Raw genomic sequence first — 54,619 nt, 5'->3', positions numbered from 1 at the left:
CCACGGAGTCGTCCAGCGGGCGGGCGTGCCGCGGCTCGGGCGTCTGGCGGCCCGTCATCGCGAGGCGCTGCGCGTCCCGGATGGCGAAGCGGGTGCGCTCGATCTCCTGCTGGGGGTCCTTCGCGACCGCGTTCAGCCGCTGCAGGCGGTCACCGGCCGCCGAGACCGCCTCGTCCGTGGAGTTCAGCAGGGCGCGGACCGTGGAGAGCAGCGAGGTGGCGTCCGGCCAGCGCTGCTCGTCGCGTGCCTGCTGGGCCTCCTTGAGCTTGGCCTCGGCCTGGCGGACGTTCGCCGCGGCCTGGTCGGGGACGCGCTGCAGGTCCTGCCAGCAGGCGGCGGAGAAGCGGCGCCGCAGCTCGCTGAGGACCGGGTCGACCTGGCCGCTGCGGGTGGTCAGGGCCTGCGCGCGGGTGCGCAGCGACACCAGGCGGCGGTCCGTCTCGGCGGCGCGCTCGGGCAGTCGCTCGGCCTCCGCGCGGACGGCCTCGGCGTCGCGCAGGACGCGGTCGGCGCGCTGCAGGGTCTCCGGCACGCCGTGCCGGCCCGCTCCCTGGTTCAGCTTGGTCAGCTCGGGGCCGAGGGCGGCGAGGCGGGCGGCGAGGTCGTCGGCCTTGAGTCCGGCCGCGCGCACGGCGTCGAGGGCGTTGCTCGCGGCGAGCAGCGTCTGGCGGGCCCGCTCCACCGCGGGCGCCAGGCGGGCCAGCTGCGTCTCGGCCTTGTCGAGGAGCGGGCCGAGCCCCTGCTGGAAGCGCTCCAGGTCCTGCTTGGTCCTGCCCAGCTCGTCCTTGGCGGCCGTGAGCTCGGTGCGTGCCCGGGCCGCGACCGAGGACTCCAGGTCGTCCCGGTCCAGGTCGTGGGCGTCCACCGCGCTGATGTAGAGGTGGCTGACCTCGTCGATGCGGCGGCCGATGTCCTCGAAGTCCGAGACGGCGCGCCGGGCCGCGGGGGAGGAGTCCACGGCGACGATCGTCTCGATGGAGATCCGCAGATCGCGCTGGGCGGTGTCCAGTTCGTAGAAGGCGGCGGCCGCGGCGTCCTTGGCGGCCTGCGCCTCGGCGCGCACGCTCTCGCCGCGGCCGCCGAACCAGCGGCGCGTGCCGCCGCCCGCGAAGGCGGCGGGGACGATGGCGGCGAGCAGCGGCAGGGGGAGGAGGGCGAGGGTCAGGACGTCACGCAAGGGGCGCGGGCCGCCGCGGCGCGCGCTCCCGCGGGGGCGACGAAGGCGTGCGAGCGGCGCGCGGACCGTGCCCGTGCGGTCCGCCGCCGCGGCGGTCGTCGTGCTCCTGGCGTCGATTCTGTCCGGTGTGTACGGCTGCGAAGGTGTCGCCGTCACTATCCCTCTCCCGTGCTGTCATCCGCCCTGCCCGGTGTCACATTCTCCCACCGGTTAAGGACGAATACACGGGCCGGTTAGTTCGCGGTGCGCACCGCGATCTTGCCGCCGGAGCCGGGGCGGACGGCCCCCGGAGGGGTTTGCGGGGCACCGCCCGCGGCAAGGTAGGCTGTCCACTCGTCCCGGGCGCGTAGCTCAGGGGTAGAGCGCCTCCCTTACAAGGAGGATGTCGGCGGTTCGAAACCGTCCGCGCCCACCGGGTAGGAGTAGCAGGTGAGAGCCTGCTTTTTGACCCCCCAACCGTGATCGGTTGGGGGGTCTCTTCGTGGCGGAAGTCCACGGAGAATCCACATCCCCGAGCGATCATGGTGCGGCGCGACGTCCGTCACGGGGTCCTCCCGGTCCCGGCTTGCATCCCTGGCCGGGTCGCGAGGCGGGCGGCCCGCAGTGCGCGCCGGATCTGCTCGCCTCCCTCGCAGCCCGCGAACGCCTGGCAGGCCCTGCAGATATCGAGGTGGTCCAAGTGGACGGAGTAGACGTCCTGCGCCCGCCGCTCCTGTTCGGTCATCTCCGCGACGCTCACCTCGGCTGCCCCGATGACCGGCGCGCGGACTCGACCAGTGCGGCAATTGGCTCCAGAGCGCATACGTGGCCAGGAGATCGCGGCGGCACAGCCCAGTACACGCCGTCGGGTCCGCGCAGATCCAGCGACGGGACCTCCACATACGAGCCTTCGCCGAGCATGCGCGCCTCGCGGTACTGCTCCGTCCAGCGGATTACGAAGTGCACTGGCACGAGCGCGTGATAGGTCGAGAAGGGGCGGTTGTGGACGACCGGGCCGTCGAGCAGTTCAGCCAGCGTGGTGGTGACGGTCGTCGGGTTGGTCGTGCCGACCGCATCGTGCACCAGCGGCTCGCGCAGGCGCACGACGTTGAAGAGCCAGCCGCAGGGGAGTCGCACAACCCCGGGCCTCGTCCAGCCCCGAGCAGCCATGTGGGGTGTGGGGTGGGCCTGAGCGAGCCAGGCCTCAACTGGCGATTCGCTTGCCATCAGGACGCCTTCACGGTCTCGGTGATGTGCCTCATGTCGGCGACCGTAGGGCGGGATCATCCGATCGGCTCGCGCTGTCAGTGCGGGTGGACCACAGGCTCGCCTAGACCAGGCCCAAGCGCTCAGCGAGGTGCTCAGCCTGCCGGGCATGCATCGCTCGCGCCCGGCGGATCACCGTCAGAACCATCGAGCGGGCCAGCGGCGTCCGTGCCAGGTCTTCCGGGGCGAGCGACTCCAGGCTGAGGAGCGCGAGGAGGGCGGCTGCGTCGTCGCGGCGCTGCGAGTGGCACGCCGCGACCTCCAGACCGAATGTGAACTCCCGCTCCAGCGAGGGAAGGCCGTTGGTGTCGATGGCATCGGCGGCGTGCAGCGCCTCGCCCGTTTCGCCCGCCTCCATGTCGATCGACAGCGCGTGCAGTGCGACGTTGGTCGGGCCGAACACGGTCCGAGCCACGTTGGTGGAGTCGCCGACCCGGCGGGCTGCGGGCTCGGCCCGCTCTCGCAGCCGGGACCTGGCCGTGTCCCACTGCCGCATGCGGGCGGCTCCGACCACGGCGACGAGCTGGAGGGCTCCCCCCAGTGCCGCGCGCTCGACATCCGGGAGCGTGGCGGCGGCGACCTGCTCGGCCGAGCGGAGCGCGAGCTCCTCGGCCTCGCCCGGTTGACCCGCGGCGAGGAGGACGTGCCCGAGGTTCCACTGTGCAGCGGCGATCCGCAGCGGGTCGTCCGCGTCCTCGGCGGCACGCACCGCGCGGTCGGCGGCGAGGGCGGCGAGGTCGAGGCGGCCGGTGCGGCGTAGGTAGGAGCGGAGCAGGCAGTACAGATCGGCCGCCGCGCGGAGCACAGCGCGCCGTTCGGCTGCGTCCGGTCCGGTTCTCGCGGCGCGCGCGGCGTGCTCGGTGTCAGCGACGAGAGCGGGCAGGAGCTCGGCGGCCGCGGTGAACCGGGTGCTGCTGGTCTGCCAGCTCTCCCACGCTGCCTCGACCCGGTCTCTCAGCGCAGCTCCGGGAGCGGGCGTCGCGCTAAGAGCCGGACCGTAGCCGAGGAGCGCCCGTCCCACAGCGGCCTCGGCCGACACGGTGGACTCCGGCTTGACCGTCGTCTGTTCGGAAAGCAGAGCGGCCGCGGGCACCCCTAACTCCTGAGCGAGTGCGTAGAGGATAGGCAGCGACGGCATCTTGAGGCCGCGCTCGATCTGCGACAGATAGTTCACCGAGATCCCGGCGAGTCCGGCCACAGACTCCTGCCGCCGGCCACCGCGGTAGTGCCTGATCCGGTCCCCGATGGGGAGGTCTGCTGCCACCATGCGCCCACTCCTAGCACTGTTCTCCGAGCGTAGGGTGCCCGCACGGTGGGGACACGGGAATCCACCGCGAGAGAGGAGGCACCGTGGCGAAACTGGTGCTGTGGGACATTGACCACACGCTCATGTCCATGCGCGGCCTCGGCGGTGAGCTGTGGTCCGTCGCGTTCGAGGAGGTGACAGGCGTGCCGCTGCGCGAGCAGGCGTCCGTCACCGGATCGACGGAGCGCCTGATCCTCCGCGAGACGGCGCGGCTGCATGACATCCCTTTCAGCGATGGCCTGTTCGCGCGGTTCGCTGACGCGCTCGGCGCCGTCCACCTGCGGCGGGCGGCGGAGGTCCGCGAGCGCGGTCATGCACTGCCCGGCGCAGCTACGGTCCTCGCAGCACTCGACGCGCGCAGAGTCCGGCAGTCCGTGGTCACCGGCAACGTCCGCGGCGCGGCCGAGGTGAAGCTCGCGACCTTCGGCCTGGACACATACCTGCGTCTCGACGACGGCGCCTACGGGGAGGATGGCGAGGAGCGGCCCGCGCTGCTGCGTGCCGCGCTCACCCGTGCGGGCATCCCGGCCACTTCTGCGGTGTTTCTCGGGGACACCCCGGCCGACGTGGCAGGTGGCCGCGATGCGGGGGTTCGGGTGGTGGCGGTCGCCACTGGCAAGACGTCTCGCGCTGAGCTGCTGGCCGAGGGTGCCGAGGTGGTACTCGACGGGCTCGACGACACCGAACGGGTCCTCGACGCGATCGGGGCATGACGACAGGCGCGTGCTGCCCGAGGCGGCGGAGGCCAAGTCAGTCAAGTGGGCCGAGTTGGTACCACGGAACTCCCAGCGGCGGGCGCAACTCTCCCGTGCGGTCCGGGCGTTGCTGCGCACATGCCGGGGACACATGCGCCCAAAAAATCGAATGAATGTTCGCATCATTGGGTACGCTGTTCATCAAGCGCCCCTCCGGGCGAACCCGTCTCAGGTCAGGAGAAGACCGCATGCCGTACGGCACACCTGAAGAGTCCGGCCTCCGCACCTACACCGCGCGCGCCGTCAGCAAGGAGCAGATCGGCGACTACCGCCTCACCGTGGTCTGCCGCGCCGAGGCCGACAACCCGATGGCGCCCGAAGTCGAGGTCCTCTTCCAGAAGTTCCTGGACACCCTCAGCGCCTCCCCGGACTTCACCGTCACCGCCCAGCGCACCAAGGAGTTCGTCGAGGACGTCACGCCGAGCGCCTGACGGCCCGCGCGACCCGCCGCCGCGGCCTGCCGCCTCCGGCCCCTCGTCAGCCGTTCGTCAGCAGAAGGCGAGCGGGACGTCCCGGTCCACGCAGTACGTCATGACGCCGATCAGTTCGCGGGTGTCGTCGACGCGCCGCCGGAGGATGTCGTCGTCGGCCATGCGCGGCGGGTCGCCGGCGATCGCCGCCAGGCGGGGCAGCATCGCCGCGCACTGGGCGGGCGAGAGCTCGCCCTCGTCGTCCGGGTGGTCGAGCAGCGGTGTCAGCGCGGTGGTCACGTCGCTCCACGGCCGCGCGCCGCCGGAGCCCGCCGTCTCGGCCGCGGCGATTTCCTCGGCGCCGGCCAGCCACTGCCGGAAGAGGTCGAACCCGTAGTACGACCACGAGACGTCCGGGCTGTCCACGTCGTCGTCCGCCGGGCAGAGCATGAGCCCCATCCGCATGTCCCCCTTTTTGTGCTTGCCCGGTTCTCACCCGGTGCTCGCTCGGCCGGTGCTCGCTCGCCCGGTCGCCCACATGATCGGCCGACCGGGCGGGGAGGGGCAAGCGAAATGATCGGCCGGCAGTGCCCTGACCACGATGAAGGCCCCACCGCGACGGGGGAAACGCGGTGGGGCCTGACGACCGCTTACCCGGGGTCCTGCCCCGTATGCCTCCGTCATCCGGTAGCTCGAATGGGCTAATTGGGTGCGGGGCGGGGAGATGGCGCCGATCGCCTCTGTAGTCCCGCCGAACGGCCCCCGGCGGGTTTTCCGCGCACGGTGCGTGACACTTCTGGTTGCGGGGGGAGGTGCTGGGGCGCGCGATGGAGGGGAGGCGTGCGTCGTCCGTGGCGAGAGTCGAATCTGCCCGTCGCGCGCTCCGAAGGAGTGATCACCCATGACGCAGGGCGAGGCCTTCACCAATCCGGACGGGCTTTCGGGCCTGACGGCCTACGACCAGACCGGCGAGAAGATCGGCAGCGTCGAGCAGGTCTACCTCGACGATCGCAGTGGCCGTCCCGAGTGGGTGACCGTCAAGACCGGTCTCTTCGGCATGAAGCAGAGCTTCGTCCCGCTCGCCGGCGCCCGTCGTCAGGAGGACCAGCTGCACCTGGCGGCCACCAAGGAGGCCGTGAAGGACGCGCCGCGCATCGACGCCGACCAGCACCTCGAACCGGGCGAGGAGCACGAGCTGTACGCCCACTACGGCATCGCCCGGCCCGACGGGACGGCGGGCACCCAGTCCCGTACCGCCCCGGCCGCCGGACGCGACCGCGCCGGCATGGCGGGTGCGGCCGGTCTGGCCGGTGCGGGCGCGGGTGCCGGCATGGGGCGTGAGCGCGAGCTCGCGAGCCGTGGCGCGGCGGCCGAGGACAGCAAGTCCGACGAGATGATCCGCTCCGAGGAGCGGCTGCGGGTCGGGACGGAAGAGGAAGAGGTCGGGCGTGCCCGGCTGCGCAAGGTGGTCGTCACCGAGAACGTGACCACCTCCGTCCCGGTGTCCCACGAGGAGGTCCGCGTGGTCCGCGAGCCGATCCGTGAGGGCGACCGCACCCGCGCGAACATCGGCGAGGCGGAGACCGAGGTCACCCTGCACGCCGAGAAGGCCGTGGTCCGCAAGGAAGCGGTGCCGGTCGAGCGCGTCCGTCTGGAGACCGAGAAGGTCACCGAGACGCAGGAGGTCTCCGACACCGTGCGCAAGGAGCAGGTCGAGTTCGACGGCGCCAAGGGCGAGCGCGGGGCCAAGGGTGCCGACTGGCGCGACCGGAAGCAGGGCCCGCGCCACTGACCGGCCTGCCGGTCGGCACGGGCGACCGCCCGTCCGGCGCTGACGCCTCGGCGCCGCGGCGGCGCGGCCGACGACGGAGGGCGGGAACACTCGACGTGAGTGTTCCCGCCCTCCGTCTGTTCGTACGTTCGCCTGGTCCGTACGTTCGTCCGTGGTGGTGGTGGTGGTGGTGGCGGTGGCGGTGGCGGTTCGGCCGTCGCGGCCGGTGCCTCAGCGGCCGGATCTGGGGTGCGTCCTGCGGTACCGCCGGTCCCAGCGTTCCTGGCGCTCCTTGCGGAGGCGGTAGTCGCGGTACGTCTTGGGGTAGCCGCCACCACCACCGGCGCCGCCTCCCCCGCCCTGGCCGCCCGCTCCGCCCGAACTGCCCGGGGTGCCGCTCTTCTTGGCGGACGCGCCGCCCTCGTAGAAGCGCACCAGGTAGAAGGCGAGGGCCGCGGCGGCCAGCCACAGCAGCGGCTGGTCGAAGCCGAGGCCGACGAGGGCCAGGATCGCGACGACCATCAAGACGTTCATGGGCTGCACCTCCGTGGCTCGAAGGGGGCTCCGGCGCGGCTGGTAGCGAGTCAACGCCCGCCGCACACGGCTGTCAATGGCTCGCGGGCAGGGAGTCGTCCGGCGCGTCGTGGGCGTGCTTGAGGCGGGCCCGCGCGGCGACGGCGGCCGGCCCCGAGACCTGCTCCCAGTAGTCGTGACAGGTCACGAAGACCGCCAACTCCCGCTCTCGCGTGCGCAGTTGCTCGACCTCGGCCTGTTCCTCCGGGGTCCATCCGGGGGAGGCGGGGCGCTCCACCTTGCGCCAGCCGCCGGTGTCGCTGAAGCCGTCGAGCGGCTCGACGGACCACGGCAGGCGTTTGAGCAGGGCCAGGAGCACGGAGCGGACCTGGTGCAGTTCCTCCTGGCCGGCGAGGAGGTCGCTCGGGAAGTCATGGGCTGGGGTGACAGGCACGCCGTAATGGTACTCCTGTTCGAATTCCGTGTGCGAGCGAAACGCGGCGCGGGAGTGAAGCGGTGTCGCCCGTGGGGCGGTGGAGGCGGGCTCTTGGCCGACGTGCTGATGGCGGGCCGGGTGGCCAAGTGGCCGGGGGTGCGGCGGAGGGGCGGGCGCGCGGGATGCTGCGGTGCGCGGAGCAGGTCGACGTGCGCGCCCGCGGACCTCCCCGAGGCAGGTCGACGTGCGCGCCCGCGGACTTCCCCGAGGGGCGTGCGCCGGTCCTGGCGCCGGGGCGCGAGGCCGCCTGACGGCGGGCCGTGCCCGGTGGCAAGCTGGAAGCATGTGCCGAAGCATCAAGACGCTCCGCCCGCCCGCCATCCCCGAGGACGCCACCGAGGAGGAGATCCGGGCCGCCGCACTGCAGTACGTGCGCAAGGTGTCCGGCTTCCGCGCCCCGGCCGCCCACAACCGCGAGGTGTTCGACCGGGCCGTGGACGCCGTCGCCGACGCGACCGCGGCGCTCCTCGCCGACCTGGAGGTACGCGGGACGGCGCGCGCGTCGTAGCGACGGGCCGTACGCGGCCGGCGCGGCCCCCGCCCGACGGTTCGGGCGGCGGTTCGGGCCGCGCGCCCGGGATCAGGTCAGCCCGCGACCGCCTGCTCGGCCGCCGCCGGGCGCCGCACCAGGAACGCCGCGCCCGCGCCCGCCGCGAAGAGCGCGAGCAGCGAGACGCCGGTGGCCAGCCAGGTCGCGCCGAGCCACTGCGCGCCGAAGTAGCCGAGGGCGACGCTGTAGGCGGCCCAGGCCACGCCGGCCAGGGCGGACCAGGGCAGGAACTCGCGCAGTCTGCGGTGGGCCGCGCCCGCGCCGAGGGAGACGATCGAGCGTCCGGCGGGCGCGAAGCGCGCGATCACCACGAGGATGCCGCCGCCCCGCGCAAGCGCCGTGCCGAGCCGTTCCTGCGCGGTGGTCAGCCGGCGGGAGCGGGCGATGGCGCGGTCGAGGCGTTCGCCGCCGCGCCAGGCCAGCCGGAAGGCGACCATGTCGCCGAGCACGGACGCGGTGGCCGCGCAGAGGGTCAGCATCAGGATGTCGGGGACGGCGTGCGGCACCTGCCCCGCCCCGGTCCCCGCCGCAGCGGCGGCGGTCGCGGACATGATGACGATGACGCCGCTCGGCAGCACCGGCACGAACACGTCGAAAAGGACGGATACCGCGACAACCGCATAGATCCACGGACTGCCGGTCAACGCCCCCACACTCTCAAGCACCCGTAACTCCCCGTTACTCCCCGGTCGGCAGCGCGTTGCCGCTGTGTCGCGGGAGACGGCAGGGGCGGCCTGATGACAGCTGTACAGCGTACGCCGAGTCTGGGCCCGAACATCCACTGGGGGCCCGGATGTTCGCTACGTCACGTTCACCCGGCTGCCTCCTCCGATGCGGCGTACGGCACTGAAGTCCCGTACGAACGAGTCAGGACGATGGACAGGAGCGGGCGATGGTGGCAGGAACGCTGGCCGGTGCGGTGGCGGTGGCCGTGGTGGCCGCGGGCGGTGGGGCAGGCGACACCGGCGGCGGTGCGACGGACGTGGGGGCGGAGTCCTCCTGGGCGCGGGCCGAGGCCTGGTTCGCCCCGCCGACCGCCTTCGTCCCCTCGCCCGCGATCACGTACGACACGGGGCTCGTGCCCGCCGCGTCGTGGATCGAGGTGGCGCAGCGCAGCGTGCCGGGCGCGACGACGGTCTCGCTGCGGGTCAGGGGCATGAAGCCGGGGCACGCGTACGGCGTCCACGTGCACCAGAAGCCGTGCGGCGCGGCGCCGGAGGCGGCGGGCGGCCACTACCAGGACCGCGTCGACCCCGTGCAGCCGTCGATGGACCCCGCCCACGTCAACGCGGACAACGAGGTGTGGCTCGACTTCACCGCCGCCGCGGACGGCTCCGGTGCGGCGACCGCCCGGCACGCCTGGGGATTCCGGCCGGGCGGCGCCGCGTCCGTGGTCCTGCACGACGCGCCGGGCGGCGCGGGCGAACGGGCCGCCTGCTTCACGGTCCCGTTCGCTTCCCTGCCCAGCGCGCAGAACGCCGACGGCGCCGATGCGGGCACGGGGACCGGTACTGGTGCCGGTACTGGTGCCGACGTGTGACGGACGACGGCGCCCCCTTCCCCCGTACCTGGTGCTCGGTACGGGGGAAGGGGGCGCCGTTCTCGTGCCGGGGCGGCCGGGGTGGGGTCAGGCCGCGATGGGCGCGCGCTCGGCGCCCTCGTCGGCCCCGTCTTCCTTGCCCTGCCGGCTCGCGCTCCGCGAGGCGAAGAGGCGGTCCAGGGCGAAGGCGCCGGACCCGGTGAAGACGAAGAGCAGCATCGCCCAGCAGAAGATCGCCGCGGCCTCGCCGCCGTTCTCCATCGGCCACAGGGCCTCGGGCTGGTGGACCTTGAAGTACGCGTAGGCCATCGAGCCCGACGAGAGGAACGCGGCGGCGCGGGTGCCGAGGCCCAGCAGGACCAGGATGCCGCCGACGAGCTGGATGACGGCGGCGTACCAGCTGGGCCAGGTGCCGGCGTCGACGGTGCTGCCGCCGAGGACGCCGAAGAGCGAGGCCGCTCCGTGGCAGGCGAACAGCAGGCCGATCACTATGCGGAACAGGCCGAGGGCGTAGGGCTGGGCGCTGTCGAGACGTCCAGTCATGGTGGGGGACTCCTTCGGTTGGGGGACGTTAACCGAGCGGAGGCCCAAGATTAGGCGAACCTAATTTGTGCTTGCAAGTTCAACATTCGGTCAGCCGGAGATTCCGTTTCGGCTCGGGCCCGGATCCGGGGAGCGGCACCCCGGTCCCCGCGGCCGTCCGCAGGGCGGCCCGCGCCACCGCGTCCGCGTCGGACAGCGTCACCGAGTCGACACCGGGCCTGGCACCGGCCGCGGTCACCCAGTGGACCCCTTCGGTGGGCACCCCGAACGCGAACCTCCGGGCGTGCGGACGTCCTTGACGGTCGATCACGCGGTACGGGCGAGGGGTCACGTCCAGGCCTCCGGTTTCGTACCCGTCGACCACGTGGGGGCGGCAATGGCCGTCCGCGAGGAGCCGTCCGAGCAGCGCGTCGGCGGTGCGGCGCAGGTCCGGCTCGGGCAGCCGGGCCTCGATCAGGGCGGTGACGCGCACGGTGGAATCCGGCACGTCGGGGGAGTGGGCGAGGAACGCGCCGCCGTCGGGGCGTACGGCCAGGCGCGGGCCGAGCACCTCCAGGACGCCCGCCTCGATGAGCGCCGCCATCTCCTCGATGCGGCGGCGCGGTGGGCCGATGGACAGGAAGGCGTTGAGCGGCGTGTACCACCCGTCGAGGTCGTCGCGGCGCGAGGCGCCGGACAGGCCCCCGTGGTCGACGACCTGACGGAGCTCGTTGCGCAGGTCGCGCAGGACGTCGAGGGCGGCCTTCAGGGGACCCGCGACATTGCCGAGCGCGGCCTGCGCGGCGTCCTCGCGCAGCCGGTCGAGCAGCCAGGCACGGTGGGCCTCCGGCGAGGCGAACGCGGCGGTGGGGTGCGGCCGGGAGAGCCGTTCCCAGGACCAGATTTCGTCGTCCGTGATGCCGAACTCGGCGAGCACGAGGGCCTCTTGGGGGCTCCCGTGCCCCGTGGCGAGAAACCGCTCCCGGAAGCCCCGGACGTCCTGCGGGCCCCCGACGGCACCCCGGGGTCCCGGCACGTCCCCGGCGCCCCTGTCACCCTCGGGGTGACCGTCGTCCCGCGCCGCGAGCACCGCCGCGTAGTGGACCGTCTCGACCTCCTTCGCGATCAGCGGCCATATCTCGGTGCGGAAGTCGGGCGCGTCACCGCTGTCCGCCCGCTTGCGGAAGCGGGCCACGGCGTCGGCGGTGAGCACCGCGGGCTCGTGCCGCCCGTACGGCCCCTTCGCGTTGTCGCCGCGCGCCTGGTACGGGACGCCGCGCCGCGAACCGGCGAACAGCAGGGGCTCGCGCCCCGAGGGCGTGTACCGCAGGGTGCCCTCGGGCGTGCGCGCGTACCGCCCGCCGCGGCCCTCGGTCAGCAGCGCCATGTGGTCGAAGAAGTTGAGGCCGAGCCCGCGCAGCAGCACGCGTTCGCCGGGGGCGAGGACGGACAGGTCCAGGTCGGCCGGGTTGGCGGGCGGGAAGTGGCGCAGGCCGTGCCGTGCCGCATGGGCCGTCAGGTGCCGCTGCCCGCCGTCGTCGGCCGTCGGCAGGTGGCCCTGGGCGAGGACGACCGCGGCGAGCCCGGAGAGTTCGAGTCCGCTGTCCAGGGCGAGGGTCTGCAGGCCGTCGGCCGTCTCGTCGAGGCGTACGGCGCGCGCCGCGTGGACCCGGACGCGGACCGCGTCTGGCGCGAGGCGCACGGTCCGCGCGAAGACCCACTCCAGATAGCGGCCGTAACAGGCGCGGGTCGGATAGTCGTCGGGACCGAGCCCCGGCACGCGGCCCCCGGCGGCCCACTCGTACAGGCTGGGGCCCGGGCGGATCGGCCCCGAGCAGTCGACGCTCGCGTCGGTGAACAGGGTCACCTGGGAGGCGACCGTGTTCATCAGGAGCTCGGCGGGCTGCGCCGTCCGCCAGACGCGCCCCGCGCCCGGCGGCGCCGGGTCGACGACGTGCACCGTCAGGCGGGCCCCGGGCGGGAGGAGTTCCGCCGCGGAGGCGCAGAGGCGTTCGAGCACGCTGGTGCCGCGCGGGCCCGCGCCGACCAGGGCGAGCTCGGTGGCGGGAGCATCCGGCGCGGACCGGCGCGGCGCGGGCAGAAGTGCGGACAAAAGCGTGACTCCCGGGGCATGGCGGACGGTAGAAGCGGATGGTCCGCATCATCATGCCGCCGGGGACCCCGCGGCCGAACCCCGGACGGAGGATCCGGCCGGTGGTGTGGCCTGTGTCACGCGGGAGGGGTGTGCGCCGTGTGAACAGGGGGTGCGCGGCGCGTGGGAGCACGGTGCGCGCGCCCCGGGCGGGACCCGCCGGCGCAGGGTCCACCCTGCCCATGAGGGCCGTCCCCGCAGCTCACGAGGGCGGTACGCCCGGCTCGTGAGAGCTGTCGGCCCGGCTCGCGAGGGCTTGTGCGCCCGGTTAGTGAGGGCTGTCGGCCCGGCTCGCGAGGGCTTGTGCGCCCGGTTAGTGAGGGCTGTCGGCCCGGCTCGCGAGGGGTTGTGCGCCCGGCTCGCGAGGGTGGTACGCGCAGCTCATGAGAGCCGTACGCCCGACTCGCGAAGGCCGTGTGCCCCTGCCCCCGAAGACCGTGCCCCTGACTCCCGAAGGCCCGTGCGCCCGGCCCCTGGAGCCGGGGGATCCCGCGATATCCGCCCGCGCCCAGGTCCGCGCACACGCCCGCGCCTCACGAAAGCCGCGTCGTCTCCACCGTCTCCAGCCGGACGCCCGCGCCGCGCACCGCCCGCGCCTGGTCGAGCCGCAGCCGCGAGGAGCGGCCGCGCAGGGTCAGGGTCATGAGCTGGTTGCCGAACCAGGGGCCGCCCGTCCGGTGCCAGTCGATGCCCGCCTGGGTCACCGAGCCGTGCCGGGCGAACCGGCGCCCGAGTGCCCGTCCCACCCGGCTCCAGCCGAAGCGGAAGCCGAGCCTGATCGACGCGGGGATGGAGTTGTGGACCGGGGAGCAGGTCAGCTGCAGGACCCGGGCCCCGGGGCCGCCGCCCGCGGGCCAGCTCGGCTCGGCGACGTAGGCGTGGTGGACGTCACCGGAGAGGACGCACACCGTGGCCGGCGCCTGCGGACCCGTGCCCGCCTCGGCGATCAGCGCGGTCAGCGCCTCGAAGGAGGTGGGGAAGGCGGCCCAGTGCTCCAGGTCGGACCGGCGGCGCAGGTTCTCGCCGAAGCGGGCCCAGCGGGCACCGCGCTCGCCGCGGCACAGCGCGGCGTTCCACCCCTCGGCGTCGTGGATGAGGTGGGGGAGCAGCCAGGGCAGCGACGTGCCGACGAGGAGATGGTCGTAGCTGCCCGGCCCCTCCAGCGCCTGCTCGCGCACCCAGCGGGCCTCGTCCGGGTCGAGCATCGCCCGCTTCCCCTCCTCCAGGACGCGGGCCGCGCGGGTGTCGACCATCAGCAGGCGTACGCGGCCGAAGTCCCGCCGGTAGCTCCACCGGGTGCTCGTGGGGTCCGCGTCGGCCGTTGCGGCGAAGGTCCGCAGCGCGTCCGTGCCGTCCGGGGCGGCGCACACGGCGGCGTACAGGGCGTCGTCCGCGAGCTCGGCGGGCGGCAGATTGCCCAGGTGCTGGTGGACCCAGTACGACATCAGGCCGCTCAGGATGCGCTCGCGCCACCAGGGCGTGTCCCGCATCTCGGCGAGCCAGGCCGCGCTGGTGTTCCAGTCGTCGATCACGTCGTGGTCGTCGAAGATCATGCAGCTGGGGACGGTGGACAGCAGCCAGCGCACCTCGGGGTCGAGCCAGGACTCGTAGTAGAGGTGGGTGTACTCCTCGTAGTCCGCGACCTGGAGGCCCGGCGGGTCGGTGAGGTCGCGGCGGGCGGCGAGCCAGCGCTGGGTGGCCTTGGAGGTCTGGTCCGCGTACACCTGGTCGCCCAGGAGCAGCAGCACGTCCGGGCGCTCGGCCGCCGGGTCGGCGGCGATGCGGGCCGCGAGGGTGTCCAGGGCGTCGGGGCCCACCGGGTCGTGCTCGTCGGAGGGCGGCGCGGCCCAGCGGCAGGAGCCGAAGGTGACGCGCAGTTCGGCGTCGGCCGCCCCGGACGGGGTGCGGATCGTGCTGGCCGGGAAGGGCGAGTCGGGCAGCGGCCAGACGACCGCCCGCGTGCTCTCGCCGAGCCGCACCTCGTACGCCGTCTCCGTGCCGGGGGTGAGTCCGGTGACCGGGACGAGCGCGTAGTGGTGACCGGCGACCTGGAAGGTCCGCGCGGAGCCGCGCGCGCCGTCCGCGCACCGCACCTCGGCGGTGCAGGGCCGGTCGGCCTCGACCCAGACGGTCGCCGTGGAACCGTCGACGTACCTCAGCAGTGGACCAAGGCGCAGCCGTGCCACAGTCGATCACCCTCCTCCGTCGCCCCGTACGGTACGGAACGACGGGGAAGGGTGGGGCGGTTCCGCGATTTGTCCGCCGGGTCGGCGGCCGTGACCGGTCCGCCGGATCAGCAGCCGTTGAGGATCGAGGACAGGGCGCTCTTCTCCTCGGTGTTCAGGCTGAGCTTGTAGTGGTGCTTCACGTCCACCCACATCCGGGCGTAGTAGCAGTGGTACGAGGTGGTGGGCGGGAGCCACTTGGCCGGGTCCTTGTCGCCCTTGGCCTGGTTCACGTTGTCGGTGACCGCGATCAGCTGGGGCCGGGTGAGGTCGTTGGCGAAGCCCTCGCGCTGTGCGGTGGTCCAGCTGTTCGCGCCGGACTTCCAGGCCTCGGAGAGCGGGACGACGTGGTCGATGTCGACGTCGGACGCGGCGGTCCAGGAGCCGCCGTCGTAGGGCGACTTCCAGGTGCCGGAGGTGGCGGCGCAGCTGGCGTCCTGCTCGACGCCGGTGCCGTCGCGCTTGAGGACGACCTCGCGGGTGTTGCAGGCGCCGGACTGCGTGCTCCAGTGCGGGAACTTGTCCCGGCTGTAGCCGTCGGCGGATCCCTCGGCCTTGACGGTGAGTTCACCCAGGTAGGTGCGGGCCGTGGCGGCGCTGACCGGGGCCGGGGGAGCGGCGTGGGCCGGGGTGCCGCCGAACAGCGTGGTGGCGGTGGCGAGGGCGACGGCTGCGGTGGCGAGGGCGGGGCGGGTGCGTCGACGCGCGTAGACGGCGGACATACGAACTCCCTAGGTGTGGGGGGAAGTTGACCGGTGGGGCGGTCATCGTTGCCTGGTGTGGTTACTCGTGGATGTGCATCCGGTGACAGGGTCGCGTCAAATGGGTGCCGACTTCAAGGGTTCCGGCGGTTTCTGGCGATCTGTCATGCGTGTGGAGGAGGCCGGGAGTTGTGGGTGTGGGGGGAGGGGTGGTGGGGGTGAGGGGTGCGGGCTGGGCGGGGGCGGGCAGGGTGGTGCTCGGTGCTCGGTGCTCGGTGCTCGGTGCTCGGTGCTCGCGGCTCGGCGCTCGCGTCGGTCCGTGTCGAGGGGTGCCTGATATGCCGGACCCCCTCGCCCGTCGCCCGTCGCCCGTCGCCCGTCGCCCGTCGCCCGTTCCGTGTAGAGGGGTGCCTGGTACGCCCGTCGCCCTTCCCGCGTCGCCCGGGCGTCCGGTCCGCCCTCCCGTTACCCCCTTGTGCGGCTCACCCCATTTGGGGTGCTTGGGCGGTGTGACCTGCGGCGTTGGCTTTTGCTGGCCACGTTTTGTACCGTGCAGAAACAAAGTGGCTCCGCCCGTACTCCCTGACCGGCGGGCGGGGCTGCCTTGATCTACCGCCGCCTCTGCGCCCTGGAGCACCCGATGACGGCCACGACCGCCGACCCCGTCGCCCCCGTACTGACCGCACGGGCGGTGCTGCTCGACATGGACGGCACCCTCGTCAACTCCGACGCCGTCGTCGAGCGCTGCTGGCGGCGCTGGGCCGCACGGCACGGGCTCGACTTCGACGAGGTCATCAAGGTCGTCCACGGACGCCAGGGCTACGCCTCGATGGCGGTGCTGCTGCCGGAGCGCCCGATGGAGGAGAACTACGCGGAGAACCGCGAGATGCTCGTCGCGGAGACCTCCGACATGGACGGCGTCGTGCCGGTGCCCGGCGCCCCCGCGTTCATGGCCGCGCTGGCCGAACTCCGCCTGCCGCACGCCCTCGTGACCTCCGCCGACGTGCCGCTGTCCACCGGACGCATGGCCGCGGCCGGGCTCGCGCTGCCGGACGTACGGGTGACCGCGGAGAGCGTGGGCGCCAGCAAGCCCGACCCCGAGGGGTTCCTCAAGGGAGCGGCCGCGCTCGGCCTCGACCCCGCGGACTGCGTGGTCTTCGAGGACTCCGAGGCCGGCATACGCGCCGGTCAGGCGGCCGGCATGCGCGTCGTGGGCGTCGGCCCGCGGGCCGCGCGATTCGGCCCCACCGTGCACGTCGACGACCTGTCCGGGGTGGGTGTCGCGGACGCGGGCGACGGTTCGATCCGGCTGACGTTCGCCTGACCTTCGAAGCCGGGGGTGCGGTCGGCACAGCCCCCCGGGCCCCTACCTACGCGGTCGTGGCGATGCCGCCGTCGACGGGGATCACGGTGCCCGTGAGGTACGCGCCCGCCCGGCTGGCCAGGAACACCGCGACACCCGCCATGTCGTCGTCGCGGCCGATCCGGCCCAGTGGGGCGGACGCCGCGATCGTCTCGCCGAACTCGTCGAGGGTCGCGGCCATCATCGCCGACGGGAACGGCCCCGGCGCCACGGCGTTCACCGTGACGTGCTGCGGTCCCAGTTCCTTGGCGAGCACCCGGGTGAGTTGATGCAGCGCGGCCTTGCTGCTGGAGTACGAGTAGTTGGGCCGCTGGGGGATATGGATGGCGGCGATGCTGCCGATGTTGACGACCCGCGCGGGATCGTCGGCGGTGCCCGCCCTGCGAAGTGCGGGCAGCAGCGACTGGACCAGCCAGAACGGCGACTTCAGGTTGAGGTCGACGACCGTGTCCCAGGCCGCGTCCGGGAACGTCGCCAGCGGCTCGTCCCACATGGCGCCCGCGTTGTTGACCAGGATGTCGAGACGCTCCGAGCCGGCGGTGACGAGGTCGGACAGCCGTCGGCACTCGTCATGGCGGGAGAGATCGGCGGGGACGGCCCGCACCTCACCGAACGCGGACAGCCTTTCCTGCGCCTGTGCGCACGCTTCCGTGTCGCGTGAGCTGACGACCACGCGGGCACCCGCCTGGAGCAGCCCGCGCGCGATCATCATGCCGATGCCCCGCGTGCCACCGGTGACGAGCGCGCGCTTACCGCGCAGATCGAAGAGTTCCGCATGTGTCGTGAATCGGTTGTCCACCACGTGCCGCCTTTGCAGTTGGTCGTGCGGGATGACCCGCCGACGCATCGGCGCAGCGACACGTCGGGCGTTCGGGTCGGGTGCTCGGTCCAGCGGTCTGCACGCTAGAAGGTTGGAGTGCACCTCAAGCAAGCGGACGAGGGTCCCGACGGACCCCGTCCGCCCCCGTGTTCAGGGCTCCGTGGTCTCCGACTCCAGGCTCCTGCGCGTCTCGCGCCCGTATTCGCCCGGCATGTCGTCGCTGAGCCCCCGCGCCCACTGGTACCGGAGCACCGCCTCGGTGACCTCGTACGAGTAACGGCCGTCCCGCTCGCCCGTGTACAGGTCCAGCTGCGCCAGCCGCCCCTGCAGTTCGACCACCCGGGGGCCCTCGTCGCCGGGCCGCAAGGTCGCGTCGGTGGGCCGGTGCGGGGGTGGCGGCGACGCCCCCACCGAGCCCGTCGCCCGCGCGGTCGACGGCGACGGCGTGCGCGAGCGTGCGGACGACGACGGCGACGCCGACTCCACGTGCGTCCGTGAGGCGGTCGGCGACGGCTTGCCGCCGGGTGCGGCGGCGAGCGCGTGCGAGGGGGAGGCGGACGGCTTCGCCGAGGGCGCGGCGGGTTTCGTCGGGTCCGCGTACGCCGACGCCGGGTCGCCCGGCAGCGCGCGGTCCCGGGTCGGCCCGTCCGAGGCGGACGAGAGCATGCCCATCGCGAAGACGGTGGCGGCGGTGAGGGCCGCCGCCGCGCCCGCCCCGGCGAGCAGTACGAGGGCGCGCTTGCGGACGGTTCTCCCGCCCCTGCCCTCCGGGACCCGCGACGTCTCTGCGTCCTGGGCGTCCTGCGCGGCCTGGGTGGCCTCCGCGCCCCGCGTGGACTCCGGACCCTCCGTCGTCGTACGGCCCGGGGGCCCCTTCGCAGTCCTGCCGGAGGAATGTGTGCCGCCCGCCCCGGGGGTGTCGTCGCGCGTCTCGGGGTCGGGCAGCGACACGTAGGGACGTATCCGCAGCGGGTCGAAGTCCGCCGCGGCGGCCGCCTCCGCGGACCGCGCCCGCGTCCGGAGCTCCGCGTCCGCACCGGCCGCGCGCCGCCCGCACCCACACTCCACCGAGCCACCCGCCTGCCCCGAGCCTCCCGGCTGCACCACGCTTCCCGGCTCCGGCTGTACCGAGCTGCCCGCGTGCCCCGAGCCACCCGCCTGCCCCGAGCCGCTCGCGGGGCCCGTTCCGCCCGGCTGCCCGGAGCTGCCCGGCTGCACCGCGTCTCCCGGCCCCACCCGGCCCCCCGGCCCCACCGAGCCGCCCGCGCGGTCCGCGTGATCCGCCCCGCCCGGCCCCGTCGGGCCCCCGCACCCCGGGCACCGCGGAACACCGTGCCGGTCCCGTGCGTCCTGTCGTCCGTCGCGCCGCCCGTCCCGTCCGGCCATCGGCCGCCCCTCACCTCATCCGCCGCCCGTGTCCCGCCCGCCCCGGAGCTTCCGCGATTATGCCGAGCCCCGCTTCAACAGGCCATAACCGCAGACACGTACCAGGATGGAAAGGGAAGGCCCGCCGGGGACCGCCAGTGGCGGACCCCGGCCGGACCGCTGGACCCCCGGGAGGTGTCCATGACGCAGGACGTCAGTGCCCGGCCCGCCGGGCCGGAGCCCGACCCGGTGCCGGGCAGGGGCGGCAACGGGCATCCGTCCGGCGGCGTACTGGTCTCCATCGGCGCGCTGCTGCTCGGCATGCTGCTCGCCGCCCTCGACCAGACGATCGTCTCCACCGCGCTGCCGACGATCGTCAGCGACCTCGGCGGCATGGACCACCTGTCCTGGGTCGTCACCGCGTACATGCTGGCCGCGACGGCGGCGACCCCGCTGTGGGGCAAGCTCGGCGACCAGTACGGCCGCAAGCGGCTGTTCCTCACCGCGATCGTGATCTTCCTGGTGGGCTCGGCGCTGTGCGGCATGGCGCAGAACATGCCGCAGCTCATCGGGTTCCGCGCGCTGCAGGGACTCGGCGGCGGCGGGCTCATGGTGCTGTCCATGGCGATCGTCGGGGACCTGGTGTCGCCGCGCGAACGCGGCAAGTACCAGGGCCTGTTCGGCGCGGTCTTCGGCGCGACCAGCGTCCTGGGGCCGCTGCTCGGCGGCCTGTTCACCGAGCACCTCAGCTGGCGCTGGGTCTTCTACGTCAACCTGCCCATCGGCGTGATCGCGCTCGTCGTCATCGCCACCGCGCTGCACATCCCGGCGCGCGACACCCGGCACACCATCGACTACCTCGGCACCTTCCTCATCGCCGCCGTCGCCACCTGCCTGGTCCTGGTGGCCTCGCTCGGCGGCACCACCTGGGCCTGGGGCTCCCCGCAGATCGTCGGGCTCGCGGTGCTGGGCGTGGTCCTCGCCGCGGCCTTCGTGGCGGTGGAGCGCAGGGCGGCGGAGCCGGTGATCCCGCTGAAGCTGTTCCGGATCCGCACCTTCACGCTCTCCGCGGTCATCAGCTTCATCGTCGGCTTCGCGATGTTCGGGGCGATGACCTACCTGCCGACCTTCCTCCAGGTCGTGCAGGGCGTCTCGCCGACCATGTCGGGCGTGCACATGCTGCCCATGGTGGCCGGCATGCTCCTGTCCACCACGGCGTCCGGCCAGATCGTCAGCCGCACCGGGCGCTGGAAGGTGTTCCCGGTCGCGGGCACCGCGGTCACCACCCTCGGCCTGCTCCTGCTCCACCAGCTGGACGAGAACAGCGGCACCGGCGAGATGAGCGCGTACTTCTTCGTCTTCGGCCTGGGTCTCGGCCTGGTCATGCAGGTGCTCGTGCTCATCGTGCAGAACGCCGTCAGCTACGAGGACCTGGGCGTCGCCACGTCCGGCGCCACGTTCTTCCGCTCGATCGGCGCCTCCTTCGGCGTCGCGATCTTCGGCACGATCTTCACCAACCGGCTCGGCGACAAGCTCACCGACGCCCTCGCCGGACAGCCGCTGCCGCCCGGCCTGAGCGTGGGCGCCCTGGAGGCCGACCCGCGCGGCATCTCCCGGCTCCCCGCCGACCTGCGCCCCAGCGCCCTGCACGCGTACGCCTCGTCCATCACGGACGTCTTCCTGTACGCGGCGCCGGTCGCGCTGCTCGCCTTCGTCCTGGCCTGGTTCCTGCGCGAGGACAAGCTGCGCGCCTCGGTCACGGCGCCCGACCCGACCCAGACGCTGGCCAGCAATCCCGTGGAGCGTTCCTCGTACGACGAGTGCGCGCGGGCCCTTTCGGTGCTCGGTACGCGCGAGGGGCGGCGGGCGGTCTACGAGAAGATCACGGCGCGGGCCGGGTACGACCTGCTGCCCGCCGCCAGCTGGCTGCTGCTGCGGATCGCCCGGCACGGCTCCGTCGAGCCCGGCGTGCTCGCCGAGCGCAGCACGGTGCCGCTGACCGTCATCACGGCGGCGGCCCGCCAGGTCGAGGAACGCCACCTCGCCGAGCGCCAGGGCCTGGAGATGATCCTCACCGACCAGGGGCGCGAGGTCGCCGGCCGGCTGGCCAGGGCGCGCGAGGAGTCCCTGTCGGAGCTGCTCGGCGACTGGTGGGGCCCGGACCGGCCGACCGACCTGGTCCAGCTGGTCGAGGAGCTCGGCGCCGAGCTGTGCGGGTCGGAGTCGGAGCGCCCGCACAACGGCTCGTCGGTGGTCCGCGCGGCGTGAGGCGTCAGCGTGCGACGGGCGCCGCCGTCCCGGTGAGAACCTTGGCGTACCAGCGCTCGGCGTACGGCCGCTCGGTCAGCGGCTCGGTCTCCTCGTACCCGTGCCGCGCGTACAGCGTGCGGGCCTCCGCCAGGTCGGTGCGGGTGTCGAGGATGATGCGCCCGGCGCCCAGCGCGCGGGCCGCGTCCTCGGCGGCGGCGAGCAGCAGCGGCGCGCCGCCCTTGCCGCGCATGTCCTCACGTACGAAGACCCGCTTGAGCTCGGCGGTCGCCGGGTCCAGCAGCCGCACGCCCGCCGTCCCGACCGGCTCGCCCCCGTACCGCGCGACGAAGAGCGCTCCGGACGGCGCCGCGAGATCGGCGCCGGTCTCCGCCGCGACCTCCCGCTCCAGCTCCCCGGGGTCCGTCGTGCGGCCCTCGTGGAGCAGGTACCAGCGGTCGCTGACCTCCGTGTAGTACGCACGCCAGAGCGCGGCGGCGACGGCCGAGTCGTACGCCTCGGGGGCGACGGTCCAGGAGGGGGCGGCGTGGGCGGCGTCGTTCATGGCGTCATTCTGCGCCGCCACGGACGCCGCCCCGCAACTCAATTAGCTCTTCGGCGCGGCCTGTTGCACGACCTCGAACGACCACACCGAGGACCCGCTGGCGGCCGGCTTGGGCCGCTCGCCGCCACCCTCGCCGCCGCCCTGGTGGGCGGCCTTCATGGGCCCCTCCATCCACGCCTGGAAGGACGCCTCGTCACGCCAGCGGGTGTACACCAGGTACTGGTCGGTGCCCTCGACGGGGCGGAGAAGCTCGAACCACTCGAAGCCGTCCGAGTTCTCCACGGCGCCCGCGCGGGACGCGAAGCGCTTCTCCAGGATCTCGCGCTGTTCGTCGGGGACGGTGAGGGCGTTGATCTTCACGATGCTCATGCCGCCATCCTGCCTCACCGGGGTGTCGGGGCCGCGTGAGCCCCGGGGCGTCTCACAGGCGCAGCAGGCGCTCGGCCGTCTCGCGGTAGTCGCGCAGGGCCAGGCGGAGCTGTTCCGTGTCGTCCGTGGAGTACTTGGCGTGGGAGACGCCCGTGACGCCCTCGGCGGGGGACGCGGTGGGCGGCGGGGTGGCCCCGGCGGTCGGGCCGCCGGCGGTCGCGGCCGACGCGGGTGCCGGTGTCGCCGCGGGGTCCACGGGGGTCGCGGGAGCCGCGGGCGCGCCCGGCGCGGGGGCCGGTCCTGGCGGCTGCGCGGGGAGGCCCTGGGGCGTCACGCCGTGCGACGGGGCGCCCTGGGACGGCACGCCCGGGGACGCGTCCGGCGACCACGTCGTGCGCAGGGCCTGGCGGCGCTCGGCCAGCGTCCGGGTGAGGTCGGCGATCGCCTCCTCCAGGATGCGGTCGGCGCTCTCGACGGCGGTGCGCGGGCTGTCGACGAAGCCGTTGACGGCGTTCTGCAGCCGCAGCGTCAGCTTGTCGCGTGCGTCGGGCGGGAAGAGTGCGGACGTCTCAGCCATGCTGAACTCCCTTGGACGTGATGCCGGTCGAGCCCTTGCGCGTGCTGATGCCGCCGGTGCGGGCGGCGCCGTTGCCGGTGTGGTGGTCCGCGATCAGGGCCTCGAAGAGCTCCCGCGCCTCGATCAGCGCGGCGCGCAGCTCCTCGGTCTCGTTGCCGGTGGCCGTCTCGGGGTCCGCCGTGCCGAGCGCCGCGCGGTGTGCCTTGCGGTAGCCGTGCACGTGGTGGGCGTGGTGCACGGAGAGCGCCTCGACCTGGTCCTCGTAGTGGTCCGCGGTGGGGAAGCCCCGCTCGCCCGCCAGTTCGGCGATGAGCCGGTCGGCCTCGGCCACCGCCTCGCGCGGGGAGTCGACGAAGCGCTCCTGCGCGACGGTCCAGCGGGCCGTGTACTGCTCGCGTGCGGCGGGGTCCAGCGGCACGAGCTGCAGGGAGCCGTGTCGCTTCACGCGCTCGCCGAGGTCGCGCTCGGCGGCCTTGGTGTCGCCGTCGTGCCGGGCGACCGCGCGGTCGTACTCGGGCCCGAAGCGGCGCTGGAGGCCGCGCGTGCCGCTCGCGCCCTGCCTGCCGTTCAGCACGACGAAGGCGACGCCGGCCAGGACGGCGACGACGACCACGATCAGAACGATGATCAAGACTGTGGACATGGGCGGGGTGCCTCTCGGCTCGGGGATCGGCCCGGGGCGCGAGGCCCCGTGTGGCCTCGGCACCCGTTCCCCACGACGAGTTGCCCGGAATCGGTCCGGCAAACGCCCGGCGGACCGCTTCGGGCTCGGGGGTTCCCCGGCTCCGGGCCGAGGGTGCCCCGCGCTGCACACCGGGCGCCGCTGCCGCTGCACGCCGGGTAGCGCTCCCGCTGCACGCCGGGTGGCGCTCCCGTCTCACGCCGGGTGCCGCTCCCGCCAGTCGCGGGCCACCTCGTCCACGTCGTACGGGCGCAGACCGAGCGGCGGGCCGGGCGGCGGGAGGCGCAGCGCCTCGCGGATCTTGTCGTTGAGCTCCGTCACGAGCCTGCGGGCGACGCGTTCGGAGGGGGCGTCGGCCGCCGCGACGAGCGTGTCCTCGGCCTCCTTGCGCAGGGCGAGCGTGGGGGACAGGGAGGAGAGGCCCTCGCGGGCCATCTTCTGCTTGATCCACCACATCTCGTCGTAGGGGGCGGGCCCGTCGGGCAGCGGCTTGCCCCGGCCGGGCAGGGCGGCGAAGTCCCCGCGCTGCTCCGCCTCGCGGATCTGCCGGTCGATCCAGGACTCGAAATTCACTCCAGGTGGCTTGCGCTCCGTCATGGATCCATTGTCCCAGGGGTCGTGCGGCACGCCAGGGCGGGCACTTAGGATGCGGCAGCGCGCGACACACCAATCACGCTCGCGCCGTCGCGAGTTGAAGGAGCGTACGTACGTGCTGGAGCTGACCATGGCCTCGGTTTCCGGGGCGGACGCGGGTGCGACCGCAGGCATGCTCATGGCCGAGGCGCCGAGCGAGCCGGGCGCGGTGCTGCGGGTGGGGCGGGACCGGAGCGTGTGCCGCCTGGTGACGCCCGACGACTGGCTGTTCGTTTCCCGGACCCATCTGGAGTTCCGCTGCGGACCGGACGGATCGTGGTCCGTGAGCTGGCTGCGCGGCTCGAACCCGGATCCGGCCTCCGAGGTGCGGGTGGTGTCCGAGGGGGCGGTGCGGCCCCTCGCGTACGGCGGGGCCGCGCCGCTCGCCCGGGGCGGCTCCGGCGAGGTCGTCATCCAGGACCGGTCGGGTCCGCGGAGCGTGAACGTCGGTTACTACCACGAGGGTTGAGCCCCGGCCCCGCCGAGGGGCGGTCAGGCCGTGACGCGGGCCAGCGCGAAGCCGTCGTACCCCTTGGTGCCCACCGTCTGCACCGCCGTCGCGCTCAGCCGCGGGTGCTCCGCCATGATCCGCAGCGCCTCCCTGGTGCCGACCACGCCGGGGTCCTCGCTGGTGGGGTCGGCGACCGCGCCGCCGCGCACGACGTTGTCCAGGACGATCAGGCTGCCCGGCCGGGTGAGCTCGAGCGCCCACTCCAGGTAGTGGGGATTGTTGCCCTTGTCGGCGTCGATGAAGACGAAGTCGAAGGGGTCGGGGTGCGCCGCGTGCTCGGCGCCGAGCGCGGTGAGCGAGTCGAGGGCGGGCCCGACGCGGACCTCGGCGATCTTGTCGAGCCCGGCGCGGGCGAGGTTGCCGCGGGCCACGGCGGCGTGCTCGGGGCTGTACTCCAGGGTGATCAGGCTGCCGTCGGCGGGCAGGGCGCGGGCCAGCCAGATGGTGCTGTAGCCACCGAGGGTGCCGATCTCCAGGACCCGGCGGGCGCCCTGGATCTGCGCGAGGAGGTGGAGGAGCTTGCCCTGGTTGGCCGCGACGGCGATCTGCGGCAGGCCGGCCGCGTCGCTGTCGCGCAGGGCCCCGGTCAGGGCGTCGTCGGCGGGGGCGAGGAGGCCGGTGAAGTAGTCGTCGACGGAGTCCCACTGCTGCGTCATGAGGATGCACGTTCCCTTCGACTGCCTAGTTAGTTTCGCTAAGAAGTCTACGGTGGGGGCGGTGCCGTTGTCAGGGGGAGGCGGCGTACCGGCGGCGTACGGGACCGGGGGACCGGACGCCACCCCGGGGGGGCTACGCCCCGCGGACCCGGCGCGCCTCGGACTCCGTCTCCACCGCCGGGGGCGAACCCGGCAGCGGCCTGCGGGCCGACTCCGTCATGTACCAGACCGCGATGCCGCCGATCACGGCCGCCGCCATCATGTAGTACGCGGGCATCATCTTGTCGCCCGTCGCGCCGATCAGCGCCGTCACGACCAGCGGGGTCGTCCCGCCGAAGACCGAGACGGAGATGTTGAAGCCGATGGACAGCGAGCCGTAGCGGACCTTCGTCGGGAAGAGCGCCGGCAGGGTCGACGGCATCGACGCCGTGAAGCAGACCAGGAGCAGGCCGAGCGCGCCGAGGCCCAGGGCGATCGCCCAGATCGAGCCCTCGCGGATCAGGAGCAGCGCGGGCACCGAGAGCAGGAAGAAACCGGCGCAGCCCGCGGCGATCACCGGACGGCGGCCCACCCGGTCGGTGAGCGCGCCCATGAAGGGCTGGACGCACATCATCAGCGCCATGACGCCGAGGATGACCAGGAGCCCGTGTGTCTCGTCGTACTTCAGCTCGCTGGTCAGGTAGCTCGGCATGTACGAAAGCAGCATGTAGTCCGTGACGTTGAAGACCAGGACCAGGCCCATGCAGAGCAGCAGGGCCTTCCACTGCCCGGTGACCATGTCGCGCAGGCGGACCTTCGGGCGGGACTTCTCGTCCTTGTGGGCCTGCGCCAGCTGGGCGGCGAAGGCCGGGGTCTCCTCCAGCTTCATCCGCAGGTAGAGGCCGATGAGGCCCATCGGGCCCGCGATGAGGAACGGGATGCGCCAGCCCCAGGAGAGCAGGTCGTCCGTGGACAGGAGGGCCGTCATCAGGGTGACCAGGCCCGCGCCGCCGATGTACCCGGCCAGCGTGCCGAATTCCAGCCAGCTGCCGAGGAAGCCCCGCTTCTTGTCGGGGGCGTACTCGGCGATGAACGTGGAGGCGCCCGCGTACTCGCCGCCCGTGGAGAAGCCCTGCACCAGGCGGGCCACCAGGAGCAGGATCGGCGCGCCCACGCCGATCGCCGCGTAGGAGGGGATCAGACCGATCGCGAAGGTGCCCGCCGCCATCATGATCATGGTGAGCGCGAGCACCTTCTGGCGGCCCACGCGGTCGCCGAGCGGGCCGAAGACCATGCCGCCGAGCGGCCTGATCAGGAAGGCGGCGGCGAAGGCGCCGAAGGTGGAGAGCAACTGGGCCGTCGGGTTGCCCGAGGGGAAGAACACCTTGCCCAGCGTCACGGCGATGTAGCTGTAGACGCCGAAGTCGAACCACTCCATCGCGTTGCCGAGGGCGGCCGCCTTCACCGCGCGCTTGACCATCGCGGGGTCGGTGACGGTGACGTCCCGGGCCGTTCCCGTGCGGGGCCCGGGCGGGTGCTCGTCCGCGGACTCGGGCTTGCGTGGTGCGACGGAGGTGGCGCTCGCCAAGGGTTCGCTCGCCTGCTTTCGGTCGACGACAAGGACGAGGCCGCACCCGGAAACCGGGGCGGCCCGAAAGCGACCATAGGTGCAAGGGGCATCATTACGGTCGGTGGCCGGGTGGCCGCGCAGCGCGCGGAAACGGCTGCTGTCCAGGTCAAACGGCATTTCCGCAGGTGGCGGGGGTGCGGCCGACCTGTGATCTATGTCGCGGCCGGAGGCAGGAACCGGCCGCCCGGGCCGGCGGCGTCCTTGTTCGGATAAGGGCAGGTCCGACGGGGTCCGTCCACTCCGTACCGTTTCTGTTCGGGCACGGCGCCCGAAAAGCCGATAGAAAGCGATGTGGCTGCCAGGTGAAATGGTGGTTGCGTGCGTCTCACATCCGGGGTGCCGGCTCTCGCGCCGCGCCCTGCCCGTGAGGCGTGGTGCCGTACCCGGCCCCCGGCGAACGGGGCCGCGGACATGACGAACGGGGCGGGAGGGCCGACGACGCGTGGCGAACGTTGAGCACAGCGGACCGGGGAATGCGCTGGGGGCCGGACGGGCCGACGGACCCGACCCACGGACCGGAGCGACCCGCGTGGTCCTCTGGCTGTTCGCCGCCGTCCTGGCGATCCGCCAGGTGGCCGTCGTCCTGCGCACCCCCGAGGGCGAACGGCTGACCGACCTGGAGACCTGGATCGGGCCCGAGGGCGTCCTGCACGTCAACGGCTCCTTCTACGACGCCGACAAGTTCACCGGCACGCCGTTCGCCGGCCTCGTCCTCAAGCCGCTCACCCGCGCGGGCGAACAGACGCTGGGCTGGGGCTGGACCTTCGGCACCCTCGGCCTCGTCGTCGTGCTCGGCCTGGTCGCCGCCCACGCCCTGCCCCGGCCGGTCGCCCGCCGCACCGCCCTGCTCGCCGCCCCCGTGGCGGTCAGCCTGCTCATCGTCTCGCTGCCGGTGCGCAACACCCTCCACCTCGGACAGACCAGCATCCTGCCCGTGCTGCTCGTCCTGCTCGGCCTCTTCGTCGTACGCGGCGAGCGGGCCGGCGGCGTCCTGATCGGCGTCGGCGCCGCCCTGCAGCCGACCATGCTGCTCTTCGCGGCGCTGCTCTGGTTCACCGGCCGCAGGAAGTCCGCCGCGTCCACCGGGGCCGTCTTCGCCGCCTGCACCGCGCTGGCCTGGGCCGCGATGCCGCACGACTCGTGGACGTACTGGATCCACCACCTCGCGGGCGCGGGCCTGGGCGCCAACCCGGACGACACCGCCAACCAGTCGCTGCACGGCATGCTGCTCCGGCTCGGCCTGACCGGCCCCCTGGAGACCGGCCTCTACCTCGCCCTGAGCGCCGCCGTCGTCCTGCTCGGCCTGCGCCGCGCCGTGCGCTACGCGCGCGACGGACAGCTGCTCCTGGCCGTCGCGATCACCGGCTGCGTCGCCGTCGTGGTGTCCCCGACGACCTGGCAGCACCAGCTCCTGTGGGTGCTCTTCGCCGTGGTCGGCCGGGTCGGCAAGCGCCGGTCCGACCGCTACATGTGGCCGGTCGCCGTCGTCCTGGTCTCGACGCTGCCCGCCAAGATGATGCTGCCGAACATGCCGGTCACCGAGCCCATCCGGGACAACATCGTGCTGATCGCGGCGCTCGCCGCGGCCGTCGTGGTGCCCTTCCTGTCCCGCGCGCACCCGCAGTACGCCGAGCCGATCCGCACGGACTACGCGACGCCCGTCCCGGCCCGCTGGAGCCGGGTGCCCCTGATGCCGTTCTGGCGGCGCGTGGTGACCCGCCCGAACCTGCTCCTCGAACTCCTCCTGATCCGCGTCGGCTACTCCGCCTACCAGCAGGTCAGGCTGGCGGCGACGGGCGGCACGATCTCCGGCGGCCGGGCCACCGCGGAGGAGCACGGCGCGCAGGTGCACGCCGTCGAGCGGTTCCTGCACATCGACGTCGAGCACTGGTTCAACCACCTCACGGCACGCACCGGGTGGATGGAAGACTTCTTCAACTTCTACTACACGTCGTTCCACTTCCTGGTGCCGCTGACCATCCTGGGCGTCCTGTACGTCCGCAGGCCCGCCGACTACCGCTGGGCGCGCTCCGCGCTCGGCTTCGCCACCGTCCTCGCCCTCATCGGCTTCTGGGCCTACCCGCTCGCGCCGCCGCGCCTGATGCCCGACCTCGGCTTCATCGACACCGTGCACGGCGTGCAGGACTTCACCCAGCCCGACTACGGCACGCTGACCCAGCTCACCAACCAGTACGCGGCGATGCCCTCGCTGCACTTCGGCTGGTCCCTGTGGTGCGGCCTGGTCATCGCGGTCATCGCGCCCCGCTGGTGGATGAAGGCGCTCGGCCTGGTGCACCCGTTCTTCACGGTCTGCGCGATCGTCGGCACCGGCAACCACTGGGTGCTCGACGCGGTGGGCGGCGCGGCCGTCGTGGGAGCGGGCTTCGGCCTCACCTATCTGCTGTCCGGCCCGCGGGTGCGCGCCACGGCGCGGGCGGCGGCCGGGGCGGAACCCGTCAGCGACAGGTCGAGGGACGACCTCGTGAAGGGCCGTACCCCGAGCTGATCTCGTAGGTGCCGGGCGCGGGCACGGAGAGGCGGGTGAACTCGCCGTGCGGCTTCAGGCAGGCCCCCTCCGCCCGCAGCCACGGCGAGTACACCAGGCGCAGCGTCACCGACCCCCGCCTCGGCACCCGCACGACCACGTTCGACCCGGTGGAGCGCACGACGGCGGCGGGCTCGGAGACCAGCGGGACCGGGTCCTTCACCCGGAAGATCTGCCAGTGCGCGTCCTTCCACACCGGCTTCAGCCAGCCGGGGCGGCCCGCCACCAGCGCCGCCTCGTCCTCGGCGAAGCCGTCCGGCTTGCCGGCGGGCAGCACGACGTACCCGACGGCCCACTTGTCGAGCCACGCGCGGTAGGTGGCCGCGGAGAACGAGCCGTCGTAGAAGAGCCGGCCGCGCTCGATGTCGAGCTGGCGGTTCCAGCCGCGCGCCATGTTCACGTACGGGGCGAGGGCGGTCGCCTCGCGGTGGTTGCGGGTGGGGACGACCTCGACGCGGGTCCGGTTGGCCTCCAGGCGCTCCAGCTCCCGCACCACCCCGTGGGTGTCCACCGCCCACTTCGGCACCTTGGTGGAGATCCGCAGGTCGTCGACGGTCTTCTGGGTCACCCACGCCGACGACAAGACGAGCGCGACCGTCAGGGTGATCCTGCGTGCCCTGGTCAGGCCGGGCACCAGCAGGGCGGCGAGCAGCAGCGCGGGGCCGACCAGCTCGGCCAGCCGCTCCACGTTGGTGCCGATCGGGGACGGGATGAGATACGTCAGGACGGTGCCGATCGCGTACACCCCGGCGCCCCACCGCAGCACCCGCCACTCGCGCGGCCCGGCCAGGATCAGGGCGAGGCTGAACAGCACGGGCGGGAAGATCCGGTCGAACGGCATCAGGTGCTCGCCGGTGAACGGGAAGAGCACCGTGGTCGCCCCGACGACCAGGGCCGGCGGCACGATCAGGGTCGCCGCGCGCACCCAGTCGCGCACGAAGAAGTAGCCCGCGCCCGCCACGACGAGGAACAGCCCCGCGACCGGGGAGCCCATGGTGGCCAGCGCCGAGCAGACGACCGCGACGGTCACGCGCCGCCGCCGCACCAGGGCCAGACAGGCCGCGAGGGCGAAGGCGAGGCCGAGGGCGAACGTAGTGCGCCCGGAGGCGACGTTGCACCACACGGCGAGCGAGGCGAGCACCGCGGGCCACAGCGGTCTTCGCACGCCGGTGCGCGCGATCAGCGCCGCGACCAGCCAGGCGCCCGCGACCCCCGAGAGCACCGTCACGGTCCGCACGCCGAGCGCGGCCATCAGGTAGGGCGAGATCAGGCTGTAGTTGGCGGTGTGCATGCCGCCGTACCAGAAGAGGTTGTACGCGGCCGTGCCGTGCTCGGCGGCGAACCGCGCCCAGGCCTGCTGCGCCGCGAGGTCACCGCCGCCCGTCGCGAGGAACGCCACCCACACGGCGTACAGGGGAAGGGTGGGCAGGGTGGCGAGGAGCGGGATGCGGTGACGCTCGACGAAGGGCCGGAAGGGGGAGTTCCGGCCCTTGGACGCACTGCCGGACGGGGTGAGCGAGACGTCGGCAGAGACCACGGCCACCGTTTCCGTTCGAGTCTTGGGGAGGCAAGGTTCACTTCTCCAGACGCTTCGTGCAACGGAAACGTTGGTTCCGTAAACGGAATTGACCTGATAGGTCGCCTTGGTGCCGCTCTATGGGCTCATGGCGGCCCTCCGGGGGAGGCAGGGGCGGGGCGTGAGGGGGATGGGCCCCTGCCTCCCTGGAGGCGGGTCAGCGGGTGCTGACCTGAAGTTCCTTGACGCCGTTGAGCCAGGCGGAGCGGAGCCGGCGCGGGTCGCCGGTCAGGTGCAGGCCGGGCATGGCGTCGGCGATCGCGTTGAAGATCAGGTTGATCTCCAGGACCGCGAGGGACTTGCCGAGGCAGAAGTGCGGCCCGCCGCCGCCGAAGCCGAGGTGCGGGTTGGGGTCGCGGGTGATGTCGAACCGCTCGGGGGACGCGAAGACGTCGGGGTCGTGGTTGGCGGAGGAGTAGAAGATGCCGACCCGGTCGCCCTTCTTGATCCGGGTGCCGCCGAGGTCGGTGTCCTGGGTGGCGGTGCGCTGGAAGGAGACCACCGGGGTCGCCCAGCGCACGATCTCCTCCGCGGTGGTCGCGGGGCGCTCGCGCTGGTAGAGCTCCCACTGGTCGGGATGGGTGAGGAAGGCGTGCATGCCGTGGGTGATGGCGTTGCGGGTGGTCTCGTTGCCGGCCACGGCGAGCAGGATCACGAAGAAGCCGAACTCGTCGGAGGAGAGGTTGCCCTCGTCCTCGGCCGCCACCAGCTGGCTGACGATGTCCTTGGCCGGGCACTCCTTGCGGGCCGCGGCGAGGTTCATCGCGTAGGCGACGATCTCCATCGCGGCCTCGGCGCCGATCTCCTCGGTGATGGCGTACTCCGGATCGTCGTATCCGGCCATCTTGTTGGACCAGTCGAAGATCTTGGAGCGGTCCGCCTGGGGGACGCCGATCAGCTCGGCGATGGCCTGCAGCGGCAGCTCCACGGCCACGTTCGTCACGAAGTCGAAGGACCCGTCGGGGCCCGCCTGCGCGAGCGCGTTCTCGACGATGGACCCCGCGCGGGCGCGCAGCGCGTCCTCCAGCGAGCGCACGGCGCGCGGCGTGAAGCCGCGCTGCACGATCTGCCGGACCCGGGTGTGCTCGGGCGGGTCCATGTTGAGCATGATCAGCTTCTGGACCTCGATCTGGTCCCGGCTGATCGTCTCGTTGAAGCGGATGATCGCGGTGTTGAGGTTGGAGGAGAACAGTTCCGGGTGCGTGGAGACGTACTTGACGTCCTCGTGCCGCGTGACGGCCCAGTAGCCCGCGTCGTCGTAGCCGGAGATCCGGGGCGGCTGGGTGACCCAGCGCACCGGCTCCGTCTGCCGCAGCTGTGCGAACTCCGGCAGGGGCACGCGGTCTTGAAGCAGGTCCGGGTCGGTGAAGTCGAACCCGTCGGGCAGCGCTGGACAGGGCATCGGCAACTCCAGGCGTGGAATTCGGCAAGTCCTGAGGGCGAAGGTGCTTCTGACGGTCCATCAGAGACAGTGGTTGCGTCGCAAGGTAGTAACGGGTTCTACAAGAGGCAAGGCTCCCGACGGCATCGTTGCGCGCGCCACCGAGGGGCGAGAAGGGGTCAACTCGTGCGGGACCTGCGCAAGGTGCGTGCAAGACCCTTGCGGCGTCGGGGTCCGGCTCAGCAGACTGCTGGGCAGAACTAGAACGCGTACTAGTTCCACTCGCGAGCCGCCGGGACGGCTCGCGGGACGTGGAGGGAGAGGACGAGCCCATGGCCGCGGAACCCGTCATCGTCGAAGCAGTACGCACGCCCATCGGCAAGCGCGGGGGCGCGCTCGCCAATCTCCACCCCGCCTATCTGCTCGGTGAGACCTACCGCGAACTCCTCGGCCGCACCGGCATCCACGCCGACTGCGTCGAGCAGATCGTCGGCGGCACGGTGACGCACGCCGGGGAGCAGTCGATGAACCCGGCCCGCACGGCCTGGCTCACCATGGGGCTGCCGTACGAGACCGCGGCGACCACGGTGGACTGCCAGTGCGGCTCCTCGCAGCAGGCGAGCCACATGGTCGCCAACATGATCGCGGCCGGCGTCATCGACGTCGGCATCAGCTGCGGTGTGGAGGCGATGTCACGGGTGCCGCTCGGCTCCGGGTCCAAGCACGGCCCCGGCAAGCCCTTCCCCGACGAGTGGAACGTCGACCTGCCCAACCAGTTCGAGGCAGCCGAGCGCATCGCCCGCAAGCGCGGGCTCACCCGCGAGAACGTGGACTCGCTCGGCCTCATCTCGCAGGAGCGGGCGGCGGTGGCGTGGGGCGAGGAGCGCTTCAAGCGCGAGACGTTCGCCGTGCAGGTGCCCACCACCGAGGAGGAGCAGTCGGCCGGGCACGGCATGTGGCGGCTCGTCGACCGCGACGAGGGGCTGCGCGACACCACGATGGAGGGCCTCGGCCGGCTCAAGCCGGTCATGCCGACCGCGGTGCACACGGCGGGCAACTCCTCGCAGATATCGGACGGCGCGGCGGCCCTGATGTGGGCGTCCAAGCGGATGGCGCGGGCCCTGAAGCTCAGGCCGCGGGCGCGGATCGTCGCCCAGGCGCTGGTCGGCGCCGACCCGCACTTCCATCTGGACGGCCCCGTGGACGCGACGCGGGCGGTCCTCGGCAAGGCGGGGATGTCCCTGAAGGACATCGACGTCGTCGAGATCAACGAGGCCTTCGCCTCGGTGGTGCTGTCCTGGGCGCAGGTCTTCGGCCAGGACCTGGAGAAGGTGAACGTGAACGGCGGCGCGATCGCGCTCGGCCACCCGGTGGGCGCGACGGGCGCCCGCCTCATCACCACGGCCCTGCACGAACTGGAGCGCAGGGACAAGGAGTTCGCCCTCATCACGATGTGCGCGGGGGGTGCGGTGGCGACGGGCACGATCATCCAACGGCTGTAAGCCGTATCAAGCCTGCCGAGGGGCCATATCAGCCCTGCCGAGGGGGATATCAGCCCGTCCGGCGCTTGAGGACGAGCTCGGCGGAGCCGGTGATGTACCGAGCCGGGTGGGGGATATCAGCCTGTCCGGCGTTTGAGGACGAACTCGGCGGAGCCGGTGATGCACCGAGCCCCGTGGGACCCGCTCAGGCCCGCCGACCCAAGGCTCAGTACCAGCCGTTCGCCTGCCAGTGGTTCCAGGCGGCGACCGGGCTGCCGTAGCGGTCGTTCATGTAGTCCAGGCCCCACTTGATCTGGGTGGCCGGGTTGGTCTTCCAGTCCGAGCCCGCCGAGGACATCTTCGAGGCGGGGAGGGCCTGGACCAGGCCGTAGGCGCCGGACGAGGAGTTCTTGGCGGTGTGGTTCCAGCCGCTCTCGTGGGACACGATGTTGCTGAAGGCCTTGTACTGCGCCGGGTCCGGGATCATCTTCTTCGCGATGGACTGGGCGGAGGAGGCGGCGGCGGGAGCGGCGGCCGGAACGGCGGCCTTCGCGCCGGTCGGGGTGGCTGCCTGGGCCGGGGCCGCGGCGAAGACCATGCCGGACGCGGCGACGGCGACGAGGCCGCCGGCGAGGGTCTTCTTCGGGGAAGCGATGCGGCGGATGAGCGAGGCGGACACGGAGGACCTTCCGGTGGGGGACGGGGCGGTCGCGCCGCACGCCGTGGCACACCGGAGTGTGGGGGACATGCGGCGGCGCCGAGGCCCGTGGGGGCTGTCGGCGCCGTGCGACTCCTCCAGAGAAGCAGGGCCGTTACCTCGCCGCAATGACCCCATTTACTAGTGGAAGTCGCATCCACGCCGAATGTCCGTCCTGTGACGTGGCTCTCAATGCCCAGGTCAGCGCAGTGATTGATGCATGTACATCAAGAGGCGGGCGCTACGGGCCTCCTTAGTAGAGGACGAAGGTCCTGTGGGCCGCCTCACGGACTCGGGACCCCGATGTAACGGAACGCGGCCGGTCCCCTACGGCTTCGGCGCCTCGAATGTGACCGGCGCCTCGAAGGCCGCCCGCCGGGTGGCCCGCCGCAGCGCCTTCAGGACGGCGGGGCCGAGCGCGAGGCTCAGCAGCACCGTCACGACGGCCCGCGGCAGGTCCCAGCCCAGCGAGGTCGCCAGGCAGTACGCGACGAACCGGCCGAGGTTGTCCGACAGCGGGTCGCCCGGCACGAAGGACACACCGGTGGACATGCCGCCGAGGTAGGGCCAGCCCTGGAGGTTCATCACCGTGCCGTACAGGACCGAGGACACCGCGCCGTAGACCGCCAGGAGCCACAGCTCGCGCCGCCCGCGCAGGGTGTCGGGCCCCGGCAGCAGCCCCGCGCCCATGCAGACCCAGCCCATCGACAGCATCTGGAACGGCATCCACGGCCCGACCCCGCCGGTCAGCAGCGCCGACGCGAACATCGACACCGCCCCGAGCACGAAGCCGAAGCCGGGACCGAGCACCCGCCCGCTCAGCACCATCAGGAAGAACATCGGCTCGATGCCCGCCGTCCCCGCGCCCAGCGGCCGCAGCGCCGCACCGGCCGCGGCCAGCACGCCCAGCATCGCGATGGCCTTCGCGTCGAGACCGACGTCCGCGATGGTCGCCACCACCACGGCGAGCAGCAGCGGCAGCAGCGCCGCGAACAGCCAGGGCGCGTCCTGCGCGTGCCGGCCGAGCCCCGAGTCGCCGCCCGCGAGCAGCGGCCACCCGAAGGCGACCACGCCGACCGCGCCGACCAGGCCGAGCGCGGCGATCGAGCGGCGGCCCAGGCGGATGGGCCGGGCCTGCGCCTGCACCGCGGGTCCGGCGGCCGTCATGCGGACTCCCCGGCGCCGAGCGCCGCGCGCACCTGCGCCACGGTCAGCCACTCCTGCGGCGCCAGGATCTTGGTGACCTGCGGCGCGTAGGACGGGGAGGACACCACGATCTGCTCGGTCGGGCCGTCCGCGACGACCTCGCCGTCGGCGAGGATCACCACCCGGTGGGCGATCTCGGCGGCCAGTTCCACGTCGTGCGTGGCGAGGACGAGCGCGTGCCCCTCGGCGGCGAGTCCGCGCAGGACCGTGACCAGGCGGGCCTTGGCCGCGTAGTCCAGGCCGCGGGTCGGCTCGTCGAGCAGGAGCAGCGGCGGGCGCGCGGTCAGCACGATCGACAGGGCGAGCGCCAGGCGCTGCCCCTCCGACAGGTCCCGGGGGTGCGTGGCGTCCGCGATGCCCGGCAGCAGCTCGCCGACCAGGGCACGGCAGGTGCCGGGCGCCGCCCCCGCGTCGTCGTCGGCCGCCGCGCACTCGGCGGCCACGGTGTCCGCGTACAGCAGGTCGCGCGGCTCCTGCGGGACCAGGCCGACGCGCCGGATCAGCCGGCGCGGTGCCGTGCGGTGCGGGACCGCGCCGCCGACGCGCACGGTGCCCGAGGTGGGTTCGAGCAGGCCGACCAGGGTGGACAGGAGGGTGGACTTCCCGGCGCCGTTGCGGCCCATCAGGGCGACGGTCTCGCCGGGCGTGACGGTCAGGTCGACCCGGCGCAGCGCCTCGACGCGGCCCCGGCGCACGGCCAGGCGCTCGACGCGGGCCGCGGTCGCCGCCTCGGGCGTACGGTCCTTGCGCAGCCGGGACCGGCGGCCGGGCGTCCGCTCCGGGGCGGGCCCGGCGCTCCGCTCCCGCTCCGGTGCGGCGTCCGCGAGCCGTTCGCGCAGCGCGCCCGCCCGGCGCCGCGCGTTCCGCACGGTCAGCGGCAGCGGCGACCAGCCCGCGAGGCGGCCGAGCGCGACCACCGGCGGGAACACCGGGGAGCGGGACATCAGGTCGGCCGGGTCGCCGAGCTCGGGTGCCGCGCCGGGCGCGCCGAGCAGCAGCACCTGGTCCGCGTACTGCACGACCCGCTCCAGGCGGTGCTCGGCCATCAGGACCGTGGTGCCCAGGTCGTGCACCAGCCGCTGCAGCACGGCGAGCACCTCCTCGGCGGCGGCCGGGTCGAGCGCGGAGGTCGGCTCGTCGAGCACCAGGACCCGCGGGTGCGGGGTGAGCACGGAGCCGATGGCCACGCGCTGCTGCTGGCCCCCGGAGAGCGTGGCGATGGGGCGGTCGCGCAGGTCGGCGAGGCCCAGCAGGTCCAGGGTCTCCTCGACGCGGCGGCGCATCACCTCCGGGGCCAGGCCCAGCGACTCCATGCCGTAGGCCAGCTCGTCCTCGACGGTGTCCGTCACGAAGTGGGAGAGCGGGTCCTGGCCCACCGTGCCGACGACGTCGGCCAGTTCCCGGGGCTTGTGCGTACGGGTGTCGCGGCCCGCCACGGTCACGCGGCCGCGCAGCGTGCCGCCGGTGAAGTGCGGGACCAGGCCGCTGACCGTGCCGAGCAGCGTCGACTTGCCGACCCCGGACGGGCCGACGAGCAGCACGAGCTCGCCCTCGGGGACGGTGAGGTCGACGCCCTGGACGGTGGGTCCCGCGCTCCCCTCGTACGTCACGGAGACGTCCTCGAAACGGATCATGACGTCTCCTTCTGGACGTGCCGGTCCTGCTTGTTCTTCTGTCCCTGTTGGCCGGTGCGGTCGGTGCGGGAGGCCTCGGCCGGGACCGGTGCGACGAACGCGGGCAGCAGCCCGATCAGTACCGCCGCCGCGGGCCACAGCGGCAGCGCGGGCGCGACCAGGGGGACGACGCCGGGGTGCAGCGCGGCCGTGTCGTGCGACGCGGCCCAGATCACCAGGCCCGCGACCGCGACCCCGGACCCGGCGACCAGCCAGGCGCGCACGCCCCACGGATCGGGCCGGTAGCGGGTGCGCACCGAGCGGCGCCCGCCCAGGCGCAGCCCCGCGAGCGCGGCGGCGAGCCCCGCGGCGAGCACGGGCAGCCCGTACGCGGCGCCCTGCGCGGTCAGCAGTCCGTACGTCCCCACGCACACACCCATCAGACCGCCGAGCGTCAGCGCGGCCGTCGCCCTGCGCACGGCGGCCGGGACGGGCGCGGTGCGGCCGAAGCCGCGCGCGTCCATCGCGGCGGCCAGCGCGACCGACCTCTCCAGGGCGCCCTCCAGGACCGGCAGGCCGACCTGCAGCAGCCCGCGCAGCCCCTTGTCCGGGCGCCCGCGCAGCCGCCGGGCGGCCCGCAGCCGCTGCACGTCGGTGATCAGGTTCGGCGCGAACGTCATCGCCACGACGACGGCGACCCCGACCTCGTAGAGCGCGCCCGGCAGCGACTTGAGCAGCCGGGCCGGGCTGGCCAGCGCGTTCGCGGCGCCGACGCAGATCAGCAGGCCCGCCAGGCGGATGCCGTCGTAGAGCGCGAAGGTCAGCCCCTCGGCCGTGACCCGGCCGCCGATCCGCACGCCCTGTGCCCAGTCGGGCAGCGGCACCTCGGGCAGCGTCACCAGGACGTGCGTGCCCGGGATCGGCGAGCCGAGGACGATCGCGAACACCAGCCGGATCGCGATGACCACGAGCCCCAGCTTCACGAACGCGCCGTACGACTTCGCCCACGGCGCCGACGTCCGGCGCGCCGCCACCACATAGCCCGCGACGCCGATCAGCAGCCCGATCAGCAGCGGGTTGGTGGTGCGCGACGCGGCGGTGCCCAGGCCGATGGCCCACACCCACCAGGCGCCCGGGTGCAGGGCGTTGCCCCGGTGCGCCTCGGGGGCGCGGCCGCGCCCGAGCAGGCGGGGCGCGTCGCCGCCGTGGTCCGTCATGGTGCCGTCCGTGTCCGTTCCGGGCCCGGGTCAGCCGCGACGGCGGCGGGTCTGCCAGATCGCGGCACCGCCGAGCAGTGCGACGGCGGCGATCCCGGCGATCAGGCCGAGCGAGGGCCCGCCGTCGTCGCCGTCGCCGTCCGCGCTCGGCCGCGCGGCGGAGTCCTCGCGCGCGGTGCCGTCGCCGGCGACCTGCTCGCCGCAGCCCGACTTCGGGTAGCCGTCGATGGCGCACAGCAGCGCCTTGGTGTCGTAGCGCAGCGGCTCGGCGACCGAGGCGAGGGCCTCCGCGCTGGTGGCGTCCTCGCCGACCCGCGCGCAGGCGGACCGGGCCGCGGGCGGCGTCTCGCCCCGGGGGGCGTCCTTGGGCAGGCCGAAGTCGATGACCAGGGCGACGCGCTTGCGGCCGTCCTCGGCGGGCGTCTTCGCGCAGATGTCCTTGAAGGCGGCGGGGCCGCGCGGCGACGCGGAGTCCTTCGAGTCGTCGGAGACCGAGAAGCGGAATCCCTGCACGTCGCCGTCCTCGGGACGGGCGGTGCCGGGCCCCTGGCTCGCGTACGTCCACCGGTCGCCGTCCCGGTCCCAGAAGGACCAGTAGCGGTAGCCGGCGGCCTGGGCGGGCGCGGCGACGAGCAGGCACAGCAGCGCGGCGAGGAACGCCCCGAGCACCAGCCGTCCGCGCCGCGCACGTCCCTGGGTCACCTGGGTCACAGTTGGTTCTTCTTCTTGCGGTTTCCGCTGTACAGGAAGCCGATGCCGATGCCGGCGACCATGCCGACGCCGATGATCCACCAGACGCTGACGCCGCCGTCGTCGTTCTTCTCGTCCTTCTTCTCGTCCGCGTCCGCGCCGTCCGAGCTGCCGGTGGAGTCCGCCGCCCGCGGAGCCGGGCCCTGGGCGTTCAGCTCCTTGACGAGGTCCGTGCCGCCGAAGTCGCGGGCGTCCATCCCGGCGGCGTGCGCGGCGAGGACCAGCTGGGCGTAGGCGGCGGGTCCGGACTGCTTGGCCCAGTCCGCGGAGTTCTTCGACAGCCAGGTGGCGGACTTCTTGGCCTGCTCCTGCTGTCCGGCGGCGGCCAGCGCGAGCACGGAGTCGGCGGTGTTGCCGTAGTCGGGCTGGTCGGTGGAGCCCGGCATGGCGGACATCAGGTGGTCGTCCGTCGCGCCGAGGGCGTCCAGGAGGTAGCCGGTGCCGTTGCTCGCGGCCTGCGCGGCCGAGTCGGCCTTCGCGCACTCGGGCTCCGCGGTCGCGCTCTTCTTCGGGGCGGTCACGACCAGGCCCCGGCCCAGGCTGCCCAGCACACCGGCGGCGGTGGCGTCGGCGTTCGGCGAGAGCTTGCCGGACTTGGCGTCGGCCAGGCCGAAGGCGCCCTTGTCCTTGTCGCAGTCCATGACGAGCTTCGGCAGCGCGTCGTAGGCGGACTTGTCGCCCTTGGACTTCACGTTCGCCGGGTTCTCGCCCGCCGAGACGAGCGCGCCGACGACGATGCCGGTGGAGTTCGCGTCGGTGGGCAGGCCCGGGTTGTAGCCCCAGCCGCCGTCCTTGTTCTGGACGGACTTCAGCCACTGGACGCTCTTGTCGACCGTCTTCTTCTGGCCGCCGAGCGCGGCGAGGGCCTGCACGGCGGCGGCGGTGGAGTTGCTGTCGACGGCCGTCTTGGCGTTGCAGGGGGCGCTCGCGTCCGGGCGGTACGCCGCGAAGCCGCCGCTCGCGCACTGCTGGCCGGTCAGCCAGTCGACGGCCTTCGAGGCGGGCCGGACGCCCTCGGTGTGCTGGGCGAGCAGGGCGTAGGACTGGCGGAAGACGCCGTCGAACTTGGGGTCGGTCTTGCCGTAGAGACCCGAGGGGAGGGCCGCCGAGGCCGACGGCTCGGGGTCGTCCGCGACGGCGGCCGGTGCGGCGGCCGAGCCGACCACGGCGACGGCGGCCAGGACCGCTGCGCTGCGACGTACGTTCATGATGCGGCGGGTTCGCCTCTCCCTGCGGGGAGCGGGGCGGCACGGACCCATGCGAGCACGGCTTCCGGGCGGCTCCGGCTCCGTATACCTCGACGGTGCCGCTCATCGGAGGTCCCGATGACGCGAGCCGGTCACGTTCCGCACCGGGCATTCCGGCTCACCGAGTCCGACGCTCGGCACACGGCTGCGGGTCAGCGCCGGATTCGCACCGGCTTCCCCCTGCGCGGACGTGAGGACGACTCGCCCACTCTACCGGCCGGTTCCTGCGCGCCCCGGGTCACACCGCCACGAACGCGACCGGATCGCTGCCCGCCACGGCCTCCACGCGCCCCAGCTTCACCAGGCGGCGCACATGGGCCTCGGCCTCGGAGACCGCGATGTTGCGCGAGCCGTAGGGGATCTCGTCCCAGGGGCGGTTCCACTCCATGCGGGTGGCGATCCGCCAGGGCGTGAGGGGCTCGGCGAGCAGCGCGAGCAGGCTCGTCAGCCGTTCCTCGTGGTGCGCGAGCAGGGCCCGGACGCGGGCCGGGGCGTCGGTGAAGGCGCCCTGGTGGGCGGGGAGGATCTCGGCGGGGTCCAGACGGCCGACGCGCTCCAGGGAGTCGAGGTAGTCGCCCAGCGGGTCGCCGCCGCTCGGGCGCAGCGGGGTGCCGGCGGCGAGGTCGGCGACCGCGCCCTCGTCGGGGTCCTCGTACAGGCCGATGTGCGGGGTGATGCCGGGCAGCAGGTGGTCGCCGGAGAAGAGCCGGCCGTTGCCCGCGAGGCCCGCGGGGTGCGCCTCCTCCAGGTGCAGGCAGACGTGTCCCGGGGTGTGGCCGGGGGTCCAGATCGCGCGCAGCCGCCGCCCGGGCAGCGCGAGGAGCTCGCCGGGGGTGATGCCGCGGTCGGGCAGGGCGGGGGCGAGGCCGGGGAGCGTGCGGTGGTGGCCGTGGTCGCGGGCACGGACGAGGGGGGCCAGGTGCGCGTCGGGGGCGCCCGCGGCGGCGAGCTTGTCCACCAGGTACGCGTACCAGCGGTCCGGCGGGTTCGAGCGGGTGCGGCGCACCACGTCCGTGTCCGCGTCGTGCAGGGCGATCCACGCCCCGGAGGCGGCGCGGACCTGCTCGGAGAGGCCGTGGTGGTCGGGGTGGTGGTGGGTGATGACCACGCCGTGCACGTCCGTCACCGCGACGCCGCAGGCGGCGAGCCCGGCGGTGAGGGCGTCCCAGGACGCCGGGTCGTCCCAGCCGGTGTCGATCAGGACGGGGCCCGCGTCGGTGTCCAGGAGGTGGACCAGGGTGAAGCCGAGCGGGTTGTCGGGGATCGGGACCTTGATGCTCCAGACGCCGCCGCCGTGCTCGATCACCGGCGTGCCGCTCCCGTGCGTGCCGCTCACCTGCGTCATGGGCGCCTCGTCTCTCGTCGTGCCGCCACTATAACTAGAACTAGTTTCAATAGTCGCCCAAGTCCACTGATTGATCCCTGAGTTGCCCGTTCCGTCCGTGGACTCCTCCAAGTAGAACTGGTATCAGTTCTGAAACGGTGTCAGGAAGCGCTCCGCAGGAGGCAGTCAGCCATGACCGAGCTCGTGGAACACGGACAGCTGTTCATCGGCGGGGAGTTGGTGGACCCGCTCGGCAAGGGCGTCATCGACGTCGTCTCCCCGCACACCGGAAAGGTCTTCGCCCGCGTGCCGCACGCGGCGCCCGCCGACGTGGACCGCGCCGTCGCCGCCGCCCGCAAGGCCTTCGAGCACGGCCCCTGGCCGCGGATGACCCTGGACGAGCGCATCGAGGTCATCACGAAGATCAAGGACGGCTTCGCGGTACGCCACGAGGAGATCGCCCGCGTCATCAGCTCGGAGAACGGCACCCCCTACACGTCCAGCGTCATGGTGCAGGCCCTCGCCGCGATGATGGTGTGGGACGCGGCGATCACCGTCGCGCGCGACTTCCGGTACGAGGAGGAGCGCGCCGGGGTCCTCGGCAGACTCCTCGTGCGGCGCGAGCCGGTCGGCGTCGTCGCGGCCGTCGTGCCGTGGAACGTCCCGCAGTTCACCGCCGCCGCCAAGCTCGCCCCGGCGCTCCTGGCCGGCTGCCCGGTGATCCTCAAGACCTCGCCGGAGGCCCCCCTCGACGCGTACATCCTCGCCGAACTGGCCGCGGAGGCGGGCCTGCCCGAGGGCGTCCTCTCGATCGTCTCCGCCGACCGCGAGGTCAGCGAGTACCTGGTGGGGCACCCGGACGTCGACAAGGTGTCCTTCACCGGCTCCGTCGCCGCGGGCAAGCGCGTGATGGAGGTCGCCGCCCGCAACCTGACGCGCGTGACCCTGGAGCTCGGCGGCAAGTCCGCCGCCGTCGTCCTGCCGGACGCGGACGCGGCGAGCGCCGTCGCGGGCATCGTGCCGTTCGCCTGGATGATCAACGGCCAGGCGTGCGTGGCCCAGACCCGCATCCTCGTGCCGCGCACCCGCTACGACGAGTTCGCCGAGGCCTTCGCCGCCGCGGCCACCGCGCTGAAGATCGGCGACCCGCTGGACCCCGCCACCGAACTCGGCCCGCTCGTCGCCCGGCGCCAGCAGCAGCGCTCCCTCGACTACATCCGGATCGGCCAGGAGGAGGGCGCCAAGATCCTCGCGGGCGGCGGTCGCCCGGCCGGCTTCGACGAGGGCTGGTACGTCGAGCCGACCCTCTTCGGCGGCGTCGACAACTCCATGCGCATCGCCCGCGAGGAGATCTTCGGCCCCGTCATCTGCCTCCTGCCGTACGGCGACGAGCACGAGGCCGTGGCCATCGCCAACGACTCCGACTACGGGCTCAGCGGCAGTGTCTGGACGGCCGACGTCGAGCGCGGCATCGACGTCGCCCGCCGGGTGCGCACCGGCACGTACTCCGTGAACACCTTCAGCCTCGACATGCTCGGCCCCTTCGGCGGCTACAAGAACTCCGGCCTCGGACGCGAGTTCGGGCCCGAGGGGTACGGCGAGTACTTCGAGCACAAGATGATCCACCTCCCCGCGGGCTACGAGGGGAAGGGTGCCTGATGGGAGACCGCTGGCACGTCGAGGTCGACCGGTCGGTCTGCATCGGCTCGGGCATGTGCGTGCTCACCGCGCCCGGCCGCTTCGAGCTGGACACCGCCCGTCAGTCGCACCCCGTCGCCGCCGAGACCGACGCCAACGAGAAGGTCCTGGAGGCCGCCGAGGGCTGCCCGGTCGAGGCGATCACCCTCACGCTGACCGACGGCGGGGAGGTCGTCTTCCCGCCCGAGGAGTGATCCGCCCGCCCGCCCGGGACCTGCGCCGCCCGGCCCCGACCGCCGGACGCCCGCGACCCGTTCACCTCTGACGGTGACGGGCGCGGGCGTCGGCAGAACCGCGGTGGCCGGAATGTCCGGGGGACTTCACCGGGGCGGGGGCGGGGGAGCGGGGACGGACCCGCTCACACCCAGCCCTCGCCCTGCGATATCCGTATGGCGTCGATCCTGTTCCGCGCCCCGGTCTTCCGGGTGATCGCGGCCATGTAGTTGCGTACCGTGCCGGTGGACAAGTGGAGGCTGGTCGCGATCTCCGCGATCGACGCCCCCCTGGCGGCCAGTGACAGCACCCCTAACTCCCGCTGCGTCAGCGGCATCTGCGCGGCCTTCAGGAATCCGAAGCCCAGCGAGTCGTCGACGAACCGCTTACCGGACGCCACCTGCCGTATTCCGGCGAGCAGGCGCTCCGGCGCGCTCGCCTTGTTCACATAACCCAGCGCGTCCGCCTCCGCGGCCCGCCGCAGCTGCCCCGGCCGGTTCGCGGTCGCGAGCACGAGCACCCGGCAGCCCCTCCCCAGTGCCGAAGGGCCGGTCAGGTCGCCGAGCGGCGCCTGTGCGTACGTGGCCTCGTCGTCCAGGTCGACGACACAAAGGTCCGGCCGCACGCTGCGCTGCCGGCCGCGCGCGTGCGACCACGGCGCGTGGAACACCTCCAGATCCGGCTCGCGGGCGAGTTGCTCCGCCAAAGCCATTCTCAACAGACAGGCGTCGTGCACGAGTAGAACCCGGATCACGCTCTGCCCCTCCAGCTCCCCGCCCCGATTGTGTTGCTCCGTTCAAGCACGCTGACCATTCATAGCGGTGAGTACCCCCGTAGTGACGCAGAGAACTGGCCAAGGGGAGGCTGGGGGCGCATTTGCCGTGCGACTGTGCGCCCCTTGTGCGTCAGAGAGGGTACGGATGGACGATGCGCGACGCCCGGGGAAGTGCACCCGGGCACGGGGTCCCGCCGTCAGGGGGTGCGGGGCTCGGCCGTCAGGTCGATCAGCCGGCAGACCGTCTCGATGTCGATCTTCACCTGGGCGATCGAGGCGCGGCCGGAGAGCCAGGTGATCAGCGCCGAGTGCCAGGTGTGCTCGATGACCCGGACCGCGGAGAGCTGCTGCGCCGTCGGGTTCTCCGCGAGGCCCATCGCGTCCAGGATGATCACGGTCGTCAGCCGCGAGACCGTGTCGACCTCGGGGCTCACCGAGCGGTCCGCGAAGGTCAGCGCGCGCACCATCGCGTCCGCCAGGTGCGGCTCGCGCTGCAGCGCGCGAAAGGCCCGCATCAGCGTCTCGGCGACCCGGTCGGCGGGGGTGTCACCGGCCGGCGGGCGCTTCCTGATGGTCGTGTGCATGTGCTGCAGCTGGTCCTGCATGGTGGCGACCAGCAGATGGACCTTGGAGGGGAAGTAGCGGTAGAGGGTGCCGAGGGCGACCCCGGCCGCCTCGGCGACCTCGCGCATCTGCACGGCGTCGAAGCCGCCCCTGCTGGCCAGTTGGGCACTGGCGTGCAGGATCCGGCGGCGGCGGGCCTCCTGGCGCTCGGTGAGGGGCGGCGTCGCCGCGTTCGCCGACCTGGCTTCCGCTGTCATGTCGATGCCCCTCCGCAAACGCCTCCCGAGATCGCACAGCATGGCAGGGAGCCCGTCGTGGCGCGAATCACCTGATCCGGGCCTTACACCTCGCCTACCTGCCGGTAGATTCAAAGCGCGTTCAGCGATCATTCAACGATCAAGTCTGAAACTTGTTCTAGATTACCGTCCCGGCGTAACCTCGCGGAGAACTGCAGGAAGAAGGGGGCCGAGAGTGACCGCTGAGGCCATGGAGGCAGGCCCCCGCAAGGGCTCTGGAGGCGGCGGCGAGCGCCCGCTGCGCATCGCCCTCCTCACGTACAAGGGAAACCCGTTCTGCGGGGGACAGGGCGTCTACGTACGCCATCTCTCCCGCGAGCTCGCCCGGCTCGGCCACAGCGTCGAAGTCATCGGCGCGCAGCCCTACCCCGTCCTCGACGAGGGCGAGGGCCTCGAAGGACTCAAGCTCACCGAGCTGCCCAGCCTGGACCTGTACCGCTCGCCCGACCCCTTCCGCACGCCCGGGCGCGGCGAGTACCGCGACTGGGTCGACGCCCTCGAAGTGGCGACCATGTGGACCGGCGGTTTCCCCGAGCCCGCGACCTTCAGCCTGCGCGCCCGCCGCCATCTGCGCGCCCGGCGCGGCGACTTCGACGTCGTGCACGACAACCAGACGCTCGGCTACGGCCTGCTCGGCGACCTCGGCGCGCCCCTGGTCACCACCATCCACCACCCGATCACCGTCGACCGGCGCCTCGAACTCGACGCCGCGCCCGACTGGAAGCGCCGCGCGTCCGTCCGCCGCTGGTACGCCTTCACCCGCATGCAGAAGCGCGTCGCCCGGCGGCTGCCCTCGGTCCTCACCGTCTCCGGCACCTCCCGCCAGGAGATCATCGACCACCTCGGGGTCCGCGACGACCGCATCGACGTGGTCCACATCGGCGCCGACACCGGCCTCTTCTCGCCCGACCCGGCCGTCGCGGAAGTGCCCGGCAGGATCGTCACCACCTCCAGCGCCGACGTCCCCCTCAAGGGCCTCGTCCACCTCGTCGAGGCGCTCGCCAAGGTCCGCGCCGACCACCCCGGCGCCCACCTCGTCGTCGTCGGCAAGCGCGCCGAGGACGGACCCGTCGCCCAGGCCATCGAGCGCTACGGCCTCGAAGGCGCCGTCGAGTTCGTCAAGGGCATCACCGACGCCGAGCTCGTCGACCTCGTCCGCTCCGCGCAGATCGCCTGCGTCCCCTCGCTGTACGAGGGGTTCTCGCTGCCCGCGGCCGAGGCGATGGCCACCGGCACCCCGCTGCTCGCCACCACCGGCGGCGCGATCCCGGAGGTCGCCGGCCCCGACGGCGAGACCTGCCTCGCGGTCCCGCCGGGCGACGCGGGCGCCCTGGCCGCGGGCCTGAACCGCCTGCTCGGCGACGGCGAGCTGCGGGCCCGGCTCGGCGCGGCCGGACGCGCGCGCGTCCTCGCGAAGTTCACCTGGGCGCAGGCCGCCAAGGGCACGGCCGAGCGCTACCGCGAGGCCATCGCCCGCGCCGCGGCCACCGATCCCGGCCGCGCCGCGGCCGCCACGACGTACTCGACGCACTCCGGGAGCCATCGCTGATGCTGACCGTCGACTTCACCCGCTTCCCGCTCGCCGCGGGCGACCGCGTCCTCGACCTGGGCTGCGGCGCGGGCCGGCACGCCTTCGAGTGCTACCGGCGCGGCGCGCAGGTGGTGGCCCTGGACCAGAACGCGGAGGAGATCCGCGAGGTCGCCAAGTGGTTCGCCGCGATGAAGGAGGCGGGCGAGGCACCGGCGGGCGCGACGGCCACGGCGATGGAGGGCGACGCCCTCAATCTGCCCTTCCCCGACGAGTCGTTCGACGTCGTCATCATCTCCGAGGTCATGGAGCACATCCCCGACGACAAGGGGGTCCTCGCGGAGATGGTGCGCGTCCTCAAGCCCGGCGGCCGCATAGCGGTCACCGTCCCGCGCTACGGCCCCGAGAAGGTCTGCTGGGCGCTCAGCGACGCCTACCACGAGGTCGAGGGCGGTCACATCCGCATCTACAAGGCCGACGAACTCCTCGCCCGGATGCGGGAGTCCGGCCTCAAGCCGTACGGCACCCACCACGCGCACGCGCTGCACGCGCCCTACTGGTGGCTCAAGTGCGCCTTCGGCGTCGACAACGACAAGGCGCTGCCCGTGCGGGCGTACCACAAGCTGCTGGTCTGGGACATCATGAAGAAGCCGCTGGCCACCCGCGTCGCCGAGCAGCTGCTCAACCCGGTGGTCGGCAAGAGCTTCGTGGCGTACGCGACCAAGCCGCACCTTCCCGTGACCTCGGCCGACGCCGCGGCGGCCGCCAAGTGACGAGCCCGGAGCGGACCGAACACCTCGTCCTGCCCGGCGTCCTGACGGCCGATCAGGCCGCCGCGACGGTACGGGGCATCCTCGCCGTGCAGCGCGCGGACGGCGCCATACCGTGGTTCCGCGGGCACCACCTGGACCCGTGGGACCACACCGAGGCCGCCATGGCGCTGGACGCGGCGGGCGAGCACGCGGCCGCCGAGCGCGCCTACGACTGGCTGGTGCGCCACCAGAACCCGGACGGTTCCTGGTACGCCGCGTACGCCGACGGCGACCCGCACGACATCACCGACCGCGGCCGCGAGACCAACTTCTGCGCCTACCTGGCCGTCGGCGTCTGGCACCACTACCTCTCCACCGGCGACGAGGCGTTCCTGGACCGCATGTGGCCCGCCGTGGCCGCCGCCGTCGAGTTCGTGCTCGCGCTGCAGCAGCCCGGCGGGCAGATCGGCTGGAAGCGGGAGGCGGACGGCACCCCGGTCGCCGACGCGCTGCTGACCGGCTCCTCCTCCATCCACCAGGCGCTGCGCTGCGCGCTCGCCATCGCCGACCAGCGCGAGGAGCCGCAGCCCGACTGGGAGTTGGCGACCGGCGCCCTCGCGCACGCGATCCGCAGCCACCCCGAACGCTTCCTCGACAAGAACCACTACTCCATGGACTGGTACTACCCGGTCCTGGGCGGCGCGCTGACCGGCGCGGAGGCCAAGTCCCGCATGGAGGAGGGCTGGGACCGCTTCGTGGTGCCGGGCCTCGGCGTGCGCTGCGTGGTGCCCAACCCGTGGGTCACCGGCGGCGAGAGCGCCGAACTGGCCCTGGCCCTTTGGGTCCTCGGGGAGTCGGACCGCGCCCTGGAGATCCTGCAGTCCATCCAGCACCTGCGCGACGCGGAGTCGGGCCTGTACTGGACGGGGTACGTCTTCGACGACGAGGCCCGCTGGCCCGAGGAGCTCACCACCTGGACGGCGGGCTCACTGCTCCTCGCGGTGGCGGCGCTCGGCGGCGACGAGGCGACGTGCGCGGTCTTCTCCGGCGAGCGGCTGCCGCGGGGACTGGACCCGGACTGCTGCGACACGCCCCGGTAGCACGTCGCAGCAGCCGTCCGTCGGCGGCTCAGTACCGGCGCAGCCGCCCGGCGAGCGCGTGGCCCACCAGGAGGTACACGATCGCCGCGAGGCCGTAGCCCGCGACGACCCTGGCCCATTCCTCGTCGAAGGTGAACAGGTCGTGCGACCAGCCGGCGAGCCACCGGGCCACGTCGTGCACGAGCTGCACGAGGTCGTTGGCGCGGTTCGCGTCGAGCAGGTACATGAGGATCCACAGGCCGAGAATGACGGCCATGATGTCGGCGACGAGCGCTATCACCCGTCCCGCCGTGCTGCCGTGGGATTGCCGTGTGGGAGACATAGGCCCCGGATACCCGCAGGGCCCCGTTGAAACCCGTACGGGCCCGCCCCGCTGGCGGGGCCGGGCGGGCCGGGTGAGGCTGCGGAAAGGACCGCGCTCTCCCGCGGGCCGTTCAGCTCTCGACTGGAGGCCGCTGCCGTGCTCAGCCCCGTATCCGTCCGCCGCGGCGGAGTCTGCCTCACGCTCTGCTGCACGTTGCTGGTCGGTGCGACGGCCTGCAACGACGACGATGCCGACAAGGACAAGGACAAGGCGGGTTCGGCCACGGCGACCGCCACCAGTTCCGCGGACCGGCAGAAGTTCGCCAAGACCCGCTTCGTCGCCAACGCGGGGCTCGCCGCGGGCGCGACCTACCAGTGGATCGTGAAGCCGTTTCGCGCGGGCAAGTTCAAGAGCGGTGCGGACGGCCGCAAGTTCGCCCTGATCAAGGCGGGTCTCGCGGGGGCGTTCACGTACAACAGGCTGAAGGCCGCGACGAAGAACGCCCAGGGCGACCCGACGCTCGCCAAGGCGGTGGCGCCGCTGAGCGCCGGCATCGAGGCGCTCAAGGACCTGCCGTCCAAGCTCCGCAAGGGCGACTCGACGGACTCGATCGTGAACTCCTTCGACGGCATCATCAACGACGTGAAGAGCGCGGGGAAGGACGCGGGCGCCGAGGTCAAGGACAAGGTGCCCTCGGCCGGGGAGCTGGCCAAGAACTGAGCCGGGCGCCCCGCGGACTCAGGAGTTGAGCTCGGCCAGGACCCGCAGGGTGTGCGGGTCCGGGGCCAGCACCAGGAGGTCCGTCACCGGTCCCTTGCGCCACAGGTCGAGGCGCTCGGCGATGCGGGCGCGCGGGCCCACCAGGGAGATCTCGTCGGCGAAGGCGTCCGGCACCGCGAGCACCGCCTCCTGCCTGCGCCCCGCAAGGAACAGCTCCTGGATCCGCCGGGCCTCGGCCTCGTACCCCATGCGCGCCATCAGGTCGGCGTGGAAGTTGCGCGCGGAGTGGCCCATGCCGCCGATGTAGAAGCCCAGCATGGCCTTGACGGGCAGCAGGCCCTCGGCGACGTCGTCGCAGACCCGGGCCCGGGCCATCGGGGCGATCAGGAAGTCCTCGGGGGCGTCGGCGAGCGAGGCCTCGTACACGTCCGTGCGCAGCGGCGACCAGTACAGCGGCAGCCAGCCGTCGGCGATCCGGGTCGTCTGCGCGATGTTCTTGGGGCCCTCGGCGCCGAGCAGCACCGGCAGGTCGGCCCGGAGCGGGTGGGTGATCGGCTTGAGCGGTTTGCCGAGACCGGTGCCGTCCTCGCCGGCATAGGGGTGGGCGTGGAAGCGGCCCGCCAGCTCCACCGGTCCCTCGCGCCGCAGGACCTGCCGGATCACCTCGACGTACTCGCGCGTCGCGGTCAGCGGCGACCTCGGGAACGGCCGCCCGTACCAGCCCTCCACCACCTGGGGTCCGGACAGGCCGAGGCCCAGCATCGTCCGGCCGCCGGAGAGGTGGTCGAGGGTGAGCGCGTGCATGGCGGTGGTGACCGGGGAGCGCGCGGCCATCTGCGCCACGGCGGTGCCGAGCCGGATCCGGGAGGTCTGCGCGGCGATCCAGGTCAGCGGCGTGAAGGCGTCCGACCCCCAGGCCTCCGCGGTCCACACCGAGTCGTAGCCGAGCCGTTCGGCCTCCTGGGCGAGGGCGACGTGGCCGGGGTCGGGGCCGCGCCCCCAGTAGCCGAGTGCGAGCCCGAGCCGCATGTGCCCTCCCAGTCGCCGAAGTTCTGACGGTCTGTCAGTTCCCGTCGGGTGGCGACTGTACGACAACGGCCCCCCGCCCGGAAGGGCGAGGGGCCGCGGTACCGCGCGTGCGGGGGATCAGCCGCGCTGGATCCCCGTGGTGTCCTGCAGCACGCCACGACGGCCGTCCTGCGTCTGGGCCACCAGGCCGGGGCCGCGCTGCTCGACGGCCAGGTACCAGGTGCCGGGCGCCAGTTCGGCGATCGGCGTGGGCGAGCCGTCCTCCGCGTACAGCGGACGCGGCACCGGCACGGCGAACCAGAACGGGGAGAAGTCGCCGGCCGGCTGCGCCTGGGCCGGCGGCGGGGTGTGCCCGCCCTGCGGCTGCGGCTGCGCGCCGCCGAAGGGCTGACCGCCCTGCGGCTGGCCGCCGCCGTACGGGGCGCCCGGCTGCGGCTGGCCCGCGCCGGCGCCCGGGTAGCCGTAGCCACCCTGCGGCTGACCGCCGTAGGGCTGCGGCGCGGCGGGCCGGGGGGCACCCATGAGCGGGGCCTTGAGGGCGGGGACGACCAGGGTCGCGACCGCGCCGGCGGCAAGCACCAGGGCGCCGATCAGACCGAGGATGAGGCCGACACCGGCGTCGGGGGAGTCTCCGCGGGCGCCGAGGGTGCTTTCGAAGAAGAAGCCGTAGGACTGGTCGGTGTCGAAGATCGCGCCGAGCGAGCTCCACGCGGCGGCGATGGTGAAGGCCACCCCGAGCTGACCGAGGTCCAGGCCCACGACCTTGCGCTGCTGCGGCAGGGCCCGGCCCACGACGATGAGCACGGCACCGATGATGCCGAGCAGGTACACGCTGAGCAGCAGGTTGCCGTTTTCCCAGGCGTTCGGCAGCTTCGAGCTGTCGCCGCCATCGGCGTCAAGGGTGTCGAGGAACGAGGCAATGAAGAGCAACACCGCTGCTCCGATCACCACGCCGTCGCCTCGAGTGAGGGATCGGAAATTCACTTCAGGTCCTTCGTCAGTCGTCTCGTCTGTGGAGGCGTCGCTGTCGCCGTAGTCGCGTTCGTGTCGCGGTGCGCGAAGCGCGGGGGTGGCCCCTCATCGTAGGGAGGACAATATCGTCCGGACCCGTGGGGTGTCTGCTCGGGATAAAGACGTCCACGCTTCGAAACGAAGACGTGTCCGCGCTATCCGCGCAGGAATCCCGCGATTCCCTCAGAAATGCCCTGAGCCGCCTTCTGCCGCCACGCGCCGCTCGTCAGCCGGGCCGCGTCCTTCGCGTCCCGCATGTTGCCGCACTCGATGAAAACCTTGGGGACGGTGGAGAGATTGAGGCCCCCGAGGTCCGAGCGGGTGTCGAGTCCGGTGCCCTTTCCGATGTAGTTCGAGGGGCGGCTGCCGGTCGCGCTCACGAAGTTCCCCGCGATGCGTTCGCCCAACTCCTTGGAGGGGGCGACGATTCCGGAGGTGTCGGCCCCGCCGGACCGCACCTTCGCGGGCATGATCACGTGGAAGCCGCGGTTGCCCGCGCCCGAGCCGTCGGCGTGGACGGAGACCACCGCGTCGGCGTGCGCCTTGTTGCCGATCCGGGCGCGCTCGTCCACGCACGGACCCCAGGGGCGGTCGCCGTCCTGGGTCAACGTGACGGTGGCGCCCTGCGCTTGGAGCAGGGTGCGCAGCCTGCGGGAGACGTCCAGGGTGAACTTCGCCTCGGTATAACCGTCGTTGGTGGACGTGCCGGTCGTGTCGCACTCCTTGCGGTTCGTGCCGATGTCGACCAGGCGGTTGATCTCCGTGGCGTGCCGGAAGTTGCCCGCGTTGTGGCCGGGGTCGATCACGACGACCTTGCCCTTGAGGGGGCCGCTCGCGGCGGGGCGGCCGGCGGGCGGCTTCGTAGTCGAATCGTTGTCGTCGTCGCCCCGGCCCTTGCCGCCCTTGTCGTCTTCATCCTTTTCGTCCCCCTTGTCCTCGCCGGGCTCGTCGCTGCCCGACGGGGAGGACGAGGAGGAGGCGGACGGCCGGTCCGACCCGGCGGACGCGCTCGGCGAGGCGGGCAGCGAGCGCGCGGGGCCCTCCCCGCCCGGCCCGCTGGTCGCCTGGTAGACGAGCCAGCCCGCCAGACACGTCGGCACCAGCGCCGCGACGGCCACCGTCAGCGGACGGCCGATGCTGCGCCTCGGGGGCTGGGAGGGATCGAATTCCGGACCTACGTACGACACGAGGGCGAGCCTATCGGCGGGGTCAGATCCCCGCTCCCGTTCGCCGCAGCACGCGCAGCGAGTCCACCGCGGAGACCTCGGTGAACGCGCCGGACCGGAGTGCCCTGAGGTACACGCGGTACGGCGCCTGCCCGGTCATGATGTCGACCGGGTCGGGGAACACGTCGTGGATGACGAGCAGTCCGCCCTCGGCGACGTGCGGCGCCCACCCCTCGTAGTCGGCGGTGGCGTGCTCGTCGGTGTGCCCGCCGTCGACGAAGACGAGGCCGAGCGCGCCGCCCCACGCCTTGGCGACCTGCGGCGAGCGCCCGACCACCGCGATCACGTGGTCCTCCAGGCCCGCCTTGTGCAGCGTGCGGCGGAAGGTGGGCAGCGTGTCCATCCGGCCGACCTCGGGGTCCACCGTCTGCGGGTCGTGGTACTCCCAGCCGGGCTGCTGTTCCTCGCTGCCGCGGTGGTGGTCGACGGTGATCGCGGTGACCCCGGCCTGCCGGGCGGCGTCCGCGAGCAGGATCGTGGAGCGCCCGCAGTACGTGCCGACCTCCAGGAGCGGCAGGCCGAGCGCGGCGGCCTCCGCCGCGGCCGCGTACAGGGCGAGCCCCTCCTCGCGCGGCATGAAGCCCTTGGCGGCCTCGAAGGCGGCGAGAATCTCCGGCTTGGGCGCGGCGGCCATGGCTTCCTCCGGGTCGTGCGCGGGTGGGGGTGGGCGCCCCATGATGCACGCCACCCCCGGCACCGGGGTGACGGGGGTGGCGCAGGGCGTCCCGCGCGGGTGGCGCGGCGCCGTCCGCGCGGGGCGGGCCGGCGTGTCCTACGGGGGTGGCAGGTGTGTCCTGCGGGGGCCAGCCCGCCCTGCGGGGCCAGCCCGCCCTGCGGGGCCGGTCTGTCCTGCGGGACCGGCCTGTCCTACGGGGTCGGGCGGAGGTCAGGCCGGGACGTCGGTCTCGTCCTGCGAGCCGGTGAGGGCCAGGTCGATCCGCACCGGCCGGTCGTCCCCGTGGTAGGCCGCCGCCGAGGCCCGCGGCGCGTGGCCCGTCGCGGTGGCCGCCAGCACGTAGGAGCCGTCGGCCGGGACGGCGAGGGCGTAGCGGCCCTCGTCGTCGGTGAGGGCGGCGCCCGCCTGCTTGCCGCGGCGGTCGATCAGCGTGACCTTGGCCCGCGCGACCGGCGCGCCGTCCGCGCCGTGCACCTGGCCGTGGAAGCCCGCGAGCACCTGGACCGCGCGCTCCAGGTTGGCGTCCTCCTCGCTGCTGGCCCGCAGCTGGGTGTGCGTGCTCGCCCGGCGCCGCGCGGAGGGGAGCATGAGGGCGAAGAGCAGGCCGATGACGACCGCGCCCGCGGCGATCAGGAACGAGACGCGGAAGCCGTGCATGGTGGGCACCGCGACCCCGCCGACGTGGTCGGCGGTGTTGGCGAGGACCATGCCGATCACGGCGCTGGACACCGAGGTGCCGATCGACCGCATCAGGGTGTTGAGGCCGTTGGCCGCGCCCGTCTCGGACGGGTCGACCGAGCCGATGATGAGGGCGGGCAGCGAGGAGTAGGCGAGGCCGATGCCCGCGCCCAGGAGCACCGCGATGACGACGGTCTGCCAGGCGGCGCTCATCAGGCCGAGGCCCGCGCCGTAGCCGATCGCGATGATCAG

At 73.2% G+C, this 54,619-nt stretch carries 54 protein-coding genes, 1 tRNA gene and 1 riboswitch (2 of these 56 cut by a window edge); of the genes, 17 read left to right on the top strand and 38 right to left on the bottom strand.

The window, feature by feature from the left end; translation table 11 throughout:
- Positions 1 to 1,333, bottom strand: partial view of a hypothetical protein gene (locus ACFYXE_RS13350; protein WP_389311992.1) — the 5' portion only. The gene continues 140 nt to the left of window position 1, outside the view; the window shows 1,333 of its 1,473 coding nt (coding positions 1–1,333); the start codon lies at positions 1,331 to 1,333; the stop codon falls past the left edge of the window.
- Between the two features lie 184 nt (positions 1,334 to 1,517).
- On the opposite strand from ACFYXE_RS13350, the gene ACFYXE_RS13345 reads away from it, so the two are divergent.
- Positions 1,518 to 1,589 (top strand) — tRNA-Val (locus ACFYXE_RS13345).
- A gap of 129 nt (positions 1,590 to 1,718) precedes the next feature.
- Here ACFYXE_RS13345 and ACFYXE_RS13340 read toward each other — a convergent pair.
- The 3 genes from ACFYXE_RS13340 to ACFYXE_RS13330 all read right to left on the bottom strand — a co-directional run bounded on the left by ACFYXE_RS13340 (position 1,719) and on the right by ACFYXE_RS13330 (position 3,689).
- Positions 1,719 to 1,901, bottom strand: a complete 183-nt coding sequence (locus ACFYXE_RS13340) for a hypothetical protein (RefSeq protein ID WP_389311990.1) — start codon at positions 1,899 to 1,901, stop codon at positions 1,719 to 1,721.
- Between the two features lie 11 nt (positions 1,902 to 1,912).
- Entirely contained in the window at positions 1,913 to 2,383 is a 471-nt protein-coding gene (locus tag ACFYXE_RS13335; RefSeq protein WP_389311988.1) for a hypothetical protein, read from the bottom strand.
- 103 nt (positions 2,384 to 2,486) lie between these two features.
- Positions 2,487 to 3,689, bottom strand: coding sequence for a helix-turn-helix domain-containing protein (locus tag ACFYXE_RS13330; RefSeq protein ID WP_389311986.1), 1,203 nt, complete (start codon positions 3,687 to 3,689; stop codon positions 2,487 to 2,489).
- An 83-nt stretch (positions 3,690 to 3,772) separates the two neighbouring features.
- Between ACFYXE_RS13330 and ACFYXE_RS13325 the strand changes: the two genes are divergently transcribed.
- Both ACFYXE_RS13325 and ACFYXE_RS13320 read left to right on the top strand, forming a co-directional pair.
- Positions 3,773 to 4,441 (top strand): HAD family hydrolase, encoded by a 669-nt coding sequence (locus ACFYXE_RS13325; RefSeq protein WP_389311984.1) that lies wholly within the window; start codon positions 3,773 to 3,775, stop codon positions 4,439 to 4,441.
- A gap of 230 nt (positions 4,442 to 4,671) precedes the next feature.
- Positions 4,672 to 4,914, top strand: a complete 243-nt coding sequence (locus tag ACFYXE_RS13320; RefSeq protein ID WP_361166336.1) for a hypothetical protein — start codon at positions 4,672 to 4,674, stop codon at positions 4,912 to 4,914.
- Between the two features lie 57 nt (positions 4,915 to 4,971).
- On the opposite strand, the gene ACFYXE_RS13315 is transcribed toward ACFYXE_RS13320, so the two are convergent.
- Positions 4,972 to 5,358: a hypothetical protein gene (locus ACFYXE_RS13315; RefSeq protein ID WP_389311982.1), complete on the bottom strand. Its 387-nt coding sequence runs from the start codon at positions 5,356 to 5,358 to the stop codon at positions 4,972 to 4,974.
- 436 nt (positions 5,359 to 5,794) lie between these two features.
- Here ACFYXE_RS13315 and ACFYXE_RS13310 point away from each other — a divergent pair, with 436 nt between their 5' ends.
- Positions 5,795 to 6,685 carry a PRC and DUF2382 domain-containing protein gene (locus ACFYXE_RS13310; RefSeq protein ID WP_389311980.1) on the top strand — a complete coding sequence of 297 codons (891 nt, stop codon included), beginning with the start codon at positions 5,795 to 5,797 and terminating at the stop codon, positions 6,683 to 6,685.
- Positions 6,686 to 6,895: 210 nt separating this feature from the next.
- Here ACFYXE_RS13310 and ACFYXE_RS13305 read toward each other — a convergent pair whose 3' ends face one another.
- Positions 6,896 to 7,198: a hypothetical protein gene (locus ACFYXE_RS13305; protein WP_389311978.1), complete on the bottom strand. Its 303-nt coding sequence runs from the start codon at positions 7,196 to 7,198 to the stop codon at positions 6,896 to 6,898.
- 73 nt (positions 7,199 to 7,271) lie between these two features.
- Positions 7,272 to 7,631 (bottom strand): hypothetical protein, encoded by a 360-nt coding sequence (locus tag ACFYXE_RS13300; RefSeq protein WP_389311976.1) that lies wholly within the window; start codon positions 7,629 to 7,631, stop codon positions 7,272 to 7,274.
- A 325-nt stretch (positions 7,632 to 7,956) separates the two neighbouring features.
- On the opposite strand from ACFYXE_RS13300, the gene ACFYXE_RS13295 reads away from it, so the two are divergent.
- On the top strand, positions 7,957 to 8,181 hold the full coding sequence (locus ACFYXE_RS13295) for a DUF2277 family protein (RefSeq protein WP_389311974.1): 225 nt from the start codon (positions 7,957 to 7,959) through the stop codon (positions 8,179 to 8,181).
- A gap of 77 nt (positions 8,182 to 8,258) precedes the next feature.
- On the opposite strand, the gene ACFYXE_RS13290 is transcribed toward ACFYXE_RS13295, so the two are convergent.
- The gene (locus ACFYXE_RS13290; RefSeq protein WP_361166322.1) at positions 8,259 to 8,888 is read right to left on the bottom strand and encodes a VTT domain-containing protein; all 630 of its coding nucleotides are present in this window, start codon (positions 8,886 to 8,888) and stop codon (positions 8,259 to 8,261) included.
- A gap of 227 nt (positions 8,889 to 9,115) precedes the next feature.
- Here ACFYXE_RS13290 and ACFYXE_RS13285 point away from each other — a divergent pair, with 227 nt between their 5' ends.
- Positions 9,116 to 9,763, top strand: coding sequence for a superoxide dismutase family protein (locus ACFYXE_RS13285; protein WP_389311972.1), 648 nt, complete (start codon positions 9,116 to 9,118; stop codon positions 9,761 to 9,763).
- Between the two features lie 87 nt (positions 9,764 to 9,850).
- Here ACFYXE_RS13285 and ACFYXE_RS13280 read toward each other — a convergent pair whose 3' ends face one another.
- The 4 genes from ACFYXE_RS13280 to ACFYXE_RS13265 all read right to left on the bottom strand — a co-directional run bounded on the left by ACFYXE_RS13280 (position 9,851) and on the right by ACFYXE_RS13265 (position 15,384).
- Positions 9,851 to 10,306: a DoxX family protein gene (locus ACFYXE_RS13280; protein ID WP_389311970.1), complete on the bottom strand. Its 456-nt coding sequence runs from the start codon at positions 10,304 to 10,306 to the stop codon at positions 9,851 to 9,853.
- Between the two features lie 79 nt (positions 10,307 to 10,385).
- Positions 10,386 to 12,398, bottom strand: a complete 2,013-nt coding sequence (locus ACFYXE_RS13275) for an FAD/NAD(P)-binding protein (RefSeq protein WP_389311968.1) — start codon at positions 12,396 to 12,398, stop codon at positions 10,386 to 10,388.
- A gap of 572 nt (positions 12,399 to 12,970) precedes the next feature.
- Positions 12,971 to 14,623, bottom strand: a complete 1,653-nt coding sequence (locus tag ACFYXE_RS13270; protein ID WP_389311966.1) for an alkaline phosphatase D family protein — start codon at positions 14,621 to 14,623, stop codon at positions 12,971 to 12,973.
- Between the two features lie 107 nt (positions 14,624 to 14,730).
- The gene (locus tag ACFYXE_RS13265) at positions 14,731 to 15,384 is read right to left on the bottom strand and encodes an HNH endonuclease family protein (protein WP_389311964.1); all 654 of its coding nucleotides are present in this window, start codon (positions 15,382 to 15,384) and stop codon (positions 14,731 to 14,733) included.
- A gap of 619 nt (positions 15,385 to 16,003) precedes the next feature.
- On the opposite strand from ACFYXE_RS13265, the gene ACFYXE_RS13260 reads away from it, so the two are divergent.
- Entirely contained in the window at positions 16,004 to 16,687 is a 684-nt protein-coding gene (locus ACFYXE_RS13260) for an HAD-IA family hydrolase (protein ID WP_389311962.1), read from the top strand.
- 46 nt (positions 16,688 to 16,733) lie between these two features.
- Here the strand turns inward: ACFYXE_RS13260 and ACFYXE_RS13255 are convergent, their stop codons facing one another.
- Both ACFYXE_RS13255 and ACFYXE_RS13250 read right to left on the bottom strand, forming a co-directional pair.
- Positions 16,734 to 17,528, bottom strand: coding sequence for an SDR family oxidoreductase (locus tag ACFYXE_RS13255; protein WP_389311960.1), 795 nt, complete (start codon positions 17,526 to 17,528; stop codon positions 16,734 to 16,736).
- Between the two features lie 168 nt (positions 17,529 to 17,696).
- Entirely contained in the window at positions 17,697 to 18,653 is a 957-nt protein-coding gene (locus tag ACFYXE_RS13250; protein WP_389311958.1) for a peptidoglycan-binding protein, read from the bottom strand.
- A gap of 459 nt (positions 18,654 to 19,112) precedes the next feature.
- Here ACFYXE_RS13250 and ACFYXE_RS13245 point away from each other — a divergent pair, with 459 nt between their 5' ends.
- Positions 19,113 to 21,179: a DHA2 family efflux MFS transporter permease subunit gene (locus ACFYXE_RS13245; protein ID WP_389311956.1), complete on the top strand. Its 2,067-nt coding sequence runs from the start codon at positions 19,113 to 19,115 to the stop codon at positions 21,177 to 21,179.
- Positions 21,180 to 21,183: 4 nt separating this feature from the next.
- Here ACFYXE_RS13245 and ACFYXE_RS13240 read toward each other — a convergent pair whose 3' ends face one another.
- The 5 genes from ACFYXE_RS13240 to ACFYXE_RS13220 all read right to left on the bottom strand — a co-directional run bounded on the left by ACFYXE_RS13240 (position 21,184) and on the right by ACFYXE_RS13220 (position 23,948).
- The gene (locus ACFYXE_RS13240) at positions 21,184 to 21,723 is read right to left on the bottom strand and encodes a GNAT family N-acetyltransferase (RefSeq protein ID WP_389311954.1); all 540 of its coding nucleotides are present in this window, start codon (positions 21,721 to 21,723) and stop codon (positions 21,184 to 21,186) included.
- 42 nt (positions 21,724 to 21,765) lie between these two features.
- Complete coding sequence (locus ACFYXE_RS13235; RefSeq protein WP_389311952.1) at positions 21,766 to 22,092, bottom strand: antibiotic biosynthesis monooxygenase family protein; 327 nt, start codon at positions 22,090 to 22,092, stop codon at positions 21,766 to 21,768.
- Positions 22,093 to 22,144: 52 nt separating this feature from the next.
- Positions 22,145 to 22,669 carry a hypothetical protein gene (locus tag ACFYXE_RS13230; protein WP_389311950.1) on the bottom strand — a complete coding sequence of 175 codons (525 nt, stop codon included), beginning with the start codon at positions 22,667 to 22,669 and terminating at the stop codon, positions 22,145 to 22,147.
- Complete coding sequence (locus tag ACFYXE_RS13225) at positions 22,662 to 23,312, bottom strand: hypothetical protein (protein WP_389311948.1); 651 nt, start codon at positions 23,310 to 23,312, stop codon at positions 22,662 to 22,664. Before ACFYXE_RS13225 ends, ACFYXE_RS13230 begins: the two co-directional genes overlap by 8 nt.
- Positions 23,313 to 23,546: 234 nt before the next feature.
- A complete protein-coding gene (locus ACFYXE_RS13220; RefSeq protein ID WP_389311946.1) occupies positions 23,547 to 23,948 on the bottom strand; it encodes a DUF1992 domain-containing protein in 402 nt (133 codons plus the stop codon).
- A 112-nt stretch (positions 23,949 to 24,060) separates the two neighbouring features.
- Between ACFYXE_RS13220 and ACFYXE_RS13215 the strand changes: the two genes are divergently transcribed.
- Positions 24,061 to 24,453, top strand: coding sequence for a hypothetical protein (locus tag ACFYXE_RS13215; protein ID WP_389311944.1), 393 nt, complete (start codon positions 24,061 to 24,063; stop codon positions 24,451 to 24,453).
- A gap of 23 nt (positions 24,454 to 24,476) precedes the next feature.
- On the opposite strand, the gene ACFYXE_RS13210 is transcribed toward ACFYXE_RS13215, so the two are convergent.
- Positions 24,477 to 25,151 (bottom strand): O-methyltransferase, encoded by a 675-nt coding sequence (locus ACFYXE_RS13210; RefSeq protein WP_389311942.1) that lies wholly within the window; start codon positions 25,149 to 25,151, stop codon positions 24,477 to 24,479.
- Between the two features lie 133 nt (positions 25,152 to 25,284).
- Positions 25,285 to 26,718, bottom strand: coding sequence for a glycine betaine/L-proline transporter ProP (gene proP, locus ACFYXE_RS13205; protein ID WP_361175465.1), 1,434 nt, complete (start codon positions 26,716 to 26,718; stop codon positions 25,285 to 25,287).
- Between the two features lie 484 nt (positions 26,719 to 27,202).
- Here proP and ACFYXE_RS13200 point away from each other — a divergent pair, with 484 nt between their 5' ends.
- The gene (locus ACFYXE_RS13200) at positions 27,203 to 29,266 is read left to right on the top strand and encodes a bifunctional glycosyltransferase 87/phosphatase PAP2 family protein (protein WP_389311940.1); all 2,064 of its coding nucleotides are present in this window, start codon (positions 27,203 to 27,205) and stop codon (positions 29,264 to 29,266) included.
- On the opposite strand, the gene ACFYXE_RS13195 is transcribed toward ACFYXE_RS13200, so the two are convergent.
- Positions 29,217 to 30,848 carry a hypothetical protein gene (locus ACFYXE_RS13195; protein WP_389311938.1) on the bottom strand — a complete coding sequence of 544 codons (1,632 nt, stop codon included), beginning with the start codon at positions 30,846 to 30,848 and terminating at the stop codon, positions 29,217 to 29,219. The genes ACFYXE_RS13200 and ACFYXE_RS13195 overlap by 50 nt on opposite strands.
- A 190-nt stretch (positions 30,849 to 31,038) precedes the next feature.
- A complete protein-coding gene (locus ACFYXE_RS13190) occupies positions 31,039 to 32,283 on the bottom strand; it encodes a cytochrome P450 (RefSeq protein ID WP_389311936.1) in 1,245 nt (414 codons plus the stop codon).
- 311 nt (positions 32,284 to 32,594) lie between these two features.
- On the opposite strand from ACFYXE_RS13190, the gene ACFYXE_RS13185 reads away from it, so the two are divergent.
- Positions 32,595 to 33,764: a steroid 3-ketoacyl-CoA thiolase gene (locus tag ACFYXE_RS13185; protein WP_389311934.1), complete on the top strand. Its 1,170-nt coding sequence runs from the start codon at positions 32,595 to 32,597 to the stop codon at positions 33,762 to 33,764.
- A 205-nt stretch (positions 33,765 to 33,969) separates the two neighbouring features.
- Here the strand turns inward: ACFYXE_RS13185 and ACFYXE_RS13180 are convergent, their stop codons facing one another.
- From ACFYXE_RS13180 to ACFYXE_RS13150, 7 genes are all read right to left on the bottom strand, one after another.
- Complete coding sequence (locus ACFYXE_RS13180) at positions 33,970 to 34,422, bottom strand: transglycosylase SLT domain-containing protein (protein ID WP_389311932.1); 453 nt, start codon at positions 34,420 to 34,422, stop codon at positions 33,970 to 33,972.
- Between the two features lie 345 nt (positions 34,423 to 34,767).
- The gene (locus ACFYXE_RS13175) at positions 34,768 to 35,607 is read right to left on the bottom strand and encodes an ECF transporter S component (protein ID WP_389311930.1); all 840 of its coding nucleotides are present in this window, start codon (positions 35,605 to 35,607) and stop codon (positions 34,768 to 34,770) included.
- Positions 35,604 to 37,280, bottom strand: a complete 1,677-nt coding sequence (locus ACFYXE_RS13170) for an ABC transporter ATP-binding protein (protein ID WP_389311928.1) — start codon at positions 37,278 to 37,280, stop codon at positions 35,604 to 35,606. Before ACFYXE_RS13170 ends, ACFYXE_RS13175 begins: the two co-directional genes overlap by 4 nt.
- Positions 37,277 to 38,476 carry an energy-coupling factor transporter transmembrane component T gene (locus tag ACFYXE_RS13165; RefSeq protein ID WP_389311926.1) on the bottom strand — a complete coding sequence of 400 codons (1,200 nt, stop codon included), beginning with the start codon at positions 38,474 to 38,476 and terminating at the stop codon, positions 37,277 to 37,279. The genes ACFYXE_RS13170 and ACFYXE_RS13165 overlap by 4 nt, the downstream gene beginning before the upstream one ends.
- A gap of 30 nt (positions 38,477 to 38,506) precedes the next feature.
- Positions 38,507 to 39,187 carry an SCO2322 family protein gene (locus ACFYXE_RS13160; RefSeq protein WP_389311924.1) on the bottom strand — a complete coding sequence of 227 codons (681 nt, stop codon included), beginning with the start codon at positions 39,185 to 39,187 and terminating at the stop codon, positions 38,507 to 38,509.
- Positions 39,184 to 40,434, bottom strand: coding sequence for a prenyltransferase/squalene oxidase repeat-containing protein (locus ACFYXE_RS13155; RefSeq protein ID WP_389311922.1), 1,251 nt, complete (start codon positions 40,432 to 40,434; stop codon positions 39,184 to 39,186). The genes ACFYXE_RS13160 and ACFYXE_RS13155 overlap by 4 nt, the downstream gene beginning before the upstream one ends.
- A gap of 145 nt (positions 40,435 to 40,579) precedes the next feature.
- A riboswitch (cobalamin riboswitch) is annotated at positions 40,580 to 40,655 on the bottom strand.
- Positions 40,656 to 40,711: 56 nt separating this feature from the next.
- Positions 40,712 to 41,818 carry an MBL fold metallo-hydrolase gene (locus ACFYXE_RS13150; protein ID WP_389311920.1) on the bottom strand — a complete coding sequence of 369 codons (1,107 nt, stop codon included), beginning with the start codon at positions 41,816 to 41,818 and terminating at the stop codon, positions 40,712 to 40,714.
- Positions 41,819 to 41,989: 171 nt separating this feature from the next.
- Here ACFYXE_RS13150 and ACFYXE_RS13145 point away from each other — a divergent pair, with 171 nt between their 5' ends.
- Together ACFYXE_RS13145 and ACFYXE_RS13140 are read left to right on the top strand one after the other, a co-directional pair.
- The gene (locus ACFYXE_RS13145) at positions 41,990 to 43,456 is read left to right on the top strand and encodes an aldehyde dehydrogenase (RefSeq protein ID WP_361175433.1); all 1,467 of its coding nucleotides are present in this window, start codon (positions 41,990 to 41,992) and stop codon (positions 43,454 to 43,456) included.
- Positions 43,456 to 43,689: a ferredoxin gene (locus ACFYXE_RS13140; protein WP_361175430.1), complete on the top strand. Its 234-nt coding sequence runs from the start codon at positions 43,456 to 43,458 to the stop codon at positions 43,687 to 43,689. The genes ACFYXE_RS13145 and ACFYXE_RS13140 overlap by 1 nt, the downstream gene beginning before the upstream one ends.
- 164 nt (positions 43,690 to 43,853) lie before the next feature.
- Here the strand turns inward: ACFYXE_RS13140 and ACFYXE_RS13135 are convergent, their stop codons facing one another.
- Both ACFYXE_RS13135 and ACFYXE_RS13130 read right to left on the bottom strand, forming a co-directional pair.
- Positions 43,854 to 44,462 carry a LuxR C-terminal-related transcriptional regulator gene (locus tag ACFYXE_RS13135; RefSeq protein ID WP_389311917.1) on the bottom strand — a complete coding sequence of 203 codons (609 nt, stop codon included), beginning with the start codon at positions 44,460 to 44,462 and terminating at the stop codon, positions 43,854 to 43,856.
- A gap of 218 nt (positions 44,463 to 44,680) precedes the next feature.
- Positions 44,681 to 45,304 (bottom strand): TetR family transcriptional regulator, encoded by a 624-nt coding sequence (locus ACFYXE_RS13130; RefSeq protein WP_389311915.1) that lies wholly within the window; start codon positions 45,302 to 45,304, stop codon positions 44,681 to 44,683.
- Between the two features lie 214 nt (positions 45,305 to 45,518).
- On the opposite strand from ACFYXE_RS13130, the gene ACFYXE_RS13125 reads away from it, so the two are divergent.
- The 3 genes from ACFYXE_RS13125 to ACFYXE_RS13115 are packed head-to-tail and all read left to right on the top strand — an operon-like array spanning position 45,519 to position 48,723.
- Positions 45,519 to 46,892, top strand: a complete 1,374-nt coding sequence (locus ACFYXE_RS13125; RefSeq protein WP_389311913.1) for a glycosyltransferase family 4 protein — start codon at positions 45,519 to 45,521, stop codon at positions 46,890 to 46,892.
- Positions 46,892 to 47,644 (top strand): class I SAM-dependent methyltransferase, encoded by a 753-nt coding sequence (locus tag ACFYXE_RS13120; RefSeq protein WP_361175418.1) that lies wholly within the window; start codon positions 46,892 to 46,894, stop codon positions 47,642 to 47,644. Before ACFYXE_RS13125 ends, ACFYXE_RS13120 begins: the two co-directional genes overlap by 1 nt.
- Positions 47,641 to 48,723: a prenyltransferase/squalene oxidase repeat-containing protein gene (locus ACFYXE_RS13115; RefSeq protein ID WP_361175415.1), complete on the top strand. Its 1,083-nt coding sequence runs from the start codon at positions 47,641 to 47,643 to the stop codon at positions 48,721 to 48,723. The genes ACFYXE_RS13120 and ACFYXE_RS13115 overlap by 4 nt, the downstream gene beginning before the upstream one ends.
- Before the next feature lie 28 nt (positions 48,724 to 48,751).
- Here the strand turns inward: ACFYXE_RS13115 and ACFYXE_RS13110 are convergent, their stop codons facing one another.
- Positions 48,752 to 49,045: a hypothetical protein gene (locus ACFYXE_RS13110; RefSeq protein ID WP_361175412.1), complete on the bottom strand. Its 294-nt coding sequence runs from the start codon at positions 49,043 to 49,045 to the stop codon at positions 48,752 to 48,754.
- Positions 49,046 to 49,183: 138 nt separating this feature from the next.
- On the opposite strand from ACFYXE_RS13110, the gene ACFYXE_RS13105 reads away from it, so the two are divergent.
- Positions 49,184 to 49,747 (top strand): hypothetical protein, encoded by a 564-nt coding sequence (locus ACFYXE_RS13105; RefSeq protein ID WP_389311910.1) that lies wholly within the window; start codon positions 49,184 to 49,186, stop codon positions 49,745 to 49,747.
- Positions 49,748 to 49,765: 18 nt separating this feature from the next.
- Here the strand turns inward: ACFYXE_RS13105 and ACFYXE_RS13100 are convergent, their stop codons facing one another.
- From ACFYXE_RS13100 to ACFYXE_RS13080, 5 genes are all read right to left on the bottom strand, one after another.
- Positions 49,766 to 50,776, bottom strand: a complete 1,011-nt coding sequence (locus ACFYXE_RS13100; protein ID WP_389311908.1) for an LLM class F420-dependent oxidoreductase — start codon at positions 50,774 to 50,776, stop codon at positions 49,766 to 49,768.
- 117 nt (positions 50,777 to 50,893) lie between these two features.
- The gene (locus ACFYXE_RS13095) at positions 50,894 to 51,760 is read right to left on the bottom strand and encodes a hypothetical protein (RefSeq protein ID WP_389311906.1); all 867 of its coding nucleotides are present in this window, start codon (positions 51,758 to 51,760) and stop codon (positions 50,894 to 50,896) included.
- Positions 51,761 to 51,942: 182 nt separating this feature from the next.
- Positions 51,943 to 52,974 carry an N-acetylmuramoyl-L-alanine amidase gene (locus ACFYXE_RS13090; RefSeq protein WP_389311904.1) on the bottom strand — a complete coding sequence of 344 codons (1,032 nt, stop codon included), beginning with the start codon at positions 52,972 to 52,974 and terminating at the stop codon, positions 51,943 to 51,945.
- 22 nt (positions 52,975 to 52,996) lie between these two features.
- On the bottom strand, positions 52,997 to 53,647 hold the full coding sequence (locus ACFYXE_RS13085) for a class I SAM-dependent methyltransferase (protein WP_389312551.1): 651 nt from the start codon (positions 53,645 to 53,647) through the stop codon (positions 52,997 to 52,999).
- Positions 53,648 to 53,899: 252 nt separating this feature from the next.
- A protein-coding gene (locus ACFYXE_RS13080) for an MFS transporter (protein WP_389311902.1) crosses the window boundary here: on the bottom strand, positions 53,900 to 54,619 show its 3' portion. The gene runs 1,029 nt beyond the window's last position; 720 of the gene's 1,749 nt are visible here — the last part of the coding sequence; its start codon lies beyond the right edge, outside the window — the gene reads right to left on this strand; its stop codon occupies positions 53,900 to 53,902.

The organism is Streptomyces sp. NPDC002564 (genome assembly GCF_042889645.1).
Taxonomy (GTDB): domain Bacteria; phylum Actinomycetota; class Actinomycetes; order Streptomycetales; family Streptomycetaceae; genus Streptomyces.
This window is presented reverse-complemented; position numbering and strand designations above follow the sequence as displayed.

Coding starts and splice junctions, on each gene's coding strand:
- ACFYXE_RS13340 (WP_389311990.1), bottom strand. CDS start 1,901: ATGACCGAACAGGAGCGGCGGGCGCAGGACGTCTACTCCGTCCACTTG.
- ACFYXE_RS13335 (WP_389311988.1), bottom strand. CDS start 2,383: ATGGCAAGCGAATCGCCAGTTGAGGCCTGGCTCGCTCAGGCCCACCCC.
- ACFYXE_RS13330 (WP_389311986.1), bottom strand. CDS start 3,689: ATGGTGGCAGCAGACCTCCCCATCGGGGACCGGATCAGGCACTACCGC.
- ACFYXE_RS13320 (WP_361166336.1), top strand. CDS start 4,672: ATGCCGTACGGCACACCTGAAGAGTCCGGCCTCCGCACCTACACCGCG.
- ACFYXE_RS13315 (WP_389311982.1), bottom strand. CDS start 5,358: ATGCGGATGGGGCTCATGCTCTGCCCGGCGGACGACGACGTGGACAGC.
- ACFYXE_RS13310 (WP_389311980.1), top strand. CDS start 5,795: ATGACGCAGGGCGAGGCCTTCACCAATCCGGACGGGCTTTCGGGCCTG.
- ACFYXE_RS13305 (WP_389311978.1), bottom strand. CDS start 7,198: ATGAACGTCTTGATGGTCGTCGCGATCCTGGCCCTCGTCGGCCTCGGC.
- ACFYXE_RS13295 (WP_389311974.1), top strand. CDS start 7,957: ATGTGCCGAAGCATCAAGACGCTCCGCCCGCCCGCCATCCCCGAGGAC.
- ACFYXE_RS13285 (WP_389311972.1), top strand. CDS start 9,116: ATGGTGGCAGGAACGCTGGCCGGTGCGGTGGCGGTGGCCGTGGTGGCC.
- ACFYXE_RS13280 (WP_389311970.1), bottom strand. CDS start 10,306: ATGACTGGACGTCTCGACAGCGCCCAGCCCTACGCCCTCGGCCTGTTC.
- ACFYXE_RS13265 (WP_389311964.1), bottom strand. CDS start 15,384: ATGTCCGCCGTCTACGCGCGTCGACGCACCCGCCCCGCCCTCGCCACC.
- ACFYXE_RS13260 (WP_389311962.1), top strand. CDS start 16,004: ATGACGGCCACGACCGCCGACCCCGTCGCCCCCGTACTGACCGCACGG.
- ACFYXE_RS13245 (WP_389311956.1), top strand. CDS start 19,113: ATGACGCAGGACGTCAGTGCCCGGCCCGCCGGGCCGGAGCCCGACCCG.
- ACFYXE_RS13240 (WP_389311954.1), bottom strand. CDS start 21,723: ATGAACGACGCCGCCCACGCCGCCCCCTCCTGGACCGTCGCCCCCGAG.
- ACFYXE_RS13235 (WP_389311952.1), bottom strand. CDS start 22,092: ATGAGCATCGTGAAGATCAACGCCCTCACCGTCCCCGACGAACAGCGC.
- ACFYXE_RS13230 (WP_389311950.1), bottom strand. CDS start 22,669: ATGGCTGAGACGTCCGCACTCTTCCCGCCCGACGCACGCGACAAGCTG.
- ACFYXE_RS13225 (WP_389311948.1), bottom strand. CDS start 23,312: ATGTCCACAGTCTTGATCATCGTTCTGATCGTGGTCGTCGTCGCCGTC.
- ACFYXE_RS13220 (WP_389311946.1), bottom strand. CDS start 23,948: ATGACGGAGCGCAAGCCACCTGGAGTGAATTTCGAGTCCTGGATCGAC.
- ACFYXE_RS13210 (WP_389311942.1), bottom strand. CDS start 25,151: ATGACGCAGCAGTGGGACTCCGTCGACGACTACTTCACCGGCCTCCTC.
- ACFYXE_RS13190 (WP_389311936.1), bottom strand. CDS start 32,283: ATGCCCTGTCCAGCGCTGCCCGACGGGTTCGACTTCACCGACCCGGAC.
- ACFYXE_RS13185 (WP_389311934.1), top strand. CDS start 32,595: ATGGCCGCGGAACCCGTCATCGTCGAAGCAGTACGCACGCCCATCGGC.
- ACFYXE_RS13175 (WP_389311930.1), bottom strand. CDS start 35,607: ATGACGGCCGCCGGACCCGCGGTGCAGGCGCAGGCCCGGCCCATCCGC.
- ACFYXE_RS13170 (WP_389311928.1), bottom strand. CDS start 37,280: ATGATCCGTTTCGAGGACGTCTCCGTGACGTACGAGGGGAGCGCGGGA.
- ACFYXE_RS13165 (WP_389311926.1), bottom strand. CDS start 38,476: ATGACGGACCACGGCGGCGACGCGCCCCGCCTGCTCGGGCGCGGCCGC.
- ACFYXE_RS13155 (WP_389311922.1), bottom strand. CDS start 40,434: ATGAACGTACGTCGCAGCGCAGCGGTCCTGGCCGCCGTCGCCGTGGTC.
- ACFYXE_RS13150 (WP_389311920.1), bottom strand. CDS start 41,818: ATGACGCAGGTGAGCGGCACGCACGGGAGCGGCACGCCGGTGATCGAG.
- ACFYXE_RS13145 (WP_361175433.1), top strand. CDS start 41,990: ATGACCGAGCTCGTGGAACACGGACAGCTGTTCATCGGCGGGGAGTTG.
- ACFYXE_RS13140 (WP_361175430.1), top strand. CDS start 43,456: ATGGGAGACCGCTGGCACGTCGAGGTCGACCGGTCGGTCTGCATCGGC.
- ACFYXE_RS13130 (WP_389311915.1), bottom strand. CDS start 45,304: ATGACAGCGGAAGCCAGGTCGGCGAACGCGGCGACGCCGCCCCTCACC.
- ACFYXE_RS13120 (WP_361175418.1), top strand. CDS start 46,892: ATGCTGACCGTCGACTTCACCCGCTTCCCGCTCGCCGCGGGCGACCGC.
- ACFYXE_RS13110 (WP_361175412.1), bottom strand. CDS start 49,045: ATGTCTCCCACACGGCAATCCCACGGCAGCACGGCGGGACGGGTGATA.
- ACFYXE_RS13100 (WP_389311908.1), bottom strand. CDS start 50,776: ATGCGGCTCGGGCTCGCACTCGGCTACTGGGGGCGCGGCCCCGACCCC.
- ACFYXE_RS13085 (WP_389312551.1), bottom strand. CDS start 53,647: ATGGCCGCCGCGCCCAAGCCGGAGATTCTCGCCGCCTTCGAGGCCGCC.